Raw genomic sequence first — 57,671 nt, 5'->3', positions numbered from 1 at the left:
AGGTTCGCTACGTTTTCCAAAGCAGTCAACATTCACGACGATGGCACGATCGAGATATTGATTGACCCAATCGGTGGAGCACACCACGCCGCAGCCCTGAAACTGAGTGACACGTGTTCGACCTACCTGCGTCAGCTAGTTCAGAATGCAATTGCGGAATTGCCTCCCCAGCCGATCGACAAGCAGATCGAGTTCAGGAATGCGACAACTCGATGAGGTTCGTCCGTCGCCGCGTCGTCAGCGACAAGCTCGTCGGGTTGTTGGTCATGGCAGATCGCCGATAGTGGGGCCACCGCGGTCTGGAGTCACGGTCTGAGGATCCCGCAGCCGTCTGCCAATTAGTGGCCTAGGCAGCGCGAACATCGAGCCCGTCCATACGTCTACACGGACAACCATTTCAGGTCGGCGTAGGGGTAGCGAGATCTCAATCTAGATGGGCTCAGACCTCCGTCAAAAGAGAACTGGACGTCGCCAGGAGCCCCGACCACCATCTGCTCGGCCTGGGCCGATAAAAGCCACACGCCTTGGGCCATTCGTGTCCCGTGACTACTTGACCACGCCAACCTCGAAATATGCAGCTCGCACTCAGTCGGTAAGTACCAATGAAAGCTGTGCTGTTCGCAGTAAACGCGCCAACACAGTCTCGGCCGAGAAATGCAACTACCGTACCTATCTGTCGAAATTCTTGAGATCCGAAAGGCCGCCGCATCTGTGGCTAGGTCGATGAAAAAGTCACCGCGCAGCTTTGACCGTCTCCGTATAAGTCTCGTATGTCTTGGACACTGAGTCTTTGTGCCGAACTAGCGTCCCTTCCTCGGCTCTGAATACTCGGTCTGCGCCCCCGGGCACTAGAAGCCACTCAAAATTGCTGCTGATCCATATGTCGTCGAAGATCAGCGCTGACGGCAGCACCTTGTTCAGGGCAACCACCGAGAAGTTTTTGTATTGGTGAGCTAGATCCTCAAGCCTCTGCAACGCATCGGCGTCTAGCAGAGCGTTTGGGTCGCCTAAACCATACGCAGTTGAACTCCTTGCGCCCTAGACGCTGGGACGTGTCGCGGGCCCTGAAGGCTCACCGTTGACCTCCTGGTCCCCACTACCTGCGGGTCAGGGGAAAGTTTGCTTCCGCAGAGTGGAGACACCTCCCACTCCATCTGCAGAAATGAAGCCCCCCACACCTGACGTCCACGCCGGACAGGCGCAAGACACCCAGCCTCAATCGGGAACACTGCGAAGCAGTGGCTCACCATTCGCGACCAAGCTCACCCCTTCCCGTTCTGACCAACGCCGATCTGCGTCGCCCGGACACGACAAGGCCTGTGGAAGTCGAATTTTACTTTTATCCGAGTACTCCGACGTTGCTACCGGCTGATGTTCTCGAAGACGGCAGCAAGACCCTGCCCGCCACCGATGCACATGGTTTTCCAGCCCATAGCGAGCGTCACGCCGCCGCATTCCGCGAAGGAGGGTCGCGAGGTCCGGCCACCTGAGGCACCGACCGGATTGCCGAGTGAGATACCCGAGCCGTTCGGGTTCAGCCGATGATCCTCCGGCTCGATATCCCATGTCCGCAGGACCGCCAAGGTCTGTGCGGCAAAGGCTTCGTTCAACTCGATGACGTCCATAGCGGCCGTGGTCAACCCTGCTCGCCCGAGAGCCTTCTCGGACGCCGGGACCGGTCCGATTCCCATTGTCCGTGGCGGTACACCGGCAACGGACCAACTCACCAACCGCGCGATCGGACGCAGCCCGAGCTCGGCTGCACGCTCCGGAGTCGTCACGTTCGCGAGCGCGGCACCGTCGTTTTGACCACTGGCATTACCTGCCGTGACGGTCGAGGCCGGATCGATTTTCGCGCGCATCGGACGTAGCTTCGCCAGACTATCGACAGTGGTGTCGGCACGCGGATGTTCGTCGGTGTCGACCACGATCGGATCACCGCGCCGCTGCGAAACCTGCACCTCCACAATCTCTTCGGCGAAAACTCCGTTCTTCTGCGCGGCCACGGCGCGCTGATGCGACTGCACTGCAAGTTCGTCTTGATCTTCACGACTGATCGAAAACTCTGCTCGCGAATTCTCGGCGGTTTCGATCATCCCACCGGGAACAGGAAAGTTTGTCCCACCCGCAGTGACACGGGCTCGCGCCAGACGATTGCTCAGCGCTACCGATTCGGCCTTGACCCCGTTGCGTCGAAGCAACCATGCATGTAGGTGGCATCCAGACGCCTCCGGAGCGCGGCCGCCGAGTCGAGGCGGCTCACACGATCGCCACATGATGTTCACGAAAACTGGCCGGGTGCGATTGCGAAGACTCAAAACGATGAGTAAGTGATGACTGGAGCGTCCACAGGCGTCCATCACCTACCCAGCGGGGCGCAATTAGCGCACTTTTCGCAGGTCAGCAGCATGGCAGCCACAACCTGACTCCCTGCATTTGCGATTAAGAGTCAAGTCTCCGAAACGCCCTACGCCGCTTGAGAACCCGCAGGTCACAGAGTTGTCCATTCTTGCCAAGCTTGCGGTCGCCTACACGTACCTGGACAACGAAAAGTGCCCCTGACCAGCGAATATGCTGTTCAGGGGCACTTCTTGTGCGCCATCAGGGATTCGAACCCCGGACCCGCTGTACAAGCGATAACAATTCAAGTGGATGCACTCGCGTCCATCATTGGCCCGTTGAGCTGGGTATTCGGCGATTCGAATGACCACGTGTGTCCGTCTGCATCCATGCGAGTTCGCCCCAAAGTGATGAGTAAAAGATGAGCTGCGGCGACCCGCTCCCAGTCCATCGGCGTCCTGCTGAATCGCCCATCGTCTAAACGGACCGTCATAGCTATTTGACTCCACTGCTGTTCAAAGTGATGAGTTCAGGGCTGGCAATAGTCTAAGAAGTCAACGAAACTCACGCAGACGTAGAACCCGTGATTGCGGGGGTATCCCGCACACGTGCCTCCGAATCAGAGATGTCCGCGTCGAACCCTATCCCCCAAAGCGGTCGCAGAGCGGCCCTGTGATGTACCCGGCTTCGCACCCGCTCTCAGTTTGAAGATCACCACTCGTGGGTTCCTGGCCACAGGCAAGCCCGCAGCGCTCGTACCCGTTCACGACACCATCGCCGTTGCGATCCTCCTCGGCAATGTACGGATACCCACCGCCCGGATTGGGATTGCTCGGAACCGGCTCGTTGTTCACACACGCTGGGTCGCTCGTGGAAAACGTTCCATCCGTGTACACAGCCGTTCCCGGGTAATCACAGAACTGGAGGACCTTCGGTGCGGGCGGGACGTAGGTATCGCAGCTGCTTTCGTATCCAGTCGTCCCGTCGGAGTACAGCGCCGTTCCTGACTGGTACAGCGACAGGTCACCGCATTCGAAGGTGACCGGGGCCGGTTCTGGCGCTACAGCCGGCTCCACGGTCGTCGACGGGATCGGCGCCGTGGAGGGGGCTACGGTGGTCGACGCAATGGTCGAGGTGGTGGTGCTTGTGGTCGGACCGGTATTGCTACCGCATGCAGTAAGAGCAACTGCTCCGAGTGCGGCGATGACCATGACGATTTTGAAGTTCATGAACTCTTTCCGTGGAGCGGCCCGAGCGGGAAGCTGAATGACGTGTCTAACGGTCAGGATATCGACCGGATGTGCCGGTTCGTTTCATAACCAGTTCGATCGAAGCCGTAATCACGGACAATGCCAGCTTCTGCTGTAACGCCAGCGCAATCGAAAACGCTTCTCTAGGTGAGGCCGAAGCCAGACGTGGTCGATCCAAGACGGGCCGCGCGCCGCGCTTGTGTCTCCGGACAGCGACAAGAACGCCGGCTCCAGAATGACGAAGGTGAACTCGTGAGATTCAAACTGGCTCTTCTGATTCCGATTTCGATGCTCACTCTGACGGTGTCCGCATGTGGCGGTGGCGAGGTCGCACCCAAAGCCCCAACCACTTCATCAGTGACAACGATGACGTCCACCGACGCTACGCCGCCACCTCCGCCCACCACTATCGCGGTCGCTCCACCCGAGACACCAGCACCTCCTGCGCCGGACCCGACTCCCGCCACCATCGTCGGGTGCCAATCCGGTTACGACCCGGTAGCGACGACATGGTCGGACGGGACCGTAACCGGATACTCTGACTACTGCCAAAGCGTCCGCGACGAATTTCTGCAAGAGCAGGTGGTTCCGGAGTCGGGGCCGACCGAGTACGTCTGCGAATCCGGCTACGCGTGCGGCATCACCGAAGCCGATGGCGTCGTGTGCGACGAAACCGGTTGCCGAGCCATTTGACGAGGTTCAGCGCGAGTCGTGTTGAACGCGGGAGAACAACCTTGCTGAGCCCCGTGACCGCCAGAATATCGAGAACGGTCAACTACGTCCGCAGAACCACCACCCGCAAGGCGCGGACCGAGGCTCTCTCGTCCCGGACATTCAGATCCGCCGCGTCCATTGAACGAGCAGCTACCGCTGCGTCAAGAGACATGACAAGTTGAGGCAATTCCACAACGAGAGAAGGACTACTGACACCGTGCACCATCAGGCATAAAGGTAACCGCTATAGGTTTGGCACATAAGCGGAGAAGTCTGTGTCCAAGTGAGTTTCGATGTCCTCCGCCGAGGAGAACTGGGCCCGGATCCCGGGCCACCATCGACTTGGCTTGGCCTGATAAAGCCCGTGCACGCCATCCGTCATCCGCGCCCCTGTCACGACCAGGCCATGACGAGCCCTGGAGAGCATGACCAGCAGGACACGCTGTTCCTCGGCCAGAGCATCTCCCTCACCGTTCCGCTTGCCCGGCAGATGCCCTTCCTCTAGACCGACGACGAACACCCAGTCGAACTGCTGCCCTTTGCCAGTGTGCGCATTGAGCAAATGGACACCGGAGCCGACCGACTGCCGAGGGTCGGAGGCCCTGATCGACCGCACCGCGGCCTTCGCCGTGACTACTGCGCCCTGGTCGAGCGTGTCGAACGCGTCGTCGACCAGCTCGCGGGCGTCGACGTCGGCAGGGTCCAACGCATTGAGCACCGCCAGCCTCGCATCATCGATGCTCGCTCCATGCGGCAGGGCCGCGACGGTCGACTGGATGAGAGCCACAATCCCGGGGTCGTCGATCGCGAGGTCCCATCGACGGACCGGAAACGCCTTCTCCTCCGCGAACGCCGCATCAATGTTCTCTCTCCGCCACCCTGCACGAGCAATGATCCCGATGGATGCTTCGGGCACCCGGTTCAGAATCAATCCCGACAGACGCCTGAGCAACTCCGCCTCGGCCTGTCGGTTCTGAAGAACGAGGGCTGCGGAGCAGCCCCTACCCGGCCACCGCCCCGGCTGCGCCGACACCAGGCTGGAACCTGGATCGACCTGTTCGCTCACCGAGTTGACCATATCCAGCACTTTCGGTGAGGAACGGTAGGATTCGCACAGCTTGATCGGCTTACCGCAGATTCTTCGAACCTCAGCTTCAACCTCCGTCGGCGTCGCACCTGCCCAGGAATAGATGCCCTGGAGTGGATCTCCGGCGAACGTTCGCCTGGATGTGCAACTCAGAAGAGCGAGGTCCAGCTGTTGCATCGAGAGGTCCTGAAACTCGTCGATCAATACCGCGCCGAAATGCGCTTGGTAGAGCCTCGATACTGCGGGAATCCGGAGTAGGCGCTGGGCGTGTCGGAGGAGGTCGTCGTAGTGCAGTTGATTGGCCTCCTGCCTTGACCGCTCGACCTTTTCTGCGAGTTCGATTGCTTGCGCGGGATTTCGCTGCTGAAGAGCCGTCAACACCTCGGCGTCCGAGAGCGGTCCCCGCTTGATCTCGCTCAGGACCCGCTCAGACTCGTACATGGCGGCGCCCCCGCCGCCCGCTGCTTCCATCGCTCGCCGCATGGTGCTTGTCTTCGGTAGCTCCAGACCTTCCATGTCGAGGCCGATGGTCCGGCCATGCGCGAGGACCACCTGTGTCGCGAAGCCATGAAGGTTACGAACTTCGATCTGCCGGCGCGCCCTAGCGTGGCCGAGTACAGAGCGAAGGCGCTCCTCCAGGTTTGAGCGCGCCCGCTTGGTAAAGGTCAGAGCTAGGACTCGCTGGTTTTGCTCAAGGTGGCGGATCTGAGAAGCAGCGCGATGCGCTAGAACCTCGGTCTTTCCGCACCCCGGCGGGGCGATGATCAGCAAATGGTCCTTCGCGCAAGTGGCCGCATTTAGCTGCTCCCTACTGAGCGGGAACCCGCTCACTGCTTACTCAGCTCGTCCAGTGCTCGCATGAGACGCGACACGCTACCGATCTTCATTGCAACGTCCGGTGTCAAGGCCTCGGCGATGCACGTCGCCGCATCCACTTTTCCTTTGTCTCGACAGAACTTCGCCACCGCTTCGTGGCCAATCTCCTCGACGGCCTCGACACCAGCCGACTGCAACAATCCCTGCTCGTGGCAGAACTTTCCATCGATGAGAGCCCTCGCCGCAGCTGGACCGCCTAGCGCAACGGTGTACTCGTCCTCAAGATCGGATGCCGAAACGAAAACCTTCTTGTCGACAATGTTGCGGGGCCTTCCGCCGAATGCTCCTACCCAGGAGCCGCTCTCTGCTTCATCAACTAGACCCAAAAGGGTGGGCCCGAATCCGTCGGGTCCGAGAAGTGGAAAAACGTTCCTAAACTTCTCCGCACCGTCCAGCTCGATAACCACAGCGCCGAGGCGGTCGAGGTCGATGCCCAAATTCTCGGCAACCGACTCAACAATTACTCGATCAGCGGTGCCCTCGACGAGGACGACGAACCGAGCCGTCAAGGCCTCCAGGAGCCGCGGCGACCACCAGTGCGCCCGCACCTTCTCGACCCTCGACAACCTCGACTCCTTGACCTGGTGACATATGCCATCACGATCCACCGCTATGACCTCTGAGGGCTCGAAGCGGTGGAGGATGTAGGGCGAGTGGGTGACGATAATTTTCTGATTCCCGTTGCCGCTCAGAAGGTCCGCGGCAGTCCGCTGGCTCGTCGGGTGCAGATGGATTTCCGGTTCGTCGATCGCCAGGACGTTCGCCGTACCCTCGGCCAAGTCAAAAAGCGTCATCGCCATGAGCTGGCGGACGCCGTCCGACTGCTCCATCAACGGGACCTGGGCGTCGCCGCGATTGAGGAACATCGTCACGTCCTCAAGCACATCGCTGGACGGATCGGTCACGCTCCGAACCGAAAAGTCGTCTTTGGTGACGGCCCGCGGCATCGAACGACTGAGATGGCTGGCCACCCGGCTAAGAAGCTCACCAACCGACTCGTTGCTCGCTATCTCCTCGTTGAACTGCTTGAGCAGTGCCTTCAGACCATCCTCGTGTATTCCAAGGTTTGCGGCTGCTAGCAGCGTCCGGACCGGACTGTGGGCACCCTCCATCATCGACGCCCCGCGAGTCGCCTTCAGATACCGCCAACCAAACACCTCAAGCTGTTCGCGACTTGGCCCCCGCTCATGCCCGCTCTCCGGGAACCAGCGGCGGATCGTCACTGCCTGGTCGTCCTCGGGGTCCGCATCGACGATCATCTGAACCCATAGGTACTCGCTGACGTGGTCATCAGCGATGCTGATCTCGGAGGGAAACGGACGACGGTTTTCGTCCGTGAATCCCGACCACCAGGCGTTGACCACGAGTGGCTGCTCCACGTCACGGAGGTCGCTCGGCTTTAGTGCCTGATAGAGGCCGGCAGTGCCAGTTCCCAGCAGCAGGTTCAACATACGTAAGATCGAAGACTTACCCACGTCGTTCGCTCCGACTATTACCCCATGCCGGCGCACCTCAAGATCTAGGTCCTGGATCCGACTGTGATTCACTATCATTACCCTATTTAGGCGCATAAGTGACTCATTCCCTCATGTCCTGGAGCTGACGATGCTCAGCGAAATTCCCCAACCGCGCTCACCGAAATTCCCCACTCGTGAGCGGTCTTACTGTAGTGGTTGGCGGGTTCCGGTGGTGGCTTTGCGGAGCTTCTCCGATCGGACGTTGCGGTCGGGCTAGTTCGAAGAACGATGCCGGCGGTGGAACGATGTGCTGCACAATGGCGGCATGGACGTGTGGGATGAACTGGACATAGGCGCGAGCGTGCGTATCGAGCTTTTAACCTCGAATCGATTGCTGCCTCCTCGGCCGGACTACACGGCCCTGTTCAAAAAGTCCTCGCAGGTAGAGAGTCAGATTCGGGCTGTTGCGGCCCGTCCGGGCGGCTGGGGAACTCGTGCCAGTACTGTTTTCGCCGACAAAACCAAAGGCGCAAGGCCACTGAGTGTTCTGACGCTGGAAGATCGTGTTCTGTACCGAGCATTAGTGCAACGACTGTCGGAGACGTTGCCCAGCCGAATTGTAACTCGGCAACCCTTCACGGACTTCAGAGATGCGTCCCGGGAACTTCTTGATGCGGAATATGTGACCACGCTGGATGTTTCGTCATACTTCGTCTACGTAGATCACGAACTTCTCATCGACGAACTTGTTGCACAAACCGGCGACATTGCCGCAACTGACGCGCTAGTTGAGCTGTTGCACAAGGTCATGGGGCGACGGATAGGACTACCACAAATCAGCACAGCTTCTGATGTACTCGGCGACGTTCACCTCGATCGGGTCTATCGCCGTCTCACTCGCCAGGGCTTCGTCGTCACTCGATTTGCAGACGACTTTCGGATCTTCACCGACACCCTCGAAGATGCACGCCGCGCGCTCGAATCGTGTGCAATGGAACTGCACGCCCTCGGGCTGGTGCTCAACGCGGACAAAACGTTTACCTATGGAAAGGCGAAATATCAGGAAACGGCTCAAGCGTTGCCCACCGCCGAACGCAGTCTGTTCATCGACGACGAGCATGACGACGACGAGCTGACTGCGTTCCTCATGAGTACCGGCCCTTATGGAGCTACTACGCCCGAGGGCCAACAACGCGCCAACGGTGACAGCGAAGACGACGGGAGGGAAATTTCTGCGTTCGGGATCGAGCCGGTGACCGACATCGACCAATCCGATGCGACGCACACGGGATCGATCGATGGCGAAATCTCTCACCGCCTCTCTGCCGCGGCGCGGCGCGCGTGGGAGCTATGGGAAAGCGCTGCACCGGACAGCAATAAGGAGCGCGCGATTGCGCGGACGCTGGTTTATCGAGCATTACCAGTCTTAGGGTCCATTGACGACCGTCGTCCGCTCGACAATTTGGACTACCTGATGTCATCCGAGCCTGCTCTTACACCCGACGTCGTGGCCTACCTCGGAGCTCTTCCTGCGGTCGGCGGCATCCGCGCGACACGTGAAGCTCTAAGTTCCCTTCTTCAAGGCCCGCCTCCGCTGAGCACGTGGCAAAAAGTCTGGATTGCGAGCGCAGCGGGGCGCAAAAGCCTTGGACGTCGCAAGAGCGCAAGCACCCCCCGGTATGTCGCATGGCTCGTCGAGTCTTTGTCCGACCCCAACGATGGCCTCGCTGCCACAGCCGCATCCAGCTTAGGACGACTGGGGCTCGGAGACCCAAACGACTTGGCGGCGGCAGTCGACCGTGTCGGGGCACCATGGAGACGCTTGGCCTTGTGGGGCCTGAGCGCGGTGGATCCTGACCGAGCACGCGAGAGCGCGGACAACAGACTCGATCGACTGATGTTGGAAGCCTGATGAACACGGAGGTAATCAGCGAAGAAGCGGAGGCAGCGTGCCGCCTCCTCAACGAGACACTTGCCAATCATCGTGTGGTAATTCGCGCGCTGCACCAAATGCATCGACGTTCGCGTTTGACCGCTGTCTTAGACCGCGAACAACTGCAGCGCCATTCGACGCTAGTGCGTCTACTCACCATCACTGAATCATTTGCGGTCGAACGCCTGACCCAATTCGTCGAACCGTGGGCAAACGGCGGCACCTTACACGTACGCGAATATTGGTCGGCTGCAGTGAATTCGGAAACAAACTCATGGAATGGTATTAGAGACTCGTATAAGAGGTGGGTTGGTCCAGCTACGAAAGCACCGGAGTGGGGTCACCCCCTTGGATACGCCGAGGCTCGAAATGCGGTAGCACACGGACTTGGAAAACTGACACGTAGACAGGCTGCGACTTCGCGAAAACGCAACGCTACCGTAGCTGCACTAGCAAATGTCGAAATAGTGCCGACCGACGACAACGACATTAAGATCGACGAGGAAACGCTGAACAAAGCTGTTACACAGCTCTGTAAGTTCATCGCATCACTCGATCGTACGGTTCCCGAGGCCTGAAGATTAGAGTACGCCCTGCGCGACGCACTGGCAGATTCGTCGATCAGCAGTGAGGGTAAACGCCACGTGCGGGATCGAGGGCACTCCAACCTCGGATCCATATCTACAAGCATCTAACGTTTAAAGACTTCCCCACGCACTCACCACCAGCGCTAGTTAGAACGGGTTCAGCAACGGGGGCCGACCCTCTAACAACGCAAGGATTACCGACAAGATAGGTACGCGACAGCCCAAAACACCGCGCTGGCTACTTGCGTTTACGCTTTTTCGCGCGCTTCGTTATTTTCCGAGGCGTCGAATTCGAGTCCTGCAGGTATTTACGCCCAGTTGGCACCGGATTCAGTCTTGTGACCAGCTGATCCAGTGCGGAATCACTTTGACAGACCGAATTAAAATAGAAGAAGTCCTTGAGTGAGCCGTGCTCGTCGAAAACCCACCCGTAGGCGCGGTCCGCCTGCAGTTGATACTGTTTGGCCTGCGCATACAGCTGAAGTCGCTCTCGGGCATCCGCGACTGGCATGTCGTTCGGACACGTCGCTGCGAAGAACGTTGGGAATCCCCATAGACCCGCGCAAGCCACCATCCCGTCGTGATAAGCACTGCCTCGACGCGTAGCTTTGGCGCACGTTTTCACCATCGACAGAACTTGCGACTGAGCTTTCCCACACAGTGCGAGAAGGTCGGCTCCACAGCGGAGCCATCCAGGTTGCCCCGCGGACCTCAACTGATCAATCAGCTCAAGCGCCTTGGCCGGCGCGTTCATGGTCGGCTTTCTTGCCATGTGGTTTCGTGGCAATTCAGCACGGTTCATCCAAGCCGTCAGGTCGTCGCAGTTGTCGCTAACCAAAGTCCCGACTGTCGACCGTCTATGACGGCGGCGGTCACCCTTCGTTGCTGACGGCGCGGTACGGTGCGCAGCTTTCACCTGTTCGGGGTCGTCTTCAACGTACATATCGGCGGCGAGAAAAAGCATGTATAGGTCCAGCTCATCGAAAGCACGGTAGTACTTGGTCACGGGGCTGTCAGTGCGCCGTCTGAGGTACAGCAAGAATTCAGATGGCCTTTCGCCAATCTCAGCGATTACGGCCAGATCATGTAGCGACAGAATCAGAGGTGGCTTGTTTTCATGTAGAAGTCCGGCTTGCTGCAGGTCACCGAGGTTCGTGCCAAGCGGGCCGATATCGTCGAGCACGATCACGAGGGATCGAACTTCCCGAATCCCCGATAGATCCAGCCAAGTCGTGTCGTTCTCCCAGATGCCATGATTGGTTTCTATCAGCTCTTGGATTCGGACTGTTTGCCGCGCGCCGTCCCCTAGGGTTGCTTTGAGATCGTTCTTGAGTCGTCTCACATCGCCACGACGAGATTGGTCGGCTATAGATTTCCCCTTGACCTCAACTACAATGGCGACATCGTCGATCACAAAGAGCGCATCACCTTCGACATCGTCTGTATATCGGCGTAGATTTCGACAGTCGGCGCCGACCGTGTCCGCAGATACATTTCTTTTTGGCGCGAGGTAATGGTAGGTCGCGCGAAAGACCGAGGTTCCGAGAATGGTCTCAAGGTAAACGCTAGCAAGTTGCTCGCTAACCGGCTGGCGGGCTTTTTGGTCGTACTTGCGCACATCTGAGGAATTAGATGGCAGTGAGCGCTCGAAGATCCGCCGGAGAGAATCCAGGCCAATGTCGTTCGATGTCAGCGCGAAATTATGGCCCCCATCAGACATCAACGGTCGCAGCAGGAATGGATTGCTACCCATCAGCAGGTCGAAGACGCGCCTGACCGGACTTACAGAGTCATCAAATTGCTGAGCGAACGATTGGAGGATCTGTGTAACCTTAACGACATCGAGCCCTGATTCTTCCGCTACATCATTCGATGCGATGACTGAACGCTCGGCGGGTAGAAACATGAAAGGGATCATGCCGGACATGAATTCTTCGATGACCTCGTGAGGAATATCCTCCGGAGTCTCATGCTGGTGCGCCATCAACAAATTGCCAGTATCGTCACGCAGACGTGTCATACGGTTGGCCGATATCACCTTCATCGCTGATCTCACGGCTAGAACGTCGAGATATCCGTACCCGAGGTGCGTCTGCATCAACTCGCTTGAGGCGGAAGTCTCGAATAACTTTCGATCGTGTTCGTCTCGGATGTGATCGTATTGCAGGTTGCGAATGTTCAGCACTGCACCCTGATATTCACTCGCCAATCTAGCGAAGGGGTCGCCGGTCAGCATACCTTCTGTCAACTGACGATAGCTGGCGATTCGGCCCAACCTAGCGCAGCGGTGGTGCAACTCTTCGATCACTTCGTTGGGTCGAGTGTTTTGCCTGGGCGTTGGATTTGGTTTGCGTGAGGCGCGTGCCAGCAGTACAGCCGCCAGTATTTCTACTGGCAGCGATGCTCCGTCCCGCGGTGCGAGACGGGGGTCAGGTGCGATTGGGAACTCTCGCATTCGCATTAATTCGATGACATCGAACGCGTCGGCCTCGACGACTAATTCTAAGATTACTGGAACCTCAGCAGCGATATGTTCGTGAAGGAGGGCGCGGGCATCCGATGCGGTTCGGCATTGCCGGAACGGCACCAGCTCGGCCATGGGGTCGCCGAACGACTCCGGCGTAAAATCGCCCACTACCCTTCGCAAGGGGGGCTGAAAGTTTGGCATGACACGCTCCAGGTTAGGGATCTCCGAGCTTAAGACGCGCCACCGACAACACCGGCGTCCGAAACCGATCGACCTCCATCGCGGTCGAGTCTGCGGGCGACACGCGACCACTTGCCTGCCAGGTCGACGAGCGTCTTGGGTCCGGGCGCATGGGGTTGCAGGAGGGGTTGCAACTAACGATCGCGGCGGTTCCGTCGACACGCCCAACGGACTTGTCAATCGACAAGACCCGCTTGAACTTCCCGACCGATCAGCGGTCCGAGGCCGGGCGTTGATGGCTCAAAGTGATTAGTAGATGATGACCTACCCGCCACAGTCGCACCCTCACAGCAATTGAACCAGCCGCAAAACATCTAGACGCGCAGGTCAAGGACACGGATGAGCAGGGTCCAACTCACTTGACTCCACGACACACGGTCCTGCGAATCAAGTCATCATGACTACCGCCGAGTTCTGCGCGAAGTGGAGCGACAGCCCCAAACTCACTCATCACTTTGCCCTCAAAGTGATGAGGGTAAAACCCGCTCTACTGGGACCGAAATATTGTGTGGAATGGCGTGAACTCTTGATGGTGGGCTGTAGCCACCCCGGGAATGCCCAGAAGCACGGGCTCGAGGATAGGCCGACATCTGTGGTCCGCACGGTCCAAGTTGTAGTCACGAAAAGGACATTACGATAAGGACCTTTCGTGGAGCCGGGTGTAAGTCTCGTACAGTTTCCTGACCCGGCAACCACTCCTCTACGGGCCACATTGGGTTGCGGGACGCCGGCCATGCCGTCTAAATCGCTCGTCCCTTCGCGGCTTTGCCGTCACGCCACGGACTCAAGAATCGATAGACCGATCAGACATCCCCACCGGTCAGCGGCCTTAGACCGGTCGCCGGTGGCTCAAAGTGATGAGTAAGTGATGACCAGAGCGTCCATAGGCGTCCATAGCTACCCGAGGGGGCGAATCTAGCACTCGAATCGCAGGTCAGCAGCATGCCAGCCAGAACCTGACTCCCTGTATTCGCGATTAAGAGTCAGGTCTCCGAAACGCCCTAAGCCACTTACGAATCCGCAGGTCACAGACTTGCTCATTTCTGCGACGCTTACGGATGCCCAGACATTCCCAGACAACAAAAAGTACCCCTGACCAGCAATTATGCTGTTCAGGGGCACTCGTTGTGCGCCATCAGGGATTCGAACCCCGGACCCGCTGATTAAGAGTCAGCTGCTCTAACCAACTGAGCTAATGGCGCCGATCCGCACCGCGTGTTCTCTGCGGTGCGGGAGAAACATTAACAGCAGATGCGGCCAGATGTGAAATCAGCTGGTCAAGGCACCTGTTGCGTCAGTTGAAGATCCTGCGAACCACGAGAACTGCTACCACTGCGCCGACTCCGAGCAGAGTGAACTTCACGGCCGGCTCGTTGAGCTTGGCCACCACCGTCTGCTTGGTGTTGGCGACGATGTTCTTGGGGCTGGCACGGACGCTCAGCTCGTCCAGCGTGCTGGCCAGCTGATTGCGAGCGGCCTCGATCTCGCGCTCGATTCGGTCGGTGTCCTTGGCCACGTGTCCTCCAACTTGTCTGCAAATAGTCTTGGTCGTACTCGAGCCTAGAGCACGGCGGTATTTCGATACTCTCGTGCGGTGACCGAATACAGCAAGCTCGAGCCGGGCGACACCGCTCCGGCGTTCACCCTGCCCGATGCCGACGGCAACGACGTCTCCCTCGCCGATTACGCCGGCAAGAAGGTGATCGTGTACTTCTACCCCGCCGCGAGCACCCCTGGCTGCACCAAGCAGGCCTGCGACTTCCGCGACAGCCTCGCCGAGCTCAACGGCGAAGGCCTCGAGGTCGTCGGCATCTCCCCCGACAAGCCGGCCAAGCTCGCCAAGTTCCGCGACAAGGAGGAGCTGACATTCCCGCTGCTCTCCGACGAGGAGAAGACGACGTTGCAGGCGTGGGGTGCGTTCGGGGAGAAGAAGAACTACGGCAAGGTTTACGAGGGCGTCATTCGTTCGACGTTCCTGGTCGACGAGGAAGGCAAGATCGAGGTGGCGCAGTACAACGTCCGCGCCACCGGCCACGTCGCCAAGCTCCGCCGCGACCTAGCGGTGTGATCTGGCCAGTCGTTGCAGGAACAATGCTTCGGCGACGGCCATCTTCTCGATTTCCGTCGGGTCCACGCTCTCGTTCGGGGCGTGGATCCGGCATCGGGGCTCTTCGACGCCCATCAGCACGATCTCGGCATCCGGCAACGCCTCCGCCAACGCGTTGCACAACGGAATGGACCCGCCCTGCCCCGCCGTCCCCATAAGACGTCCGAATGCCTCTTCCAAGGCACCTGACAACGCCGCGTAGCCCGGGCCGTCCGTTCTGGCCCGGAACGGCGAACCGATCGCCTCACGCTCGACGGTGACGCGCGCATTCCACGGCGTGCGTGCCTCCAGATGCGCCACCAACGCGTCCTGTGCCTGATGCGGATCCATCCCTGGCGGAACTCGCAAATTCAGCCGTGCCGAGGCTCGAGGGGAGATTGCGGCGGCCGAGCCCACGACGGGCGGGCAGTCGATTCCGAGAACGGTCAGAGCCGGCCGTGCCCATACCGCGTCGGCCACGGTGCCCGAACCTGCCAGAGCGACGCCGTCGAGGACTCCGGCATCGGACCTGAACTGCTCGGCGTCGTACGGCACCCCATCCCAGGTCCGCGTGCCATCGAGACCGTCGACGGTAGTGTCCCCGTGCTCGTTACGCAGCGTGGCCAGCACCTGGATCAGCGCGCCGAGCGCATCGGGTGCCGGTCCCCCATACATTCCCGAATGCACTTCGCCGGCAAGCGTTTCCACGTGTACGACGACGTTGGCTATCCCACGCAGGGTAGTGGTGACCGTCGGCAGTCCCACAGCAGTGTTGCCGGTGTCCCCGATCACCACGACATCGGCAGCGAACAACTCGGGCCGCTCGTCGACGAGTGCTTCGAGCCCGCCCGTGCCCATCTCTTCGGAACCCTCGCAGACGATGCGCACGCCGACGTCGAGCGACTCGCCCACCGCGCGCAGCGCCAGCAGATGCATCAAGACGTTGCCCTTGCAGTCGGCCGCGCCTCGGCCGTACCACCGACCGTCACGCTCGGTCAGCTCGAAAGGCTCACTGTCCCAGTAGCTTCGGTCGCCGGGAGGCTGGACGTCGTAGTGCGAATACAACAGAACAGTCGGTGCCCCCGCCGGTGCCGGCCGAGAACCGACGACAGCCAGTGAGCCGTCGTTGGTCTCGATCAACTGCACGTCGGGAATTCCGGCGTCGACGAACGCCCGCTGCACCCATTGCGCTGCACCGACGCATTCCTCCACCGGGAACTGCCGAGGATCGTGCACAGATCGGAACCGGACCAGTTCTGCCAGCTCCGATTTCGCGCGAGGCATCGACTCCGCGATCGCGGATCGAATGTCGGCGGGGCGTACATCGGTCGGCATGGTTCCTCCAGACGAGAAATGACAGACGGGCTCTCGCCAGTCTGTCATTTGCTCGCACCTACCGAAGCGACACGTCAGCCTCCGGCCAATTCCTGCGCGATCCACTCACCTGTGTGCTGCCAGTGCCGATCCCAGGCTTCCTGCTCGAGTTGCTCCTGGGATTTGCCCGGCTCGGGAACGACGGTGGGCACAGTCAATTGCGGCGGATCCACAGTCGCCGCAGCGGGCTGCGGGGTACCTGCAGGCGCAGCGCCCGGCGGCACCCAGGACGGCGGAGTCCCTTGTTGCGGAGTCCCTTGCTGTGGAGTCCACTGCTGCGTCGTCCCAGTCGGCGGTGTGGTGGTCGGCGCGAGAGCCGATTCCGCCGTGGGCGGGAGCGTCTTGGGCAGGGCGTCGACCGGCAGCGCAGGCGCAACAGTCGTCGGATCGACGTATCGCGTTGCGCCGGCCAAATCGGCACCGCCATTGCGTCGGTCGACGCTCTGCCCGGCGGTCGCATCCCCTTTACTCGGCAGCGTGGCTGCAACGGCGACACCGGCCGAGGCCACCCCGGCGAGCAGCACCGCAGCGAAGATCAGTTTGCGGCCGCCGGTCGCTGAACTCGACCTGCCCGTTGCTGCCACCGGGGACGTGAGCATCACCGAAGGGACCGTCTCCGGCACTACTGCTTCTTCCGCGTCGTCGGCCCTCTCCGTTTCCACGAGAGCGGCCTGATCCTCGACCGAAACCGACGCGAGCCAGGCCGCCCCGCAGGCGGCGACCCGATCAGCGGCACCCACCCGCACGACGGGCACACCGAGACCGAGGGAGAGAATGTCGATCAAGTCCCGGTTGCTCGATCTGTCTCCGAACAGCGCCACCGCCTGTGGTTTCTTGCCGGATTCGTCGACCACTTCCCAGGCCAGCGGAATCGTGCTGCCGATTCGTTCGGGGGACATCGAGTCCAGGGCCGCATTCTTGGCGGGCGTGAGTGTGGCATCGGCTGCGTCGGCGAGAGAGATGGATACGCCGTGTTCGCCCATGTAGTAGAGCAGCACCGTGTTCGCGTCGGCGAGGTCCTTCGTACGGGCCAACCAGGACAGGAACGACTGGGATGCCGAGACGAACACCGTCGACTCGTCGGTCACTGCCGTGGCGAGTTCGGCGCGCTCGGACTCGGACCGATGCACGACGGCGACGGCGTCGACCGACACGTTCAGCGTTGCTGCCTCGGCACGCATATCCGAGATCGCGCGCAGTAGAACGGCGGTCACGTCGGGGTCGAGTGGGGTGGTGGAGTGCGCGAGCACCTCCCCCGAGGTCGGCTCGAGCAAGACCGTCTGCATCGAGCCGGATTCGATCGCTGTACCGATTGTTGCCACTTCAGTCTCCCTGTGCTCCGGGGTGAGGCTCCCGACCATGAACGTCGTCCCACGGACACGAACGACGGCCACCCTGCACGGAAATTGATTCGATACCTATAACCATACCGGTTGCCTGTTTGACTGGCTTATATTGAACTTGGGGATTGTCACAGCAAGACGGCCGGACAGCTGTCGACACACACAGCGCTCCCCCACAAGAACGACCGAATCCGGAGTGGGCGATGCGACCCGCACGACAGAAGTGGATACCGTGCACCCGCGACGGATAGCCTGACCGGGTGGAATCCTCTGCTCGTGCCCAGTCCTCGCGCCGTCTCGACGCCGCGCTCGAGTCGACGGCGCAGACTCAGGAGCTGATGCCGAGGCGCCGTCCCACGCAGGAACGCAGCCAACGCAAATTCGACGCGTTGCTCCAGGCGTCGCGTGAACTGCTCAGCGACGTGGGCTTCGAGTCGTTCACCTGTGAAGAAGTCGCGTCACGGGCGGAGCTGCCGATCGGCACGCTGTACCAGTTCTTCGCCAACAAGTACGTCATCGTCTGCGAACTCAATCGTCAGGACCTCGTGGGAGTCCAACAGGAATTGGCGGAGTTCGACGGCGAGGTCCCGTCCCTGGACTGGGTGCGATTCCTGAACAATTTCGTCGACCACATGGCCGGCATGTGGATGACGGACCCGTCGCGCCGCGAAGTATGGCTCGCGATGCAGTCGACTCCGTCCACCCGCGCCACCGGGGTTATTCACGAGCGCGAGTTCGCCGATCAGGTCTCACGCATGCTCGGACCGTTGACGCCGCGCACGCCGCGGCACCGTCGCAATCTGATGGCCCAGGTGTTGGTACACATCGTCTACTCGATGCTGAACTTCTCGGTGCAGGACGGCCAGAGCCACGAAGATGCCGTGGCCGAACTCAAGCGAATCATGATGGCGTATCTGCTCGTCGCAGAGAAGGAGAGCAGGCGCTCGGGTGGGTCGGTCACAACCGACGAAGCCTGACCCGCCCGCTTCACCCACACGAAAGGCCCGCCCGATCTCGTGGATCGGACGGGCCTTCGTCGTCGTTCAGCGCGGAGTTACTCCTCCAGGATCGCCACCGCGGCGGCGATATCGCCGTCGTGCGTCAGCGACAGGTGAATCTTGACCGTCGGCAGAAACTCCTGTGCCATGCCGTGCAGCTTGATGGACGGTCGACCCCACGCATCGTTGACGACCTCGATCAACGGGTACGGATTGTCGCCGATCTGCGGCGGGCGTGCGAAACGTGATGTCGCCCAAGCTTTCAAGACTGCTTCCTTGGCTGCCCACCGTGCCGCGTAGTGCCGCGTCGGGTCGGAGCTCTTGGTCGCCGCGTGCCGACGTTCACCCGCGGTGAAGCTGTCGCGAATCATCGTCGTGCCGACCTTTTCCATCTGCTCGGCGAAGTCGGACACCGTCACCAGGTCGAAACCCACTCCCAGGATTGCCATCAGATGGCACCCGGCAGACCGGAGGAGTAGACGTCGTCCTCGCCGAGGCGAGCGGACTCGTTGAGCAACACGTTGGCCTCCAGTTCGCGTGACGCCTTGGCCGGCGTCCCGTCATGTCCCAGTCGTCGATCGTCGGGCCGCTCGTAGAGGGAGTCGCCACCCACCATCGCGGAGATCAGCCTGCGCTGACCGGCGATACGACGCTCGTTCGCCTTCGCGATGTACTCCGCACGCCGCTCGGCCGGAACGGCCTCGAGGAATGCTTGCGGGTGCACCAACGCGATGAGTCCGGACACGTGCCCGAAGCCGAGCGAGGTGAGCAGACCCGCCTTCAGCGGAACCGAGTCACCGAAGCGCAGCGGCTCGCGAGCCCACACCAAGTGCTCGAAACCGGTCATCTTGTCGTCGACGCAGTCGAGGCTGCGGTTCGGCGGGATGACGCCGTTGGCCAGCACCTGGCACAGGCCGATGAGCTGCCAGGCAGCCGCTCCGCCCTTCGAGTGCCCGGTGAGGGACTTCTGCGAGACGACGAACAGCGGAGCGCCGTCCGAGCGGCCGATGGCCTTGGCGAGGCGCGTGTGCAACTCGGCCTCGTTCGGGTCGTTGGCTGCGGTGGACGTGTCGTGCTTGGAGATCACGGCCACGTCGTCTGCGCTGACGCCGAGTGCGTTGAGCGAGAGCGCCAGTGCCGAATCTCTGCCGCCGCGACCGGCGCTGAGTGCGCCGAGTCCCGGAGCCGGGATCGACGTGTGCACTCCGTCGCCGTACGACTGTGCGTAGGCCACCACTCCGAGGACGGGCAGGCCCATCTCGAGTGCCAGATCGCCGCGAGCGAGCAGAATCGTTCCGCCGCCGTGCGATTCGACGAATCCTCCGCGCCTGCGGTCGTTTGCCCGGGAGAAGCGTCGATCGCTGATTCCCTTGGCGGACATCGCTGCCGAGTCCGCCGTGGCCGACATGTCGCCGAAGCCGATGATGCCTTCGGTGCTCAGGTCGTCGAATCCGCCGGCGACCACGAGCTGCGCCTTGCCCAGCTTGATCTTGTCGACGCCCTCCTCGACCGAGACGGCCGCGGTGGCGCAGGCGGCGACGGGGTGAACCATCGCGCCGTAGCTACCGATGTACGACTGAACGACGTGTGCAGCAACGACGTTCGGCAGAGCCTCCTGCAGGATGTCGTTCGCACGGGCATCGCCGAGCAGGGTGTCGATGTACAGCGAGCGCATGGACTCCATGCCGCCCATGCCGGTGCCCTGAGTGTTGGCGACCAGCGTCGGGTGCACCCAGCGCATCAGTTCCGACGGGTTGAAGCCCGAGGAGATGAAGGCGTCGACCGTGGTGACGATGTTCCACAGGGCAACACGATCTACCGAACTCGCCATGTCGGGCGAGATGCCCCACTTGGTGGGATCGAATCCGGTCGGAATCTGACCACCCACGGTACGGGTGAGCTTCATCTTGCGCGGAACGCGAATCTCGGTGCCCGCCTTGCGAGTGACCTGCCAGTCGCTCGATTCGGGAACCGGTGTGATCAGCGTGTGCTCGGGATCCGCAGCCGCGAACGACCGTGCGTCGATCTCGGTTCCGACGACGAACGTGAGGTCGTTGTCGAGGAAGATCGAGGTCATCAGCGGAGCGGTGTTACCGACCATTGCGCCGTCGTCGCCGTACGTGCGGATACCGCACTTCTCGACCACGATGTCGTGGTACTTGTCGGCGATGTCCTCCTCGGGAACGAGGTCACCGGACTCGATGTCGTACCAGCCCGGCTTGGGATCGTTCTCCCAGGCGATCAGGCCGGTGTTCCACGCGAGTTCGAGAACGCCTGCGGCAGAGAGCTGCTCGTCGACCTCCATCTCGAAGCGAGTGCGCGCCGAACCATAAGGTCCGAGCTCACCTGCACCGACGATGACGATCAGGTCCTTCGGATCGACATCGAGGGTCGGCCACGCCGGGGCGGTCGTCGGAGCGAGCCGCGGAGGTGCGGGCAACGCGGCGATGACCGAACTGTCCACGGCCTCTTCGGTCTTCTCGGCCGCAGCAGCGGCCGCGTCGCGAGCAAGCTCGACGAGGTTGAGCTTGGTGTTGGCCAAGCCACCCGTCAGATCGGCGACGATAGGCTCCTGCGCGGCCCGACGACGTGCGTCGAGGGTGCACAGCCGCAGCAGCTCGGTTGCCATCTCCTCGGTCGACCAGGTACGGACACCTTCGGCTTCCACGGCCTCGACGATGGGATCGTTGCCGCCCATCAAGCCGGTTCCGCGAACCCACCCGATGTGAGCGTGCGCGATGGAGACCCGCTCGGCCCAGTTCTTCTCCGAGCCCCACTTCGCGACAACTGCATCGAGTGCGGCCTTCGACTCACCGTAGGCACCGTCGCCACCGAACATTCCGCGGTTCGGCGATCCGGGGAGCACCACGTGCAGATGAGTGTCGATGTCGTTGTCGTAGCCGACCTTCGACAGTCCGGTGATCAGACGCTCGACCGACCAGAGCAGCACGCGCATCTCCATTTCGGCGCGAGCTCCGGCGTCGGACATCTCGCCCATGACCCGAGGTGCTGCAAACGGGAACAGCATCGTCGGAGTGGCAGCTGCCTTGACCAATGTCTTTGCGCCACCGGCAGTGTCGATGTAGTCGCTGCCGATCCACTCGATGAGGGCATCGACGTCGGTGTACGACGCGATGTTGGCCGGAACCACCCACAGCGACGCTCCGTTGCGAGCATTGTCGCGGTAGAGCGAGCGGTAGAAGCCCAGGCGCTCGTCGTCGAGCCGCGAGGTGGTGACGAAGACCGTCGCTCCCCCGGCCAACAGCTGAGCGGTCACTGCCGCGGCGATGGAGCCCTTGCTGCCGCCGGTGACGACTGCGACGTCGTCGGCCCACTGGCCCTTGTCCTCGGATGCAACCGCGGTGTCCGCGATGCGTGCGAAGGTTTCGGCCAGCACTGTCTTGTTCTCGTAGTCGGCCTTGGCCATCCACCACTGTGCTTGAGCTGCAACGGCATTGCCCGCACCGGCGAAGGACTCGACAGCGACATCACCCGCGGTACCGAGCCACAACCGGGCCAGGTCCTCACGGGCAGTTGCCCACCGGTCGTCGATCAGCACAGCGCGCTTGGCGTCGAACGCGGGAGCAACCAGTCGAGGCCAGTCCGATCCGAGTTCGGCCGAGACGAGCTCGACCAGAGCCGCGTCGGGATCCTCGGCCAGCAGCGCGTTGGGCGCGTCCGCCAGTCCGAGCTGTTCGAGAACCAACCGGGCAGCGGAGGCAAGAACGCCGTCGCGGCCGGTGATGTGCTCGGTGAACTCACCCAGAGCAGCAGCGTCGACGGTTCCGCCGGCTCCACCGCCTGCTTGCGGCATCGAGACTGCGACGCCGCGGCGTGCGGCCACCGCGGCCACGGCCGCATCGATGACGTTGTCGACAGCATTGCCGTCGGCGAGAGCGCCGTCGGCCAGGCCGCCGAGTGCGCCGCCGCGGACCGAGGCACCGTCACGGGTGCCGAGTGCGACCTCGGCGGTGACGTGGTGCGCCCAGCCGTCGCCCAGTTCCCAGGTCTTCTTGACGCGATCGGCGATCGAGGCCGGGCGTCGACCCGAGGGGCCGAAGACCTTGCGGAGGTGATCATTGATCGAATCGCTGAGTACCGGGCCGAAGGGCTTGTAGGTACGAGCCAGCTTGTTGACCGTGCCCGAGAGCGCGCCCATGTCGGCATCGGCTGCACCGTCGATGGCACCGAGCGAGAGCTCGGAGCCGAGGTCGACGAGCAGCTGGTTACGACGCGAGGAGACGCCGTCGCACAGTGCCTCGATGGTGTCGGCGGGCCCGATCTGATCGAGCTGCAGTTTGGTCCACAGGCCGATCAGGATCTTGGTGGCATCCGCGGCGACGAACGCGATGTCGTCCGGGCGAGGTCCGCCCGACGGTGCGGCCGCCGGAGCGGGAGCTGCCGCCGGTGCCGCCGCGGCTGCAGGAGCAGCGGTCTCGGGAGCCGGAGTTGCCTCGTCCTCGTCGGCCGGGGCCGGGTCGGTGTCGGTGCCGTAGATGATTGCGGCTTCGCGTTCGAGGTTCAGTACCTCGACCGGGTGGCCGAAGCGGCCGGGCAACTTCAGGGTCTGCGACGCGAGGTTGGCGACGGTCGGTGTTGCACCGAGACCGATCTCGACGAAGCGCTCGACGCCCATGCCGCCGTCGGACTCGTCTGCGAACAGCAGGTCCTGGGTCTCGATCCAGCGGACCGGGCTGGCGAACTGCCATGCCAGCAGCTCGGTCAGGATCACGCGGCACAGATCGCTCGGCCGTGCGGCCCACGAATCGAAGTCCGCGAGAACGGTGTTCAGCGGCTCGGACGGCACGAGATCGGCGATCTCCTGGGCGAACTCGCGGTCGAGCGAGAACGGCTTGGGCACCAGGTTCGGAATGTAGCGACCGACCAGGATCGCGGGATCGAGCTGCTCGGGCAGCAGGGTCTCGAGGCGGCTACGGAAGTCGTCGACTCCACCGCGCAGAACCGTCGAGTGGAACGGCACGTCGATGCCCGGAACCATGATGTAGGCGGCCTTGCCGCCGAACTCTGCCCGGCGGATGGCGATCTTCTTCTCGAGCTCACCGAGGCCGGCAACGGTGCCTGCGATGGCGTACTGCGAGCCACGCAAGTTGAGGTTGACGATCTCGAGGAACTCACCGGACTCTGCTGCGACACCGGCGACGAAGCCTTGCACGTCCTCGTCGGCCAGGCCGATCTGGGACGGGCGGATGGCAGCCATGCGGTAGTCACTGCGGCCGTTCTCGTCACGGGGAACGAGTGCGTGCATGGCCGAGCCGCGCTGGAAGACGACCTCGAGAACGGCCTCGAGCGGGAGCACACCGGCAACAGCGGCCAGCGCGTTGTACTCACCCACCGAGTGGCCGGCGAGAATCGAATTCTCCACGAACGCACCGGATTCACGCAGTTCGGCAACCTGTGCGACACCGAGAACGGCCATCGCAACCTGGGTGAACTGCGTCAGGTGCAGCACACCGTCGGGGTGCTTGTGCGTGACCCCGCGGGCCTTGAGCGACGTCGGATTGTCGCGCACGACAGCGAGAATCGAGAAGCCGAGCGCGCTGCGCGTGTGCTTGTCGGCACGCTCCCAGATCTCACGCGCGGCCTTGGAGCGAGCGCGTGCGTCCAGTCCCATACCCGGGCGCTGGATGCCCTGGCCGGGGAACGCGTAGACGGTCTTCGGCGCGGCGGTGCGTGCGGTGGCGACCATGACCAGTTCGCCGCCGACTCGGCAGGACACCTCGACCAGTTCGGCACCCTGGTCGAATCCGGTGCGGTCGACGCGAACGTCGATCTCCGCTCCGGGACGGACCATCCCGAGGAAACGAGCAGTCCAGGCAGTCAGACGACGCGGAGGAGTCTTGGTGTCCTCGTGGTCGACTGCAGTGACGGTTTGCTGCGCCGCAGCCGAGAGCCACATGCCGTGCACGATCGGGCTACCGAGGCCGGCGAGCAACGCCGCGGCATCCGAGGTGTGAATCGGGTTGTGATCGCCCGAGACCTGCGCGAATGCGGCCATGTTGCGCGGGGCCACGATGGTGGCCTGGCGACGGCGACGGCGCGGGGTGTCCTTGGCGTCGGCGCTCAGCGAACCGCCGGCGCGAGCCGGATCCACCAACTCGCCCTTGCCGGTGCGTCCACGAATGGCGAAGCGCTCCACCAGAGTTGCGACGGCCGGGGCGTCGAGCCCCTCACCGAGCATGGCACCGATTTCGACGGTGACCTCGACGACGCGACCGAGATCGGTGTCGAGCACCTCTCCTGCAGCGGCCTTGACCACGAGAATCGAAGTGTCGGTGGGCAATTCACCGACGAGGTTGACGCTGTGATCGAGGTGCACCAGGTCGAGCATGCCCTCGATGACGTCGATGCCCTCGGCGTTACGGGTCGCACCGAGGACGGCGAAGACGGCGGGCCAGCAGGCACCGACGAGAACGTCGGGAACGGCCTTGCCGCTGACGGTCAGTGTGTCGGGCAGTCCGGATCCGGTGACGCCGGCGTGGTCGGCGATCAGATCGGGGATCCACGCGATGTTCAGCCGCGCGACACCGTTCTTGACCGTCGGAAGCTCCTGTCCGGCCGCAACTCCGAGCAGCGCCGACATGGCCTGCTGAGCATCCTGTGCGGTGACGACGGGAGCGCCGCCGTCGATGGTGGAGGCGGGCACCGTCAGACGGATCCGTACTTCCTTGCCCGGAGCGAGCGGGACCAGCAGTTCGACGTGCTCGGAGTCGAGCACGGTCAACGTGGAGCCGGTCTGCGGATGCGAGGCGACCGTATCGGAGTCGACGGTCCAGTCGGCCGGATCTCCCAGGCGTGCAACGGGGTTCTGCGTCATGCGCGAGGCCCACGTGACGTCGGGAGCTGCCAGCACGATGCCCAGCAGTCCCGGTGCGATCTCGGCGTGGCGTCGGCTGGCGATGGCCGCCGGCTCGACACCCTCGGCGAGAAGCTGGTCCGCGGTGGCCTTCTCGAAGCGGTTCAGCAGTTCGCCCACCGGCTCGTCGACGCGAGTGATACCTGCGACGGCAACGGTTCCGGGGATGATGCAGACCTGATCGGCGGAGTAGCGAGCGTCGTGTGCCTGCCACAGCGAGTCACTGCGCCACCAGCGGCGCACGTCACCGTCGACGACGGGAACAAAGTTGACCGGCTTGCCGGGCATGCGGCACAGCGAGGTGAAGAAGGTGATGTCGGCCGGGTGCAGCACCACGTCACCGGCGTCGGGGAACTGAGCGAGCAGTGACTTCAGTGCTGCGCGCGGACGCTCGAGTACCTCGACGTCGGCGAACAGGGTGGGGATGGGGCCACGATCGACCGGGTGCAGACGTGCCTCGGCGCGCTGCAGCATTTCGAGGAAACGGGTGCGCCAGGTGACGTCGAGCCACACCGATTCACGGGCCTCGGTCACGGCATCGGTGAACTCACCGCCGCAATCGAATTCGCTGCGCGAGTCCGTTCCGATGGCCAGATCCAGGTAGCGGCTCAGCCACTGCTGGTAGGTCATCTCGGCGACGTCGCCGAAGAACGGCTTGGCGGTGCCGTCGAGTGCGGCGATGATCTCGTCGCGGCGCTCGGCCACGGCGTCGGCGTTACCGGCGACCTCGTCGAGCAGTCGACCGCAACGTGATGCCGCGTTGTCGATCTCGTGGATGTCGGCACCGAGCTGGCTGCGGCCCGAGGCCATTCCGCCGTTGGCGGTTCCGGCCCCGACCCAGTCGGGAGTTCCCGGAGTGTCGACGAGAAGCTGCTTGACCTCGGGGGCCGTCGTGGCTTCGAGAGTGGCCATTGCAGCGGTACCGACGAGGATGCCGTCGAGAGGCATCTTCGGGTATCCGTGCACGGCAGACCAGGTTCCGGTGAGGTAGTCCGCGGCCCGCTCGGGTGTTCCGATACCGCCGCCGACGCAGATCACCAGGTTGGGGCGCGAGCGGAGCTCGGCGTAGGTGGTCAGCAGCAGGTCATCGAGGTCTTCCCACGAGTGGTGTCCGCCTGCGCGGCCACCCTCGATATGGACGTTGACCTGGTAGGACGGAACCTCGTTGGCAATGCGGATCACGGCGCGAATCTGCGCGACGGTACCCGGCTTGAACGAGACGTAGCTGATGCCGGCCTCGGAGAGCTCCTCGATGAGAGCCACTGCCTCGTCCAGTTCGGGGATGCCTGCTGTGACGACGACGCCGTCGATGGCCGCACCCGCTGCACGGGCACGCTGCACGATGCGGCGACCGCCGAGCTGCAGCTTCCACAGGTACGGGTCGAGGAAGAGCGAGTTGAACTGGATGGCTCGGCCGGGCTCGAGCAACGTGGAGAGCTCGGCGACGCGGTCGGTGAAGATGTCCTCGGTGACCTGTCCGCCACCGGCGAGCTCGGCCCAGTGGCCTGCGTTGGCTGCGGCCGCGACGATCTTCGCGTCGACCGTCGTCGGCGTCATGCCGGCGAGCAGGATCGGCGAACGCCCGGTCATCTTGGTGAAGGAGGTCTCGACGACGACACGGCCGTCGGGCAGCGTCACGGGCTTGGGCGCGAATGCCGACCATGCCGGCTGCACCTCGGGAGCGGCACCGGGAGTAAGCAGATTTCGGTGGCCGCCGCGCGAGGATGCCGCGATGATGCCGACGCCCTGTCCACGCAGCGCCGGGGTGGTCATGCGGGTGAGGAGGTCACCGGGTCCGAGGTCGAGGATCCAGTCCGCGCCGGCCTCGACGACACCGTCGATGGCGTCGACCCAGTCCACGGAATCGACGAGGATCTTCTGCGCCAGTTCGCGGGCCAGGGCGGCGTCGAGACCGCAACGCTGCGCCCAGGCGTCGACGAGCTCCACTGCGTCGGTCAATGCGGGGTGATGGAAGCCGATCTCGACCGGGAGCTGCTCGAAGACGGGTGCGAACACCGCGCCGCCGCGCTTCTTGGCATCGCGCTCACGTTCTTCCCGAGCCGCGATCTGCTCGCACTTCTCCTGCACGCGAGCCAACTGAGCCGGCGGCCCGGACAGCACGACGCGGCGACGACCGTTGCGGATGGCCAGAGCGGCGGAGCGCTCGGGTGCTCCCGGTAGCGCGAGCTCGTCGACTATTGCCTGCAGACGTTCGGGCTCGACGTTGCCGACCGAGACCATCGGAGCACGGTCACCGGCACCGATGATGCCGCGGCGACGTCCGACGAGTCCGGCAGCAGCGCCGACCAACTGCGCGATGGCCAGGAAGTTGGCGTCCTGTGCGCCGTCCGCGGCGACGGACTCGGCGGCGATGAGGCCCTGCGAGTGTCCGACCACCTTGACCGGCGGGGTCTGGGCGGGGTCGAGGCCCTGCAACTTCAGCGCGCGCAACGCGGCGACCTGAGTGAGGAAGACGCCCGGCAGAGACACCGCAGCCGAGGTCAGTGCCGCTTCGGAGGGCCCGTAGGAGCCGGCGGTGTCGTCGTCGGCGAGGTCCTGCTCGAGCATCCAACCGATCGGGTCGAAGCCGACCGAGCGGACGACCAGCAGCTCGTCGGACACGGGCGCGAGCACTGCTGCGGCCTCGTTGACGAGATCGGTCAGTTCGGGCTCGAGTGCGGAATCGCGCGCGAGCTCTTCGAGCGAACTCAGCCAGGGCGCACCCTGACCACCGAACGCCAGGGCGTACGGCTCGCCCGCGGCGAATCGATCTGCCAGAGTCCGAGAGCCGCCACTGCTTCTAGGGGCTTTGCCTGCGTTGCCTGTGCTTCGCGAGCCGCGTCCGTGTGATGGTGTGCTCTCGTTGATCGTCAAGGCTGAAGATTCCTCTCGTGGACGTCTCGGGGGGTCGAGGCGTTCGCTGTGATGACTGCCGTGGTGCGTCGTGGGCAACAGGGCAAAGCGTGAGCCTGTCTTCGTCGACAGGTCTCCTTCGCGCTGCTCCAGGTTGACACAAAATCATGAGGAAATCCTCAGGTTTGCTCGGACGTCCGAGTGCTACCAGCGAGTACGTCCGCGCAAGCGCCTTTACTTTTTGTTTACCCAACTCGCGAGTAACCCGCATCCACCCTGGCGGGAGACTCGGCGGCGACGGCGAAACATGAGGGAACCCTCGCATTTTTCGTTATCTTTTTGTGATGTGATCTCGAGCACTCCGTGAGCGTCCGGTGACCTGTCGGTGGGGTCGTCTAGCTTTCTCCTACGAACCGCATCCGACAGGGCGGTCGACGAACTCCGGGGGGAATTCATGTATTCATCGGTTACGGACACTTGCACGACGGGCGAGCTCGAAGCAATGCTGTCGCACATCGAATTAGTTGCCTCGCAATCGAATTCGCCGCACTGGACACCGGGGTGGCGCGGCGAATCCGAGGCGGCGCTACTCGACGCGATCTTCTCCGCGCGCGCTCCTTACGGAGGACCGACCAGTGGGGTGCGAGCGGTCATCGGACGGTGGCGGTCACACCGCGGCGATAACCGACTCGACGACTTGACAACCCTTGCAGAACTGACTTCGGATCCGGATCAGCTCGTGCAGATCCTGTCCAACCGTCAGCTCGTTCCAGGAAACAGCCGAACCAAGGCGGCGGCAGCCGCTGTGGCAGCGCAGACGCTGATCGCGTCGGGGTTGAGCTGTTCGACCGATTTCGAGCAGCACACGAAGGAACATTTCGATGCGTTCCGCGCGATCCCTGGCCTCGGCGAGACGACCTGGGAGTGCATGCTCATGCATCTGGGCGTGCGCACCGACAAGGCGACCGCACATCTGACCGCGTTCGTTGCCGACGCTCTCGAACCACTCCATCGAGACCTGGCCGCCGACATCGCCGAGGAACGCTCCCCCGTGATTCTCGACGCCGCAGCGGACGCACTCCACGTCGATCTCGCCTCGCTCGAGCACGCGCTCTGGCGTTTCCAGCACAAGCTGCGCAGACCGCCGCAGCGTCACTCCGAGGCTGCGCTCCGATCGGCGAGCTGACTCTGCGAGATCATGACCTCTGCGAGATCATCACCTCGACGCCATCGAGGATGCACTCCACACCGAAACGATAGGCATGCACTGGGTCGCTGGCGGCGTCGTACGACGTCGCCGCGGCCGTCCCGATGCGGGACGACACCGGAAAACGCTCCCGCGTCATCACCCGCTCGATGACGGGTGCAGTAGCCGCCCACCACTGAGCGTCGGACATCCCCGACTGCTTCTTCACCCGATCGACCGCGGCCGAGGCCCTCGCGGTCCCCGAGACGTGAGTGAGAACCAGTGTCAACACCGAATCGATCTCGACGTCACCGAGCCCGGTACCGCCGAGGGTGCGCAGCTCTGCCTCGTACTTGTCGTTGGTGTGCGGACCGAGCACCGGACGCGCACCGACGGCGTCGAGCAGCCACGAATGTCGTTGATAGAGTTCCCAATTGCGCTCGGCAACGAATCGCAGCGCGGACCGCCACCCACCGGGAACCGATGCCGGCTCGTCGACGTGTGCGTACAGATCTGCCAGAGACCGATCGATCATCAGGTCCGTCAACTCTTGACGCCCCGGCACGTGGGTGTACAGCGACATCGCACCGACCCCGAGATGCTCGGCCACATTGCGCATCGACACCGACTCCAACCCGTTCGCATCGGCCATCTCGATGGCCGCGTCGACGATCGCGTCGACGCTCAAGCCGGTTCGGCTCGGTTTCGCGTCGACCCGCCACAGCAGTTCGAGGATGCGCGCCGGATCGAACGAGTTCTCCTTCTTCACCACCCGGCGAGCCTAATCGGACGTCGACGTGGATCGAAGAACCGCGTCGCACGCACAGCAGCATCGGCTGTAGACTTCACCGGCACGCGCGAGTGGCGGAATTGGCAGACGCGCTGGATTTAGGTTCCAGTGTCTCAGGACGTGGGGGTTCAAGTCCCCCCTCGCGCACAACGGTCGTTCGACCCGGCTTTTCTCGAGACTCCCAGATCTACCGGTTTCAACGTGTGAAGGTGGCTCGTATGTCCAGCGATCTCGACGACGACGCGATCTTCGCCGAAACTTCCGACGAACGACGCTCTCTCGCACGCACTTTCGACACCCTGACACCCGAACAGTGGGACACCCCATCGCTGTGCGACGCCTGGACGGTCCGCGACGTCGCCGCCCATCTCGTGGTGCCCCTGATCGTCCCGCTCTGGCAGTTCGGACTCGCCATGGTGCGCACTCGAGGGAACTTCGATCGGGCCAATCAGATGATGACCCAGCGAACGAAGCGCAAGCACGGCGACGAATTACCTGCGCTCCTGACAGCTCACGCGGACAAGAAGTTCACCCCGCCGGGCCACGGTCCGCTGGCCCCGTTGTCCGACGTCATCGTGCACGGGCTCGATGTGTGCAGGCCGCTGGGAATCGAGCACCACGTTCCCGAGCACCGCATGGTTACGATGCTCGACTTCCTGGTGCCGGAAAGCGGTGCGGCACCGTTCAAAGGACCCGATCTTCGACTGCAGTGGCGCGCAACCGATCTGGACTGGAGTCGGGGCGAGGGCCCCGTCGTCGAAGGATCGGCGGGCACCCTGGCGTTGGTGCTGACGGGGCGCAGCAGCGCTCTCGCCGACATCACCGGCCCCGGTGCCGAGCAACTTGCCGAAGCACGGGCGAACCGTCGTCGGTCGTGAGTCGCACCCGGCTCGTCCATGGTGAGAATCACCGGCCGACCACCCGATGTGACTACCTTCGGTAGTAGTCGCTCCGGTACCGTCGAGTGGTGACCTCATCCCGCCCGAAGCGTCGACCCGCGCTCATTGCGCTGGTGATCGTGTCCGCGGCGGTGTGCCTCGGTCTCGGCTGGTGGCAGTGGGAACGATTCGAAGCGGTCGGCGGCAACGGGCAGAACCTCGGATACGCGTTCCAGTGGCCCCTGTTCGCGGCGTTCGTCGTCTACGCCTACCGCAAGTTCGTCCGCCTCGAAGACGAGGACCAGGACGAGCCCGACGCCGGGCAGCCCGAAGGACCGACCGAGGTCCCTCTCGATCTGCTCCCCCAGCGCCGCGTGGCAGACCCCGACGTCGGCGATCTGGACGACCCCGAGGCCAGGCAACTTCTCGAGTACAACAGCTACCTCGCGGAGCTGAACGAATCCCGCGGGACCGACAGGAGCACCACGTGAGTTCGGCACCGGACAAGACCAAGGCGTCCACCAACAAGACTCGGAAGATTGCATCGGCGCTGCTGCGCTATCGCGTGCTCGCCTACGTCACCGGTATCTGGTTGCTCGTCCTCGTGACCGAAATGGTCGCGAAGTACATTTTCAAGGTCGAGAATGTGCCCAACTGGATTGCGGTAGTGCACGGTTGGGTTTACCTCGTATACCTGATCCTGACGATCGACCTTGCCATCAAGGTGCGGTGGCCGGCCGGTCGGACCATCGGCACCCTGCTCGCCGGAACTGTTCCGTTCCTGTCGTTCTACGTCGAACACAAGCGCACCAAGCAGGTCAAGGCCGACTTCGGCGTCTGACGTCAGCAGGTGATCGGCTGTGCGTTCTCCGGATCCAGCGCGTTCTCCACCAGCCGCTGCGCCAGCGGATCGTACGAGATTCCTGTGTGCTCGACGACATTGCCGGGGCACACGTCCTGCAGCACCACGTTCGTATTTCCCGCTCCGGTAAGGAGCGACGCCGTGTACGGAACGACAACCTGGTCGTATCGAGTCACGATCGTCGTGTAATCGATTTCCGCGACCGTGTCGCTGCCCTCGTTCAACCGCTCGAGCACGTCGTCCTGCACCGGCGGACCGGCGGTCGGATAGTTCGGCGGAGACAGCGCCACTATGCGCGAGACGGTGCGATCACCGCCGAGAAAGCGGGCGTAGTAGCGCGGCACCGTGCCGCCCTTCGAGTGGCCCACGATTGACATCTTCTGCGCACCCGTCGCCGCGAGCACGGAATCGACGAACGTGGACAATTCCGCGGCACTCTCTGGAATCGTTCCCAGCGCTCCCAACGCAGGCACCGGCCCGGTGTTGCCGTAGTCGAGTGCGAACACGCAGTATCCGGCGTCGACCAGGGCCGGTGACAGCGACGACCAGTTCGCGTAGGAGTTCTCCAAAAAACCGTGCACCAAGATGACCGGTTCGGGATGTCGAGCGCTGGGAACGCACGAGTAATCGTTCGCGCCCGCCGGCGTCGCACCTGGATGAGCCACCGAGTAGACCAAGGCCTCGGCGAACGATCCCGCGACCGGCGCTGCCGAAGCGGGGATGCCCACCGAACACAGGGCAGCGGCAGCGAGCACGACCGTGGTTCTCGTCAACACTGCCCGCGCCGCCACGACTATCGCCCCGTCAACGCTTCGAGAGCAGGAACCAGCTTGCGCAGCGCGCGGCCGCGATGAGAGGCCGCGTCCTTCTCGTCCGGAGCCAACTGCGCGGCACTGCGACCGTCTCCCTCCGGCACGAAGATCGGATCGTATCCGAATCCGTTCTCCCCCAACGGCTCTCGCGCTACAACGCCGCGCCACTCACCTCGAACGACGGTCTCGGCTCCGCCCGGGACCACCAACGCACACGCCGATACGAAAGCCGCCCCGCGCCGTTCGTCGGGGGTGTCGCTCAGCTGCGCCAGCACGAGCGCCGTGTTGGCCTCGTCCTGCCCGTGAGTTCCGGACCAGCGCGCGGAGAGCACCCCGGGCATTCCGTTCAGTGCGTCGATTTCGATCCCGGAATCATCGGCGACGCAGGGCAATCCGGTTGCCGCCGCACCGTCGCGCGCTTTGGCCGCCGCGTTGTCCTCGAACGTCGCTCCGGTTTCGGGTGCCTCGGGAAACGGCGGCACCTCGTCGAGACCGACCAACTCGATACCCACGAGGCCGGCGGCGTCGAGTACCCGTCGCAGCTCTCGCAGCTTCTTGGCGTTACGACTGGCTACCAGTAGCTTGGTGTCAGGCACCGAACTTCTTCTTCGTTTCTGCGGTGGCAGGCTCGGGCAGATCCCCCGGGTACGGCAACGCCAGCGCCTCCCTCTGCACCTCGAACAGCTTGTCGATGCCGACGAACGCCGAGTCGAGGAGCTTGTCGAGGGTGGTGCGCGGGAAGGTCGCGCCTTCGCCGGTTCCCTGAATCTCGACCAGAGTGCCGGTATCGGTCGCGACGACGTTCATGTCGACCTCGGCTCGCGAATCCTCTTCGTACGGAAGGTCGAGACGCACCCGGCCGTCGACGACGCCGACACTGACCGCGGCGATCATGCACGAGATCGGCTGCGGGTCGGCCAGGCGTCCGGCTGCTCGTAGGTAGGTGACGGCGTCACTGAGAGCCACGAACGCTCCGGTCACGGCAGCAGTACGGGTGCCGCCGTCGGCCTGCAACACGTCGCAGTCGAGGGCGATCGTGTTCTCGCCGATCGCTGCCAGATCGATGCACGCGCGCAGTGAGCGTCCGACCAGTCGGGAGATCTCCTGAGTGCGGCCGCCGACCTTGCCCTTGACGGACTCGCGTCCGTTACGCGTGTGGGTGGCTGCGGGAAGCATTGCGTACTCGGCGGTGAGCCAGCCGAGACCGGATCCCTTCCGCCAGCGCGGTACGCCCTCCTCGACGCTGGCCGTGCACATCACCCTGGTGTTGCCGAATTCGACCAGCACCGACCCTGCCGGGTGAGTGGTGAATCCGCGGGTGATCTTGATGGTGCGGAGCTCGTCGTCCGCTCTGCCGTCTTCTCGTCTGGACACGACTCGAAGCCTAGCGCGTCGTCATACGGTGAAGGCGTCCCCTGGCTCGACGGCATGCACCGGTCCGCTGAACTCTGCCTTGGCCTCGGCTATGACATCCTCGCGAGACGTCCAGGGCGGAATGTGGGTGAGCAGCAGCTCCCCCACTCCGGCTTCCCGAGCGATGCGACCGGCCTCGATACCGGACAGGTGGACGCCCTCGGGCCGATCCGGGCTGTCGGTCCACGACGCCTCGCAGAGAAAGACATCGGCACCCTGAGCCAGATCCTGCACCGCCTGGCACATACCGGTGTCGCCGCTGTACGCGAATGTCTTTCCGCCACCGGTGGTGACCCGCATGCCGTACGACTCAGGCGGATGGAACACCTGCCGGGTCAGAATCGACAGCTGTCCGAATTCGATGGTCCGGCCGTCCACCCAGCGGCGTAGGTCGATGGTGTCGGACATGTCGTCGATCTGACCGCCGCACTCGGCCGACGCCACTCCGAGCCGAAACGCAGTGTCCTTCGGTCCGTAGACGATCGCGCGCCCTTCCGGCGGGTTCGGATGGTAGCGACGCCACACGAGCAGACCGGGAACATCGAGGCAGTGATCGGCGTGCAGATGCGAAAGCAGAACGCTCACGTCACCCGGATCGACATAACGCTGCAACGCCCCGAGGACGCCGGGCCCGAAGTCGAGAACGACCGGCGCGGTCTCCTCTTCTTCCAGGAGGTAACCCGACGCGGGTGAATCGGGTCCGGACACACTGCCCGAACATCCCAGGACGGTAATTCGCATGTAAGCCATGCTGCCACGCCGAGCGCGTCACTCGAAACGTTCGGGCAGTATTGACGGCGCGAGTCGGCGAATTTCACGCCCGAACACAGCTGTGCTCGCGGTTACCTACCGCCTACGGAGTGGGACGATCGAGTGCTCTGGCGCGCGCTCTGTCGGCCCGGGCGTCGGCGGACAGCAGCCGAGCTGCGACGACCCCACCCACTGCGCCGAACAGATGGCCCTGCCAGGAGATGTTCGGATCGCTCGGCAGCACGCCCCACAGCGCGCTGCCGTACAGCACGAACACCACGACCCCGATCGCGAGCTGGCCGAGTTGTCGAGTGAAGAATCCACGAACGAGCAGGTACGTGATGAAGCCGAAGATCAGAATCGACGCGCCGATCGTGTTGCTGTAGGTGCCGGCCGTGAGCCAGGTACCTACGCCGCCGATCACCCAGACGATCCCGGTGGCAGCCAGACCACGCGCGATGCCCGAGAGCAACACCAGGAATCCGAGCACGATCAGGGGAACCGTGTTGGCGATCAGGTGCTGCCAGTCGTCGTGCAGCACGGGCGCGAACAGGATGCCCCACAAGCCGTCGGCGGAACGAGGCTCGATACCGTTCTGCTCGAGCCGCGATCCGCTCGCGACGTCGATGATCTCGATGATCCACAGCAGCGCCACGAATCCTCCGACGAAGACGGCTGCCTGCATCCACGCGGGCCGCACTCGCTCACCGGGAAGCTTGCCGGTCTCACTCATGATCGCCTCCAACCTCGGTCTCTCCACGGTACCGGTAGCGGCTACCTGCCGGTCAGAGACGCGACGCCGTGAATGCGGAGGGGAAGATCTGACGATAGGTGGGGATGCCGGCCACCGACGTGGCGTCGAGCAGGGCCCGGACGATGGCTCGCTCGACGACGATCGCCGCCGCTTCGGTGACCGCGGCCAGTACCGGTAGTTCCGGGGAGAATGCTGCGGGCACAGAGGACTCGGCGGTGACGGCCCTGGTGCCCGTGGACACGGCGAAGACGGTGTCGCCGTCGAGTGGCGAGTGCGCAGGTCTGATGGCCCGCGCGAGTCCGTCGTGACCCGCGACGGCTATCCGCTTGCACGACGCCGACGACAGCGGCGCATCCGTCGCAACCACGCCGATCGTCGTGTTCAGAGCAGTGGCCTTGGGTTCGAGCGCCGCCGCGGCCCGCACCTCGTCGACGTCGGGATTGCGCATGCCGAAGTCCGCGGGCCCCAGTGTGCCGGTGCCCCACAACAACCCGGTGCGCGGATCGAACACCGCGCCCACAGGGTTGACGACCATCAGAGCCGCGACCGTGACACCGTCGGCCGGACCGCCCTCGATCACCGTGCTCGCGGTGCCCACCCCACCTTTGAGCACGCCGGCGCGAGCACCGACTCCTGCCCCGACCGATCCCGTCGCGAACTCGGTCGCCGCCGTGGCCGCAGCACGGTAGCCGAACTCCGCGGTCGGGCGCGCGGCCCAGTCGCCGACCGGAAGGTCGAAGATCACCGCAGCCGGCACGATCGGCACAACGTGAGCCGGACTGCCCATCGGAATGCCCTGTTCGTGCTCTTCGAGCCACCGCATGACGCCGTCGGCGGCCGCGAGCCCGTACGCACTGCCCGCGGTCAACAGGATCGCGTCGACCTGCTGAACGGAATGGCTCGGATCGAGCAGATCGGTCTCGCGCGTTCCCGGTCCGCCGCCTCGCACGTCGACGGCCGCCGTCGCCCCACCGAGAACGCGCACCACAGTGCAGCCGGTGGCCGAACCGGACCCCATCGCGGCGTCGTCGTCGAGTTCGTGATGATGGCCGACCAACAGACCTGCCACATCGGTCAAGCAGTCTCGGGGGCCGGGTTTCGAGAAGGCTGCGGTCACGTCGGCACCCTAGGGAACGAGGACCTGGACGAGGGAATCCTGCATCCAGGTCAACCAGTGGTACACGTCCAGATGGGGAGCACGAGGATCGCCCTCGTCGAGTACGTCAGGAGTGTCCGCACTGATGCCCAGTGTGGTCCCGAGCGCCAGCCTCACGTCGTTGAGACCCGTCAACCACGCGTCGGCCTGTTCCTGGGTGAGCACGATCTTTCCGCCGGAATCGGGCAGGGTCGCGAGGATCACTGCCCCGGCAGCCAACTTCTCGTCGATGATCTCGGGCTCGTGCAACCCGCGGAGCGCACCGTTCAGATCAGCCGGATCCTGATCGTCGTGTTCGGGATCGGCGCGGTGGAAGTCCGGCAGCAGCCGGGCCAGCGCTGCATCGTCCGGCGGGCTGTTGTGGCCGGTACGCAGCCCGGTCAGCGCAGCGAGCTCGTCGGTGGGTGCCGCGGCGGAACGATCGCGTAGCAGGCCGAGAACGGACGCGACCAGGGACTTGAGCACCGCCGCCTCACGAGCGTCGATCTCGGACTTGATCTTGACCCCGGACAACGAATTCCGTCTCGTCCACGTGCGCACTGTCGGTGATGTCCTTCTCTGACGTAGAGGTGGCGAACTGCTGACTACTTGTCCTGCTGCATGGTGGCCCACAGGCCCGCCGCGTGCAGCCTTTTGACGTCGTTCTCCATCGCATCGCGCTCGCCGCTCGACACGACCGCCTTGCCCTCGGAGTGCACCTGCATCATCAACTCGGTGGCCTTGGCCTTGCTGTAGCCGAAGAGCTTCTGGAACACGTAGGTCACGTAGTGCATCAAGTTGACCGGGTCGTCCCACACGATGGTGACCCACGGAGTGTCGTGCGCTTCGTCGGCAGCAACGGCCTCGGTTTCGGCCGGCACCGCCTGCGGCGACGCCGCCGCGACTTCGAGTGCCGAGAAGCCGTCCACGGGCAGAAGCGATCCATCCACCGTCAACCAAGGCATGGCAACAGGGTACGGCGTGTCGGGCCGACCCCACACGTTCGCCCCTGCGCTCGTAGTGTGATCGAGGTGAGCAATGACGCGACCACCGATCACACGCTTTCCAGCGACGGAGCCAGCACTGCACTGCTGACCGACCAGTACGAGTACACGATGCTGTCCGCGGCCCTGGCCAGCGGCTATGCAGACAGACCGTGCAGTTTCGAGGTCTTCGCCCGCAGGCTTCCCGGCGGCCGCCGATACGGCGTCGTGGCCGGCACCGAGCGCATTCTCGACGCCGTCGATCGCTTCCGATTCGGCCCGGACGAGCTGCGTGTCGTGTCGAAGTTTCTCGACGCCGACACCGTCGAGTGGCTGCGCAACTACCGCTTCACCGGCGACATCGACGGCTACCGCGAGGGCGAGCTGTACTTTCCCGGCTCCCCCGTCCTGACGGTCCGCGGCACGTTCGCCGAGTGCGTGGTCCTGGAAACCGTGGTGCTGTCGATTCTCAATCACGACAGCGCAATCGCCTCTGCCGCAGCGCGCATGGTCGCCTCCGCCGAGGCCAGGCCGATCATCGAAATGGGATCGCGGCGCACCCACGAGGAGGCGGCGGTCGCGGCATCGCGCGCGGCCTACTTGGCCGGCTTCACCGCGACGTCCAACCTCGAAGCCGTCCGACGCCACGGCGTCCCCGGAGCAGGCACGTCGGCCCACTCGTTCACGCTGCTGCACACCACCGCCGACGGCCCCGACGAGAAGGCCGCTTTTGCCGCTCAGGTCCGAGCGCTCGGGGTGGGAACGACACTGCTGGTCGATACCTACGACATCAAGCAGGGCGTGGCCAACGCCATCGAGGTGGCCGGTCCGGAGCTCGGCGGTGTCCGCATCGACTCCGGCGACCTCGGTGTCCTCGCCCGTCAGGTCCGCGACCAACTGAACACTCTCGGCGCGCCGAAGACGCGGATCGTCGTCTCCGGCGACCTCGACGAGTACGCGATCGCCGCGCTGCGCGCCGAACCCGTCGATTCGTACGGCGTCGGCACGTCCCTGGTCACCGGTTCGGGCGCGCCGACGGCAGGAATGGTCTACAAGCTGGTCACTGTCGACGGCATTCCCGTCGCCAAGCGCAGCAGTCACAAGGAATCGCGCGGTGGTACCAAGGCAGCGCTGCGGACCGCGCGTGGGACCGGTACGGCAGTCGAGGAAATAGTGCACCCGTTCGACGCCGCCCCGACGGTCGAGGACGGTCTGACGGCGGAGACGTTGACCACGCCGCTGATGCGTGGCGGCCGGCTCGTCGCCGATCTACCGACCCTCGCCGAGGGCCGGGACCTCCTCGCGCGACGCCTGGTCAGCCTGCCGTGGGAGGGGCTCGCCCTGTCCCAGGGCGAACCGGCGATACCGACCCGGTTCGCCCTGGGCTAGGGGCGGTGTCGGTGCCGAACCCGGTGGGCGATCGGCAGTAGTCTGCTTCGGTGCCGTCGAAGACCGAGTTGCCCACCGTTCCCGCTCTCCTGCAGGTTGCGGTGCACTCGCTCGGTGGCAAGGAACGCAGCAATCAGCTGACGATGGCCTCTGCCGTGGCGCATTCGATCGACACCGGTGAGCATCTCGCGGTGCAGGCGGGCACGGGCACCGGCAAGTCCCTTGCCTACCTCGTGCCCAGCATCAGGCATGCGGTCGAATCGGGGAAGACCGTCATCGTCTCGACGGCCACGATCGCGCTGCAGCGACAGTTGGTCGACCGCGACCTTCCACGTCTGTCCGACGCACTGACCGAAGCTGTGGGTCGGCGTCCGAAGTTCGCGATCCTCAAGGGCCGCAACAATTATTTGTGCATGAACAAGATTCACACCGGTGCCGCACAGGAAACACCGGACGCGGAGTTGTTCGACCCGTTCGCCGTCTCGCGGATGGGCCGCGAGGTGGTCCGGCTGACCAAGTGGTCCTCGGAGACCGAAACGGGAGATCGCGACGACGTGGTGCCCGGCGTGAGCGACCAGGCGTGGCGTCAGGTCAGCGTCACCGCTCGCGAGTGCCTCGGAAAATCGCGGTGCCCCGTCGGCGAGGACTGCTTCGCCGAGCGCGCCCGCACCGAGGCCGCACAGGTCGACGTGGTCGTGACCAACCACGCGCTGCTCGCCATCGACGCGATCACCGGAATTCAGATCCTGCCCGAGCACGACGTCGTGGTCGTCGACGAGGCCCACGAATTGGTCGACCGAGTGACCGGCGTTGCCACAGAGGAGCTTTCGGCCGCCACCGTCACCGCGGCCGCACGCCGTAGCGCCAAGCTCATCGAGGAAGAGACCGTCGATCAGCTCGAAGGAGCTGCCGAGAACTGGGCCGCGATTCTGGACGAACTACCGCCCGGTCGATGGCAGTCCCTTCCCGACGGCGTCGGACCGGCCCTGGCGTCCGTCCGCGACGCCGCCTGGGCCGTGCGCACCGCAATCGGACCGAACAAACAGGGCATGGCGAGCAGCGATCCCGAGGCCGCCGCGGCCCGCAGCGCAGCACTCGTAGCAGTCGACGAGGTACACGACAGCGCCGTACGAGTGCTCACTGCCTTCGACGAGCCCGATCCAGCCAAGCGCAAGGACGTCGTCTGGCACGCCGTCGACGATTTCCGAGGAAACGTCAAACGCACCGTTCGCATTGCTCCGCTCTCGGTGGGCGGGCTGCTGCGCGCACGGTTGTTCGCCGAATCCACCGTGGTGCTGACCTCGGCGACGCTCACCGTCGGCGGATCCTTCGACGGCCTGGCCGTCAACTGGGGCCTGCCCGCAGAGAAACCCTCCCGCAGTGACACAGCCATGGCGTCGGGAGTGGAACCACCCTCGGACAACGGATCCATTCGCTGGAATTCGTTGGACGTGGGCTCGCCGTTCGATCACGCTCGCGCCGGCATCATGTACATCGCCAAACATCTGTCTCCGCCCGGACGCGACGGCCTGTCCAAGTCCTCGCTCGACGAGATCGAATCGCTCGTCGAGGCAGCCGGTGGTCGGACGCTCGGGCTGTTCTCGTCGATGCGCGCCGCCAAGGCCGCGGCAGAGGAGATGCGCGAACGACTCGACACCCCGATCCTCTGCCAGGGTGACGATTCCACCGGCGCACTGGTGCAGAAGTTCGCCGACGACGAGGCCACTTCACTGTTCGGGACGCTGTCGCTGTGGCAGGGCGTCGACGTGCCCGGTCCGTCGCTGAGCCTGGTGATCCTGGACCGCATTCCGTTCCCCCGGCCCGACGATCCACTACTGGTGGCTCGGCAGCAGGCCGTCGAATCACGTGGCGGCAACGGCTTTCTCGCGGTGGCCGCCAACCACGCTGCCCTGCTACTGGCGCAGGGCGTCGGTCGACTGCTCCGTAGCGTCGACGACAAAGGTGTTGTCGCCGTGCTCGATTCGCGCCTGGCGACCGCCCGGTACGGCGGTTATCTGCGCGCGTCCTTACCGCCGTTCTGGGAGACCTCCAACCCGGAGGTGGTCCGCAAGGCCCTCACCCGCCTGGCCGGAAAGTAGCTGCTCCCTACGGCGTCGACACCAGACCGAGCTCGGCATCGGAGGCAAGCCCGTGGTGCCGCGGCAACACCCGCACCGTGTAGCCCACCGCTCCACTGTGCGGTAGCCGTGTCTCGCCCGCGTACACGTGCTCGCCGCCCTCACTGCCCACGTGCGACATCTCGGTGGTGCGAATGTCGCTGAGGTCCTCGCCCTCGTCGACGCGTCCCACCACGGCCTGCACCACGACGGCACCCGGTTCCATACCGCCGAGGTCGACGATGGCGCGCAGCGACAGTTCGGCACCGATGACGGGGGTGTCCGGCAACCCCTCGCTGTCGACTCGGGTGACTTTCACGTTGCGCCACGCCTGCTCGACGCGGCCGCGATACGACGCGACATCCTTGGCGCCGTGATAGCCGTCGGCCGACACCGCGCGAGCCGAGTGCGCAGCGGGCGCGTAGTAGCCGAGCGTGTAGTCCTGAACCATCCGCGAGGCCAACACTTTCGGTCCCAGCTGTTCCAGTGTGTGCCGCACCATCTCGATCCAGCGAGCCGGCACTCCGTCTTCCCCGCGATCGTAGAATTTCGGCAGCACCGCCTGCTCGAGCAATTCGTAGAGGGCAGCGGCTTCCAGATCGTCGCGGCGATTGTCGTCGGTGATGCCGTCGGCCGTCGGGATCGCCCACCCGTTTTCGCCGTCGTACATCTCGTCCCACCATCCGTCGCGAATCGACAGATTGAGGCCGCCGTTGAGCGCCGACTTCATTCCGGACGTACCGCAGGCCTCGAGCGGTCGCAGCGGATTGTTCAGCCACACATCGCAACCCCAGTACAGAAAACGCGCCATGGACATGTCGTAGTCGGGCAGGAACACGATGCGGTGTCGTACATCGGCCTCGTCGGCGAACTTGACGATCTGCTGAATGAGCGCCTTCCCACCGTCGTCGGCCGGATGCGATTTTCCGGCTACCACCAGCTGAACCGGGCGGACGGGATCGAGCAACATCGCCCGCAATCGCTCGGGTTCGCGCAGCATGAGCGTCAGACGCTTGTACGTCGGTACGCGTCGAGCAAAGCCGACGGTCAACACGTCGGGATCGAATACATTTGCAGTCCAGCTTATCTCGGCCTCGGTCGACCCTCGCTCCAGTGCCGAGCGGCGCACCCTTCGGCGCACCTCGTCCACCAACTGCGCGCGCAACGCGTTTCGCGTGGACCACACCTGCTCCGAGGACAACGGCCCACCTGTCTCGGTCTCCCCCTCGGCCCATTCCCGCGCCGCCCACGTCGGCGCATGGACACCGTTGGTCACCGATCCGATCGGCACCTCCGACGCGTCGAATCCTTGCCACAGGCCGTTGAACATCTCGCGGCTGACGATCCCGTGCAGCTTCGACACTCCGTTGGCGCGCTGACCCAAGCGAAGACCCATATGCGCCATGTTGAACACCGACGGATCACTCTCGCCGCCCAGCGCCAGAATTCGGCTCATCGGCAGTCCCGGCAACAGGGCCGAGTCCGGTGCACCGTCGCTACCGCCGAAATAGTGCCGCACCAGATCGGCGGGGAACCTGTCGATGCCGGCAGGCACCGGGGTGTGGGTGGTGAACACCGTGCCCGCCCGGACGGCGGCCAACGCCGAATCGAAGTCCAACCCGCTACCGGTGACGAGTTCACGGATGCGTTCGACCCCGAGGAAGCCGGCGTGGCCCTCGTTCATGTGGAACACCTCGGGATCGGGCAGTCCGTGCGCGCGCGTGTAGGCCCTGATCGCGCGTACTCCGCCGATTCCGGCGAGGATCTCCTGCTTGATGCGGTGGTCCTGATCGCCGCCGTACAGGCGGTCGGTGACTCCTCTGAGCTCGGGATCGTTGTCGGCGATGTCGGAATCGAGCAGCAGTAGCGGAACGCGTCCCACCTGAGCGATCCACACACGGGCCCGCAGTACGCGCGACCCCGGCATCGACACGTGTATCAACACCGGTGAGTCGTTGTCGTCGGTGAGCAGTCGTAGCGGCAGACCGTGCGGGTCCAGGGACGGGTAACGCTCGGCCTGCCACCCGTCGGCCGTCAGCGATTGCCGGAAGTACCCCGAGCGGTAGAGCAGTCCGACGCCGATCAGCGGTAGACCGAGATCCGACGCCGCCTTCAGGTGGTCGCCGGCCAGAATGCCGAGCCCACCCGAGTAGTTCGGCAGTACCTCGGTGACCCCGAACTCCATCGAGAAATAACCGATGCCCGACGGCAGAGCTCGCCCCTCGGCGAGCTCGTTCTGGTACCAGAGGGGTCGGGCGAGGTAGTCGTGTAGATCCGCCTCGGCGGCGTCCAGTTCGGCCAGGAACGATGCGTCTTCGGCGAGTTCTTCGAGCCGGCCGGGTGCGACGGCACCGAGCACGGCCACCGGATCGCGTTCGAGTTCGGTCCACAGCAGCGGATCGATGTGCTCGAAAAGATCCTGCGTGGCCGAATGCCACGACCACCTGAGGTTTGTCGACAGCTCGGCGAGGGCATTCAAACGGGCGGGAAGGTGGGCTCGGACGGTGAATCGACGCAAGGCTTTCACAGAGCCGAACCCTACCCACGGATACCTGTGTCGATGGGGCGCTCGGCGAAAATTTCCTCGTGCGCCCGTCGCGGTCAGTATGCGTCGGCGCACGCGCCATCTGCGCTGCTGCACTACGGTTGACGAGTAGAAGCACACCAAATATCGGTTCGATCAGAGGTTGCGCCCGCGCAGCCATACCTCTAACGAAGAATGGAGTGTGAAGTGACAGGTCGACTTGGTATCGACAATGTCCTTCCAGATACGACGACCGGGAAATACCCCGCGAAAGCGGTGGTGGGCGAGACGTTTCCAGTTTCCGCCGACGTCTGGCGCGAGGGTCACGACGCAGTGGCCGCGACGCTGTCGGTGCGTGGACCGGGAGGCAAGCTCGAACGCATCCCGATGACGCCCGGCCACGAGCCGGACACGTTCGACGCGGTGTTCGTCCCTTCCCGGCCCGGCTACTGGATCTGCCGTATCGAGGCGTGGAGCGATCCGATCAGCACCTGGCGCCACGCCGTCGAGGCGAAGCTCGGAGTGGGCCAGAGCGCCCACGAACTCGCCAACGATCTCGAGATCGGGGCGCGCCTGTTCCTCCGCGCTGCCACCGGCGTTCCTGCGGAGAGCAGGCAGCTGCTCGCCGACGTCGCCGCCGGCCTGCGCGACACCGACCGCCCGCTGCCCGCGCGGGTGTCCTCGGCGTTCGCATCGTCGGTCACCGAGCTGCTGTTCCAGCACCCGCTGCGCGAGCTGGTGACCAGATCGCGGGCCGTGAACGTGTGGGTCGACCGAAACCTGGCCCTCAACGGTGCCTGGTACGAGTTCTTCCCGCGCTCCACGGGCGGGTGGAACGAGGACGGATCACCGCGGCACGGCACGTTCGCGACATCCATCGAGCAGTTACCGCGCATCGCGCGCATGGGCTTCGACATCGTCTACCTGCCTCCGATCCACCCGATCGGCACGATCAACCGCAAGGGCCCGAACAACACGTTGACTCCGGGCCCCGAGGACGTCGGTTCGCCGTGGGCGATCGGATCCAAGGACGGCGGGCACGACGCGATCCATCCCGAGCTGGGAACCGAGGACGACTTCCGTGCGTTCGTCGACGCCTCGCGAGAGCACGGCCTCGAAGTGGCGCTCGATCTGGCCCTGCAGGCCGCTCCGGATCATCCATGGGCCGCAACACATTCCGAGTGGTTCACCGTGTTGCCGGACGGCACGATCGCCTACGCCGAGAATCCGCCGAAAAAGTACCAGGACATCTACCCGATCAACTTCGACAACGACCGTCGTGGCATCTACGAGGAAGTGCTGCGCGTGGTCCGATACTGGATCTCGTTGGGCGTCAAGATCTTCCGAGTCGACAATCCACACACCAAGCCACCGGACTTCTGGGAGTGGCTCATCGCCGAGGTCAAGAAGACCGATCCGGACGTGCTGTTCCTGGCCGAGGCGTTCACCCGGCCGGTGCGCATGTACGGTCTCGCGCAACGTGGGTTCACGCAGTCGTACACGTACTTCACGTGGCGTACCGCGAAGTGGGAGCTGACCGAGTTCGCCGAGGAGCATGCCCGACGCGCCGACGACGCGCGGCCGAACCTGTTCGTCAACACCCCGGACATCCTGCACGAGAGCCTGCAACACGGAGGACCCGGAATGTTCGCTCTGCGAGCAGCTCTGGCCGCCACCCTGGCTCCGACGTGGGGCGTGTACTCCGGGTACGAGCTGTACGAACATCAGGCCGTGCGCGAGGGCAGCGAAGAGTATCTGGACTCCGAGAAGTACCAGTTGCGACCGCGCGACTTCGAGGGTGCGCTCGCCCGCGGTGAATCGTTGGAGCCGTGGATCACCACCCTCAATTCCATCCGCCGTGCGCATCCGGCCCTGCAGCAACTGCGCAACATTCATTTCCACACGATCGACAACGAAGCGCTGATCGGATACTCCAAGTTCGATCCGCAGACCGGCGACTCGGTGTTGGTGGTCATCAACCTCAACCCGTTCGGAGCCGAGGAGGGCACCGTCCATCTGGACATGCCCGCGCTCGGTCACGACTGGCAGGACACCCTGACGATCAAGGACGAGGTGAGCGGCATCCATTACGACTGGGGCCACACCAACTTCGTCCGACTCGAGCCCTGGACCTCGGTGGCGCACATATTCACGCTCCCCCACATTCCCTATCCGGCACGAATCGAACTGGCCTACCGCGGCAACCGAAAGTGAGTGGATTCAACGTGACCAAGAATCCGACGACGCCCGAAGACACCGTCGCAGCCCCGTCCGACAACGACCTCGATCTCCTCGCCGCTGGTCGGCACTACAACCCGCATTCCGTGCTCGGCGCGCACCCCGTGCCCGGCGGAACAGCGATTCGTGCGCTGAAGCCCGACGCGGAGAAAGTGATCGCGCGCGTCGGAGGCGTCGACCACGAGTTGACCCACGTCGCCCACGGCCTCTTCTCTGCGCTGGTGCCGGTCGAGGACCTGATCGATTACCGGCTCGTGGTCACCTGGCCAGGTGGGCACGTGTCCGAATCTGCCGACGGGTACCGGTTCCTACCGACCCTCGGTGAACTCGACCTGCACCTGTTCGGCGAAGGTCGCCACGAGCGTCTGTGGGACATCCTCGGAGCGCACCAGCAGTCGTACGCCACTCCCGACGGTCCCGTCACCGGCACCTCGTTCGCGGTGTGGGCCCCTGCCGCCCAGGGCGTCACGCTGGTGGGCGACTTCGACGGGTGGACCGGCCGTAGTTGGCCGATGCGCGTCCTCGGCTCCACCGGAGTCTGGGAGCTGTTCGTCCCGAACATCGAACCCGGTGCCCTGTACAAGTTCCGCGTCCACGGCTCCGACGGTTCGGTGAAGGACAAGGCCGACCCGATGGCCTTCGCCACCGAGGTTCCGCCGTCCACCGCGTCGGTCGTGACCGCGTCGACGTACACCTGGAACGACGAGAAGTGGCTCGACACCCGAGCCGGCATCGAACCCACGCAGGCTCCGATGAGCGTCTACGAGATCCATCTGGCGTCGTGGCGACCGGGCCTGGGTTACCGGGAGCTGGCCGAGCAACTGGCCGAGTACATCATCGAGACCGGCTTCACTCACGTGGAGTTGCTCCCCGTCGCCGAGCACCCCTTCGGCGGATCCTGGGGTTACCAGGTGACGTCCTACTACGCACCGACGTCCAGGTTCGGCAGTCCGGACGACTTCCGGTTCTTCGTCGACCACCTGCACAGCGCCGGCATCGGCGTCATCGTCGACTGGGTCCCCGCCCACTTCCCCAAGGACGAATGGGCCCTCGCCCGCTTCGACGGTGGGCCGCTCTACGAGCACGGAGACCCGCAGCGAGGCGAGCAACTCGACTGGGGCACACTGGTTTTCGACTTCGGCCGACGCGAGGTCCGCAACTTCCTGGTCGCGAACGCGCTCTACTGGATCGACGAATTCCACATCGACGGACTGCGCGTCGACGCCGTCGCCTCGATGCTGTACCTGGACTACTCGCGTCCCGAGGGCGGCTGGTCGCCCAACATCTACGGTGGCCGAGAAAACCTCGAAGCGGTGTCCTTCCTGCAGGAGATGAACGCCACGGTGCACAAGAAGCACCGCGGAGTCGTCACCGTTGCCGAGGAGTCGACCGCCTGGCCGGGCGTCACTCGCCCGACGAACGTCGGCGGGCTCGGGTTCAACATGAAGTGGAACATGGGGTGGATGCACGACACCCTCGGCTTCGTCGGGCGCGATCCCATCCACCGCAGCTACCACCACCACGAGATCACGTTCTCGCTCGTCTACGCGTGGAGCGAGAACTACCTGCTGCCCATCAGCCACGACGAGGTGGTGCACGGCAAGGGCACGCTGTGGACCCGCATGCCCGGGGACGACTACGCCAAGGCCGCAGGGCTGCGCGGAATGCTCGCCTACATGTGGGCACATCCGGGCAAGCAGTTGCTGTTCATGGGCCAGGAGTTCGGTCAGACTCGCGAATGGTCCGAGGAGCGAGGCCTGGACTGGTACCAGATCGACGAGGAGCCGTTGCACCGAGGTGTGAAATCGCTTGTCGCAGATCTGAACTCGACGTACCGGTCGCATCCGGCACTGTGGACGCTGGACACCTCGCCCAGTGGCTACTCGTGGATCGACGCCAACGACACCGAGAACAACGTGCTCAGCTTTCTGAGGTACGGCTCCGACGGTTCGGTTGTCGCGTGTATTTTCAACTTCTCCGGTTCCGAGCACGGCAGCTATCGTGTGGGACTACCGGAACCAGGCCGTTGGATCGAGATCCTCAACACCGATGCAACGGAGTACGGCGGCTCCGGAATGGGCAACCTGGGTGAAGTGACGGCAACATCGCACTCGTGGCACGGTCGACCGGCATCAGGCCAGGTTGCACTTCCCGCCAACGGGGCGATCTGGATCAAATTGGAGCAGTAGATGACCGGCGGCCGCAGACCACGACTTCTGGCTGCGGCCGCCACTGCAGGGTTACTACTGTTGACATCGTGCGCCGCCACCGTCGGCGGTAACGCAGTGTCGATCTACGAGAATCCGTTCACGGTCGCTGGCCTTCCGGTCACCAGCGGACCGAGCGGACCGCGTCCGGGAGTACCGGATTCGACCATCGCCGTCGAGAACGCCGAAGGCACCGACTCGGACATTCTGGCAACCAACGCGATCGACGACATCCAGCAGTTCTGGGCCGAGCAGTATCCGGCCTTGTTCAAGGGCTCGTTCACGCCGGTCACGACATTGACCTCGTGGGATGCGTCGGAGGACGAGGGATCCGGCATCCGGTTCTGTGGAGACAGAACCGGTGGAGTCCCCAATGCCGCTTACTGCACCCGCGACGACTCGATCGGGTGGGACCGCACCATTCTGCTTCCGGCGTTGGTCGACGCGTTCGGGCCGATGTCGGTGGTCATGGTGATCGCGCACGAATACGGCCACGCGATCCAGCATCAGTCGGGACTCGTCGGCGACGACACCCCGACCATCGTGGCCGAGCAGCAAGCCGACTGTTTCGCCGGCGCATTCATCCGCCATGTCGCAGAGGGCGATTCGCCGCACTTCACCATCAACACCTCGGATGGGCTCAACGGTGTTCTCGCTGCGACCGTCGCGGTGCGCGACGTGGACCCCAACGATCCCGAATCGGTACACGGGTCCGCATTCGAGCGAGTGACCGCCGTGCAGATCGGGTTCACCGACGGTGCAGCTGCCTGCACACGCATCGACGAGGCCGAAATCGATTCACGCCGAGCGTCGTTGCCGCAGAAGTTCGACAGCGCCGACGACTCCGGCGAGCTACCGGTCACCGAGGACTCCCTGGGCGCATTCACGCGATCGTTCGAGACGGCGCTTCCCGTCGCCGATCCCCCGACCGTGGACTACTCAGGATCGGACACCGGGTGCACCGACGCCGAGGCCACCACTCCGGTGTCGTACTGCCCGTCGAGCAACACCATCGGTGTCGATGTGGAGGACCTGGCCGAAATAGGGCAACCCGAGACACCTCAGCGCGGAGACATCCTGCCGCTCAACGTATCCGGTGACTATAGCGCGTACGTATTGTTCGCGTCTCGCTACACCCTCGCAGTACAGAAGGAAGCGGGCCAGACGCTCGACGACCCTCAGACCGCACTTCGATCCGCATGCCTGTCCGGGGTCATCACCGCAGCGTTGAGCGCCGAATCCAACGAGGCCGCTCTCGAAATCCGGCTCTCCCCCGGCGATCTCGACGAAGCCGTCTCCGGTCTACTCAGCGACGGATTGGCCGCCAGCGACGTCAACGGAACGACGCTGCCGTCCGGCTTCTCCCGAGTCGACGCGTTCCGCTCGGGAGTTCTCGGCGGCAAACCCCTGTGCGATTCGCGTTACAGCTGAGGGATTCAGTACAGAGCGGACGCGAGTTTGCGACGCGCCGAGACCACCAGAGGATCGGCGGCGTCGAACAACTCGAACAGCTCCAGTAGGCGGGTACGCAGGGCCGTGCGGTCGTCGCCCGCACTGATCTTGATTCCGTCGATGAGCCGTGCGAAAGCCTGTTCCGGCTGCTGCCCGGCCATTTCCGCGTCGGCCGCATCGATCCGGGCCTGCACGTTGGCGGGATCGGCGTCGGCCACCTCGACGGCATCGGGTGCAACGTTCTGCACCCGAGCCAAGAACTTGACCTGACGCAGCGCGGCGACCGCGTCGGTGTTCTTCGGCTCGGCGTCGATGATTGCCTGATACGCCGCCGCTGCCTTGTCGAAGTCACCCTCGTCGATCGCCTCTTCCGCAGCGACGATGCGCGGATCCTCGACCTCGGGTTCCGGCTCGGCGGCGGGAGCCGACCCGGGTGGACCGGACAGCTTTCCGGCGGTTGCCTGCTCGACGGCCTGCAGCCACTGACGCAACTGCTCGTCGGATTGCGTGCCCTGGAAATCGGCGAGCGGTTGCCCACCCGCGACGGCAACCACCGTGGGAATGGCCTGTACGCCGAACGCCTGCGCGATCTGCGGATTGGAGTCGACATCGACGCGGGCATGTATCCACGTGCCGCCGGCCTCGACGGCAAGTTGCCCGAGCTGACGCGTCAACGCCTGGGACTGCGGCGATCGTGCCGATCCCAGGTCGACGATGACCGGTACCTGCATCGATCGCTGCAGAACCTCGGCTTCGAAATTGGCCGTGGTCACGTCGACGATCGGAGCCAACCCTCCCGCATCGCCGCTGGCTTCGGCAGCGGGAGCAGGTGCCGGACGGTCCTTGAGAACGGACAGGTCGACGGCTCCGGCAATGGATGCGGGGACGGCGGCCGACGGGCGGACAGGAGGACGGGAACCGGGTCGAGTCACGTCCTACAGTTTGTCACTAACGCGATGCGTCATCCACTGGCGGGCGGTCAGGACGGAACCTTCGCGTCGGCTGCGGGTCGGCCACTGCTCAGCTCGGCAAGGCGTCCGGTACGCACGGCCCAGATCTCGAAGACCACGGTTCCGAAGGGCGGGAATGCTGCGACCAGCGCCAGCAGCGTGGCCTTGACGTCCCACTTCAGTTTCACCGCCGTCAGGACAGCAACGGCAAGGTACACGATGAACACCGCACCGTGGATGGGCCCGAAGATCTTCACGCCGATTTCGTTGCCGTCGGCCGGCAGGTACTTGAACGCCATGCCGACCAGTAGTCCGAGCCAGGTGAACGCTTCGAGCACGGCAATGAAACGGAAGCGTTTGGCCGTGCTGCTCAGGTCGAAGAAATTCGTCATGCCCGCTATTGTGCCCGGTTTGCTACGACAGAACGTAGTGGCTCTGGTCTCATCGGACCAGAGCCACTACCGACTCAGCTTTTCGGGACTCGAACGATGAGCGCGTCGCCCTGTCCGCCGCCGCCGCACAATGCTGCGGCACCCACTCCGCCACCGCGCCGCTGCAGCTCCAGAGCCAGGTGCAGTGCGATGCGAGCGCCCGACATTCCGAGGGGATGACCGATCGAAATCGCACCGCCGTTGACGTTGACGATCTCCGGATCGATGCCGAGCTCACGCGTCGACGCGATTCCGACCGCCGCAAACGCCTCGTTGATCTCGACGACGTCGAGGTCCTTCGGGTCGATGCCTTCCTTCGCGCAGGCCTTGGCGATGGCGCGAGCGGGCTGCGACTGCAGGGTGGAGTCGGGGCCGGCCACCACACCGTGCGCGCCGATCTCGGCGAGCCAGGTCAAACCGAGCGACTCGGCCTTGTCCTTGCTCATCACGACGACGGCGGCGGCACCGTCGGAAATCTGCGACGCGGATCCGGCAGTGACTGTGCCCGCCTTGTCGAACGCGGGGCGAAGCTTGCCGAGGGAATCGACCGTGGTGTCGGCCCGGATTCCTTCGTCGGCAGTGAACTGGATGGGCTCACCCTTGCGCTGCGGAATCGACACGGGCACTACCTCGTCGTCGAAGACCCCGTTCTTCCACGCCGCGGCAGCCTTCTGATGCGATCCGGCCGCGAAGGTGTCCTGCTCCTCACGGCTGATGGCTTCGGAGCTCTGATTGCGCTGCTCGGTGAGCGCGCCCATGGCCTGGTCGGTGAAGATGTCGTACAGACCGTCGTATGCGAGGTGGTCGCGCATGGTGACATCGCCGTACTTGAATCCCGCCCGCGACTTCTCCAGCATGTGCGGTGCCTGGGTCATCGATTCCTGGCCGCCGGCGACGACGATCTCGAACTCCCCCGCGCGAATGAGCTGGTCAGCGAGCGCGATGGCGTCGACGCCGGAGAGACACACCTTGTTGATGGTCAGGGCCGGAACGGTCATCGGGATACCTGCAGCGACGGCGGCCTGTCGGGCCGGGATCTGCCCGGCACCCGCAGTGAGGACCTGGCCCATGATGACGTAGTCGACCTGATCCGGAGCGACGCCGGCCTTCTCGAGTGCGCCCTTGATGGCAATTCCGCCGAGGTCGGAACCCGAGAAGTCCTTGAGCGCACCCGAGAAGCGCCCGACGGGCGTACGAGCACCGGCGACGATGACTGTTGTGGTCACGATTTCCTCCGAAAGTGTGAAGACGGCCTTGTGGAGATCAACGCTCGCCAGGCTCCCTACCGATACCAGCCTGGCGGAACACCGTGACGCAGCTGACGCTAACGTCTTGTCCATGACCTCCAGCACGCAGTCTTACACGGGCACCCCACTCCGCTCCGACCTGGTGACGGCTATCGACCACGTCGGTGTCGCGGTACCCGATCTCGATGCCGCAATCGCCTGGTACACCGACCACCTGGGGATGGTTGCGGTGCACGAGGAAGTCAACGAGGAACAGGGCGTGCGCGAGGCGATGCTCTCGTTCCCCGGCGCAGGCGAAAAGTCGGCGGCACTGCAGTTGCTCGCGCCCATCGACGAATCCTCGACCATCGCGAAGTTCATCGACCGAAACGGCCCCGGACTCCAACAGTTGGCGTATCGGGTCACCGACATCGAGGAGATCTCCTCCGAGTTGCGCGCCCGCGGCGTTCGGTTGCTCTACGACGCCCCCCGCCGCGGTACTGCCGATTCGCGTATCAACTTCGTCCACCCCAAGGACGCAGGCGGAGTACTGATCGAACTGGTCGAACCGAACCACAACGCGCACTGACCGAACTCGGTGATTACGCCGTATGGCTCTCCACTTGACTCACCGGTAAATTGACGGCCATGGCCATCGATCATGAACGCACTTCCACGGTGCAACTTCCCTTTTCCATCGTTCGGAAGGGGTTCGATCGCGACGAAGTCACCAACTACTTCGAGCGATTCGACGCCGAATTACGGCTGACGACGGCCGACCGTGATGCCGCCGCGGCACAGGCGCGTGATCTGGCCAAGCAACTCGACGACGCTCGCGACGAGATCGACGAACTGCGCAAGGACATCGACCGTCTCTCGGTGCCGCCGACCACCGCGGAAGGCATGAGCGATCGCATCTCCCGCATGTTGCGACTGGCGTCCGACGAGGCCTCCGAGGTTCGCGCGAAGGCGCACGCGGAGTCCGAGGAGATGATCTCGGTTGCGCAGCAGGAGAGCACTCGCCTGCGAAGCCGTCACGAATCGTTGGTCGCAGAACTCGAGGAGCGCCGCACGGCACTCGAAACCGAGCACGAGCAGACCATGGCGCAGGCACGCACCGAGGCTGCGCGCGTCGTCGAGGCCGCACAGGCAGAGCGCGACAAGCTGGCTGCCGAGTCCGAGGCCAAGCGCGCCGAGGTTCAGGAAGACTTCGAGATCACGATGGCCGAGCGCCGCACCAAGGTGCTCACCGCGCTCGAAGAACTGGAAGCGTCGAGCAAGGCCGATGCTGCTCGCCGTATCGAAGAGGCGACGACCGAGGCCGCACGCCGGTTGCAGTCCGCGAGCGAGCAGGCGGAGCGGCGCATCGCGCACTCGAAGGAATTGGCCGAGGAGCTGCGCGTGCTGCGAAGTCGCGTCCTCGCTCAGCTACTGGGTATCCGGGGCCAGCTCGATTCGGTACCGGCCATGCTGGCCTCGGTCAACCGCGAAAGCGAGTTGCTGGACAACCCCGACCCGACGGCCATCCTCAAGAAAGAAGAAGAGAAGGCTGCGGCGAAGGCCGAGAAGGACAACGACGAAGAGAAGGAATCCGCCGACTCGGCGTCCTGACTTCGCAGCACACGCTCGGCCTCCCCCGCTAGGACCATCTACGGGTGAGGCCTCGCGTGTTTCTGCCGCTCCAACACCCGGTGTGCCAATGTCTGCGGTTGTCGGCTCCCCCGAAGTCGTCCGACGGCCACGCCACGATGTGGGCGACCCCTGGCCGCACCTCGTGATCGCAGCCCGGGCAACGGTAGGTCTTGACGGCCTTGGCACCGGGAATCATCCGCGTCGTGTACGTGTCCCCGTCAGGACCCACCTCGACGCGATTGCCGCCCAGGACGGAATCGGTAGCCGGGCCGAGACTGCTCGGACCACTCCGACTCGCTTTGCGGGGCTGATTGCGACGAGGCACGCATCCAGTGTAGAGAATCGCGCCGCTTCGACAGAACGACGTCAGAAGAGCCGGAACTCGGTGCTGTCGGTGCCGCGGAGAACGTCGTAGTCGAGTGTCAGACAACGTATACCGCGATCGGTGGCCAGAGTCTTCGCCTGCGGCTTGATGACCTGTGCGGCGAACACACCGCTGACCGGTGCCAGCAACGGGTCACGATTGAGCAGTTCGAGGTACCGAGTCAACTGCTCCACACCGTCGATCTCACCGCGACGCTTGATCTCGACGGCGACAGTGCCACCATCTGCGTTGCGGCACAACAGATCCACCGGTCCGATTGCCGTCATGTATTCACGCCGCACCAGGGTGTACCCCTCACCGAGGGTGTTGACGTGTTCTGCGAGCAACTCCTGCAGATGAGCCTCGACACCGTCTTTGACCAACCCTGGATCGATACCCAATTCATGACTGGAATCGAGTTCGACGTCGTCGATCGTGATGCGGAGTTCTTCGCCCGCCTTGTTGGTGACGACCCATTTGATGGTCTCGTCCTCGGTGGTCTCGACCATCCAACAGGGCGGAGACATCCAGTTGAGGGGCTTGTACGCCCTGTCGTCCGCGTGCACACTGACCGATCCGTCGGACTTGACGAGCAGCAGGCGTCGAGCGGAAGGGAGATGTGCGGTGAGGCGGCCGATGTAGTCCACTTGGCAACGAGCAATAACTAAACGCACTCGACCACCATAAGGCAGCACGGCCGTTACTCTGTGACCACCATGCCCCAATTCAGACGATCTGCCGCTCCGCTGGGTTCCCGGCTCCTCGGAGACACCACCGAATCGCCGCGCCGACGCCGAATCCGAATCCAGCTGTTGCTGACGGTGTTCCTGGTCCTGTCCAACCTGATCGGTGCCGTGATCGTCGGCGTTCTCATCAGTGTGGTCGTTCCAGGCCCGGACGTTCTGGACATGGATCGCTACTGGTGGGTGAACTTCATCGTCGTCCCGGTGTACGTCTTTCTGGCATTCCTGGTCGGTGTCCTCTGGGGCACCACACGTGCGCTCAGCAGTCTGCGGTGGGGCATCGAGGATCGCGAGCCCACCCGGTCCGAGCAGGTCGCGACGCTGGCCATGCCCTGGCGCCTGACGCGCATGCAGATTGCGCTGTGGACCGGTGGGCTGATTCTGCTCACGACGATCGACGGCATCATCGACCCCCAGGCAATACCGAAGGTGGCGTTCACCATCGCCGCGGGCGGTACGGTCGTGTGCGCCTTCAGCTACCTGCTCAGTGAGTTCGCTCTGCGACCCATCGCGGCTCGCGCCCTGCAAGCGGGCGACCCACGGCGCATCCGAATCGCCGGTGTCATGGGGCGTTCCATCCTGTCGTGGTTGCTGGGAACCGGCGTTCCGGTCTCCGGCCTGATGATGATCGCGGTGTTCCGCTTCCTTCGACCCGAGACCAGTGCAAACCAGCTCGCTGTGTCCATCCTCGCGCTCGGCGGCATCACCATCGTATTCGGATTCGCACTGACCGTCCTGGGCGGTTTCGCGACCACCTCCCCCATCAACAACGTGCGGGCGGGCATGGCCGAAGTCGAGAAGGGCAACATGGATGTCCGACTCGCGGTGTACGACGGCACCGAGCTCGGCGAACTGCAGAGCGGTTTCAACCGGATGGCCGACGGTGTGCGCGATCGAGAGAAGATCCGCGACCTGTTCGGACGACACGTCGGACACGAGGTAGCCGAGAAGGCCCTGCAGTCCGATAGTGAACTCGGGGGCCAGGAGCGCGATATTGCAGTGTTCTTCATCGATCTGGTGGGCTCCACCGAATTGGCCGCATCACGACCGCCCACCGAGGTGGTGGATCTACTCAACCGCTTCTTCGCGGTCGTCGTCGACGAGGTGGACGAACACGGCGGCTTCATCAACAAATTCGAGGGCGACGCGGCGCTCGCCATCTTCGGAGCACCGAACGACATTCCGGATCACTGCGGATCGGCACTCTCTGCCGCACGTGCCATTGCCCGCCGATTGCTGGTCGAAGTTCCCGAGTGCAGCGCAGCCGTCGGCGTTGCAGCCGGCCGAGCCGTTGCCGGCAATGTAGGAGCAAAGTCGAGATTCGAGTACACCGTCATCGGCGATCCGGTAAACGAGGCTGCGCGACTATCGGAACTGGCCAAGAGCGCTCCCGGTGCGATACTCGCTTCCAAGACAGCGGTAGACGGTGCTGCCGAAAACGAAGCGGACCGCTGGGAATTCGGTGATCGAGTAACCCTTCGCGGACGATCCGCAGAGACAGTTCTGGCGAACCCCAAGGACGTGAAGGTTTCCGCAGACGAGGCGGAATCCGTTCACGCCTGATCCACCCGATCCGTGGGCTCAGTACGTGTAGTGCACTGTGCCCCTGCCGTTTTCATCACTGACGACTCGGCCGCCCTGTCCTCGGTTCCCCTCGCGAATGCGCGCGCGTTTGTCGAACGCTCACGACATCGCTGACGATTCTGCGCGCGCCTCGCGAATGCGAGCGCGTCTGCAGAATCGAAGTTTGCCCACGACCGATCGCCAAGCTTCGATGGGCAGTAGTTGGCTTGTTGGGGTTGGGTTCGGTTCGACGGCCCGACAAACGCGCACGCGTTTGTCGGGTGCGCGCAGCGTGGTGTCGCTGTTCTGCTCGCGTATGCGACCGGGTGTGGCTGGACGGGCGGTCCGTATGGCGATGATGGGACTGGGGGTGCAGGTATGGATGCCTGCGCGTTCAGCTCAACGCGAGCGGTGAATACTGTTGTGTTGGTGTTGGTTTCGAATGCAAAATGCCCCTGACCACGGGTGGTCAGGGGCATTTTGGGATGTTGTGTTCGGCGGTGTCCTACTCTCCCACACCCTGTCGAGTGCAGTACCATCGGCGCTGGAGGGCTTAGCTTCCGGGTTCGGAATGGGACCGGGCGTTTCCCCTCCGCTATGGCCGCCGTAACTCTGCGAAACAGTGTCACGAGCGGTCTCAGTCGGAGAACACATCCCCCACATACTGTCAGGGGTGGTGTTTCGTTCTTGGACCTGTATTCGGTTGTGTTACTGAACAACTACTCGTGTGTTGTTTCAGATATTGCACAGTGGACGCGTAGCTTCTTTGTGGTAAGTCCTCGGCCTATTAGTA

At 63.9% G+C, this 57,671-nt stretch carries 43 protein-coding genes, 2 tRNA genes and 1 rRNA gene (1 of these 46 running past the window's edge); 19 read left to right on the top strand and 27 right to left on the bottom strand.

The genetic code is table 11. From position 1 onward, the window contains the following. Positions 1-216, top strand: the end of a protein-coding gene (locus CH285_RS06290) for a hypothetical protein (RefSeq protein ID WP_141214946.1). It extends 999 nt beyond the left edge of the window; only the last 216 of its 1,215 coding nucleotides appear in the window; its start codon lies off the left edge, out of view; it ends in the stop codon at positions 214-216. A 1,145-nt stretch (positions 217-1,361) separates the two neighbouring features. Here CH285_RS06290 and CH285_RS06280 read toward each other — a convergent pair. Both CH285_RS06280 and CH285_RS06275 read right to left on the bottom strand, forming a co-directional pair. Next, positions 1,362-2,096: an acetyl-CoA C-acyltransferase gene (locus CH285_RS06280; protein ID WP_255032539.1), complete on the bottom strand. Its 735-nt coding sequence runs from the start codon at positions 2,094-2,096 to the stop codon at positions 1,362-1,364. Between the two features lie 885 nt (positions 2,097-2,981). Then, the gene (locus CH285_RS06275; protein WP_255032540.1) at positions 2,982-3,569 is read right to left on the bottom strand and encodes a hypothetical protein; all 588 of its coding nucleotides are present in this window, start codon (positions 3,567-3,569) and stop codon (positions 2,982-2,984) included. A gap of 273 nt (positions 3,570-3,842) precedes the next feature. On the opposite strand from CH285_RS06275, the gene CH285_RS06270 reads away from it, so the two are divergent. Next, positions 3,843-4,283, top strand: coding sequence for a hypothetical protein (locus CH285_RS06270; protein ID WP_094644364.1), 441 nt, complete (start codon positions 3,843-3,845; stop codon positions 4,281-4,283). Between the two features lie 265 nt (positions 4,284-4,548). Here the strand turns inward: CH285_RS06270 and CH285_RS06265 are convergent, their stop codons facing one another. Both CH285_RS06265 and CH285_RS06260 read right to left on the bottom strand, forming a co-directional pair. After that, positions 4,549-6,222: a UvrD-helicase domain-containing protein gene (locus CH285_RS06265; protein WP_094644365.1), complete on the bottom strand. Its 1,674-nt coding sequence runs from the start codon at positions 6,220-6,222 to the stop codon at positions 4,549-4,551. Further along, positions 6,219-7,820: an ATP-dependent nuclease gene (locus tag CH285_RS06260; protein ID WP_256984128.1), complete on the bottom strand. Its 1,602-nt coding sequence runs from the start codon at positions 7,818-7,820 to the stop codon at positions 6,219-6,221. The genes CH285_RS06265 and CH285_RS06260 overlap by 4 nt, the downstream gene beginning before the upstream one ends. Positions 7,821-8,049: 229 nt before the next feature. On the opposite strand from CH285_RS06260, the gene CH285_RS06255 reads away from it, so the two are divergent. Further along, positions 8,050-9,636 carry a reverse transcriptase domain-containing protein gene (locus tag CH285_RS06255; protein WP_141214947.1) on the top strand — a complete coding sequence of 529 codons (1,587 nt, stop codon included), beginning with the start codon at positions 8,050-8,052 and terminating at the stop codon, positions 9,634-9,636. Then, entirely contained in the window at positions 9,636-10,235 is a 600-nt protein-coding gene (locus tag CH285_RS27460) for a hypothetical protein (RefSeq protein WP_141214948.1), read from the top strand. Before CH285_RS06255 ends, CH285_RS27460 begins: the two co-directional genes overlap by 1 nt. Positions 10,236-10,482: 247 nt before the next feature. On the opposite strand, the gene CH285_RS06250 is transcribed toward CH285_RS27460, so the two are convergent. The 3 genes from CH285_RS06250 to CH285_RS06240 all read right to left on the bottom strand — a co-directional run bounded on the left by CH285_RS06250 (position 10,483) and on the right by CH285_RS06240 (position 14,467). Then, positions 10,483-12,912 (bottom strand): hypothetical protein, encoded by a 2,430-nt coding sequence (locus CH285_RS06250; RefSeq protein WP_141214949.1) that lies wholly within the window; start codon positions 12,910-12,912, stop codon positions 10,483-10,485. 1,167 nt (positions 12,913-14,079) lie between these two features. After that, a tRNA-Lys gene (locus tag CH285_RS06245) sits at positions 14,080-14,153 on the bottom strand. A gap of 92 nt (positions 14,154-14,245) precedes the next feature. After that, a complete protein-coding gene (locus tag CH285_RS06240; RefSeq protein ID WP_027497653.1) occupies positions 14,246-14,467 on the bottom strand; it encodes a DUF3618 domain-containing protein in 222 nt (73 codons plus the stop codon). A 78-nt stretch (positions 14,468-14,545) separates the two neighbouring features. On the opposite strand from CH285_RS06240, the gene bcp reads away from it, so the two are divergent. Then, a complete protein-coding gene (gene bcp, locus CH285_RS06235; protein ID WP_032368383.1) occupies positions 14,546-15,019 on the top strand; it encodes a thioredoxin-dependent thiol peroxidase in 474 nt (157 codons plus the stop codon). Here the strand turns inward: bcp and CH285_RS06230 are convergent. Continuing rightward, positions 15,008-16,372, bottom strand: coding sequence for a dipeptidase (locus tag CH285_RS06230; protein WP_094644369.1), 1,365 nt, complete (start codon positions 16,370-16,372; stop codon positions 15,008-15,010). The two genes, bcp and CH285_RS06230, sit on opposite strands and share 12 nt — an antisense overlap. Before the next feature lie 74 nt (positions 16,373-16,446). Next, a complete protein-coding gene (locus CH285_RS06225; protein WP_141214950.1) occupies positions 16,447-17,733 on the bottom strand; it encodes a hypothetical protein in 1,287 nt (428 codons plus the stop codon). Positions 17,734-18,092: 359 nt separating this feature from the next. Here CH285_RS06225 and CH285_RS06220 point away from each other — a divergent pair, with 359 nt between their 5' ends. Beyond that, positions 18,093-18,731, top strand: a complete 639-nt coding sequence (locus tag CH285_RS06220) for a TetR/AcrR family transcriptional regulator (RefSeq protein ID WP_080966258.1) — start codon at positions 18,093-18,095, stop codon at positions 18,729-18,731. Between the two features lie 77 nt (positions 18,732-18,808). Here the strand turns inward: CH285_RS06220 and acpS are convergent, their stop codons facing one another. Together acpS and CH285_RS06210 are read right to left on the bottom strand one after the other, a co-directional pair. Continuing rightward, complete coding sequence (gene acpS / locus CH285_RS06215) at positions 18,809-19,201, bottom strand: holo-ACP synthase AcpS (RefSeq protein ID WP_008715184.1); 393 nt, start codon at positions 19,199-19,201, stop codon at positions 18,809-18,811. After that, positions 19,201-28,500 carry a type I polyketide synthase gene (locus tag CH285_RS06210; protein ID WP_094644371.1) on the bottom strand — a complete coding sequence of 3,100 codons (9,300 nt, stop codon included), beginning with the start codon at positions 28,498-28,500 and terminating at the stop codon, positions 19,201-19,203. Before CH285_RS06210 ends, acpS begins: the two co-directional genes overlap by 1 nt. A 481-nt stretch (positions 28,501-28,981) precedes the next feature. On the opposite strand from CH285_RS06210, the gene CH285_RS06205 reads away from it, so the two are divergent. Beyond that, positions 28,982-29,665: a hypothetical protein gene (locus CH285_RS06205; protein WP_057473236.1), complete on the top strand. Its 684-nt coding sequence runs from the start codon at positions 28,982-28,984 to the stop codon at positions 29,663-29,665. Between the two features lie 10 nt (positions 29,666-29,675). Here the strand turns inward: CH285_RS06205 and CH285_RS06200 are convergent, their stop codons facing one another. Further along, on the bottom strand, positions 29,676-30,437 hold the full coding sequence (locus CH285_RS06200; protein WP_094644372.1) for a TetR/AcrR family transcriptional regulator: 762 nt from the start codon (positions 30,435-30,437) through the stop codon (positions 29,676-29,678). Positions 30,438-30,520: 83 nt separating this feature from the next. Between CH285_RS06200 and CH285_RS06195 the strand changes: the two genes are divergently transcribed. The 4 genes from CH285_RS06195 to CH285_RS06180 all read left to right on the top strand — a co-directional run bounded on the left by CH285_RS06195 (position 30,521) and on the right by CH285_RS06180 (position 32,174). Then, positions 30,521-30,602, top strand: a tRNA-Leu gene (locus CH285_RS06195). Positions 30,603-30,673: 71 nt separating this feature from the next. After that, a complete protein-coding gene (locus CH285_RS06190; RefSeq protein WP_094644405.1) occupies positions 30,674-31,333 on the top strand; it encodes a maleylpyruvate isomerase family mycothiol-dependent enzyme in 660 nt (219 codons plus the stop codon). 89 nt (positions 31,334-31,422) lie between these two features. Continuing rightward, positions 31,423-31,824: a transcriptional regulator gene (locus CH285_RS06185; RefSeq protein ID WP_094644406.1), complete on the top strand. Its 402-nt coding sequence runs from the start codon at positions 31,423-31,425 to the stop codon at positions 31,822-31,824. Beyond that, positions 31,821-32,174 (top strand): DUF3817 domain-containing protein, encoded by a 354-nt coding sequence (locus CH285_RS06180; protein WP_027497662.1) that lies wholly within the window; start codon positions 31,821-31,823, stop codon positions 32,172-32,174. Before CH285_RS06185 ends, CH285_RS06180 begins: the two co-directional genes overlap by 4 nt. A gap of 2 nt (positions 32,175-32,176) precedes the next feature. Here the strand turns inward: CH285_RS06180 and CH285_RS06175 are convergent, their stop codons facing one another. The 8 genes from CH285_RS06175 to clpS form a co-directional block, all read right to left on the bottom strand. Beyond that, positions 32,177-32,986, bottom strand: coding sequence for an esterase/lipase family protein (locus tag CH285_RS06175; RefSeq protein ID WP_094644373.1), 810 nt, complete (start codon positions 32,984-32,986; stop codon positions 32,177-32,179). Between the two features lie 2 nt (positions 32,987-32,988). Then, on the bottom strand, positions 32,989-33,603 hold the full coding sequence (gene rdgB, locus CH285_RS06170; protein ID WP_032370160.1) for an RdgB/HAM1 family non-canonical purine NTP pyrophosphatase: 615 nt from the start codon (positions 33,601-33,603) through the stop codon (positions 32,989-32,991). Next, a complete protein-coding gene (gene rph / locus CH285_RS06165) occupies positions 33,596-34,381 on the bottom strand; it encodes a ribonuclease PH (protein ID WP_027497665.1) in 786 nt (261 codons plus the stop codon). The genes rdgB and rph overlap by 8 nt, the downstream gene beginning before the upstream one ends. A 21-nt stretch (positions 34,382-34,402) precedes the next feature. Then, complete coding sequence (locus tag CH285_RS06160; protein ID WP_027497666.1) at positions 34,403-35,161, bottom strand: cyclic nucleotide-degrading phosphodiesterase; 759 nt, start codon at positions 35,159-35,161, stop codon at positions 34,403-34,405. Between the two features lie 112 nt (positions 35,162-35,273). Further along, positions 35,274-35,855 (bottom strand): rhomboid family intramembrane serine protease, encoded by a 582-nt coding sequence (locus tag CH285_RS06155; protein ID WP_288124427.1) that lies wholly within the window; start codon positions 35,853-35,855, stop codon positions 35,274-35,276. Positions 35,856-35,955: 100 nt separating this feature from the next. Next, on the bottom strand, positions 35,956-37,041 hold the full coding sequence (locus CH285_RS06150; RefSeq protein WP_094644374.1) for a P1 family peptidase: 1,086 nt from the start codon (positions 37,039-37,041) through the stop codon (positions 35,956-35,958). Between the two features lie 9 nt (positions 37,042-37,050). Next, complete coding sequence (aosR, locus tag CH285_RS06145; protein WP_027497669.1) at positions 37,051-37,620, bottom strand: oxidative stress transcriptional regulator AosR; 570 nt, start codon at positions 37,618-37,620, stop codon at positions 37,051-37,053. 44 nt (positions 37,621-37,664) lie between these two features. Further along, a complete protein-coding gene (gene clpS, locus CH285_RS06140; protein ID WP_228139244.1) occupies positions 37,665-38,024 on the bottom strand; it encodes an ATP-dependent Clp protease adapter ClpS in 360 nt (119 codons plus the stop codon). Between the two features lie 150 nt (positions 38,025-38,174). Here clpS and CH285_RS06135 point away from each other — a divergent pair, with 150 nt between their 5' ends. Together CH285_RS06135 and CH285_RS06130 are read left to right on the top strand one after the other, a co-directional pair. Then, the gene (locus tag CH285_RS06135) at positions 38,175-39,431 is read left to right on the top strand and encodes a nicotinate phosphoribosyltransferase (RefSeq protein ID WP_255032541.1); all 1,257 of its coding nucleotides are present in this window, start codon (positions 38,175-38,177) and stop codon (positions 39,429-39,431) included. A gap of 50 nt (positions 39,432-39,481) precedes the next feature. After that, complete coding sequence (locus CH285_RS06130) at positions 39,482-41,530, top strand: ATP-dependent DNA helicase (RefSeq protein ID WP_094644376.1); 2,049 nt, start codon at positions 39,482-39,484, stop codon at positions 41,528-41,530. A 7-nt stretch (positions 41,531-41,537) separates the two neighbouring features. On the opposite strand, the gene glgP is transcribed toward CH285_RS06130, so the two are convergent. After that, a complete protein-coding gene (gene glgP, locus CH285_RS06125) occupies positions 41,538-44,075 on the bottom strand; it encodes an alpha-glucan family phosphorylase (protein WP_094644377.1) in 2,538 nt (845 codons plus the stop codon). Between the two features lie 204 nt (positions 44,076-44,279). Here glgP and CH285_RS06120 point away from each other — a divergent pair, with 204 nt between their 5' ends. Genes CH285_RS06120 through CH285_RS06110 form a run of 3 tightly spaced genes read left to right on the top strand, consistent with a single transcriptional unit; the run spans position 44,280 to position 49,948 of the window. Next, positions 44,280-46,286: a maltotransferase domain-containing protein gene (locus CH285_RS06120; RefSeq protein ID WP_027497674.1), complete on the top strand. Its 2,007-nt coding sequence runs from the start codon at positions 44,280-44,282 to the stop codon at positions 46,284-46,286. 11 nt (positions 46,287-46,297) lie between these two features. Further along, on the top strand, positions 46,298-48,499 hold the full coding sequence (glgB, locus tag CH285_RS06115) for a 1,4-alpha-glucan branching protein GlgB (RefSeq protein ID WP_032368540.1): 2,202 nt from the start codon (positions 46,298-46,300) through the stop codon (positions 48,497-48,499). Further along, positions 48,500-49,948: a metallopeptidase gene (locus CH285_RS06110; protein ID WP_094644378.1), complete on the top strand. Its 1,449-nt coding sequence runs from the start codon at positions 48,500-48,502 to the stop codon at positions 49,946-49,948. A 5-nt stretch (positions 49,949-49,953) separates the two neighbouring features. Here the strand turns inward: CH285_RS06110 and CH285_RS06105 are convergent, their stop codons facing one another. From CH285_RS06105 to CH285_RS06095, 3 genes are all read right to left on the bottom strand, one after another. Continuing rightward, on the bottom strand, positions 49,954-50,901 hold the full coding sequence (locus CH285_RS06105) for a tetratricopeptide repeat protein (RefSeq protein ID WP_230074654.1): 948 nt from the start codon (positions 50,899-50,901) through the stop codon (positions 49,954-49,956). A 47-nt stretch (positions 50,902-50,948) separates the two neighbouring features. Beyond that, positions 50,949-51,311 carry a DUF3817 domain-containing protein gene (locus CH285_RS06100; protein ID WP_094644379.1) on the bottom strand — a complete coding sequence of 121 codons (363 nt, stop codon included), beginning with the start codon at positions 51,309-51,311 and terminating at the stop codon, positions 50,949-50,951. A gap of 74 nt (positions 51,312-51,385) precedes the next feature. Beyond that, positions 51,386-52,576, bottom strand: coding sequence for an acetyl-CoA C-acetyltransferase (locus tag CH285_RS06095; RefSeq protein ID WP_027497679.1), 1,191 nt, complete (start codon positions 52,574-52,576; stop codon positions 51,386-51,388). A 112-nt stretch (positions 52,577-52,688) separates the two neighbouring features. Here CH285_RS06095 and mce point away from each other — a divergent pair, with 112 nt between their 5' ends. Next, complete coding sequence (gene mce, locus CH285_RS06090; protein ID WP_032399481.1) at positions 52,689-53,165, top strand: methylmalonyl-CoA epimerase; 477 nt, start codon at positions 52,689-52,691, stop codon at positions 53,163-53,165. A 59-nt stretch (positions 53,166-53,224) separates the two neighbouring features. Next, positions 53,225-54,187: a hypothetical protein gene (locus tag CH285_RS06085; RefSeq protein ID WP_027497681.1), complete on the top strand. Its 963-nt coding sequence runs from the start codon at positions 53,225-53,227 to the stop codon at positions 54,185-54,187. A 28-nt stretch (positions 54,188-54,215) separates the two neighbouring features. Here CH285_RS06085 and CH285_RS06080 read toward each other — a convergent pair whose 3' ends face one another. Together CH285_RS06080 and nucS are read right to left on the bottom strand one after the other, a co-directional pair. Beyond that, entirely contained in the window at positions 54,216-54,533 is a 318-nt protein-coding gene (locus CH285_RS06080; protein ID WP_072692233.1) for an ATP/GTP-binding protein, read from the bottom strand. Between the two features lie 41 nt (positions 54,534-54,574). Beyond that, positions 54,575-55,246, bottom strand: a complete 672-nt coding sequence (nucS, locus tag CH285_RS06075) for an endonuclease NucS (RefSeq protein WP_027497682.1) — start codon at positions 55,244-55,246, stop codon at positions 54,575-54,577. A gap of 42 nt (positions 55,247-55,288) precedes the next feature. On the opposite strand from nucS, the gene CH285_RS06070 reads away from it, so the two are divergent. Continuing rightward, entirely contained in the window at positions 55,289-56,878 is a 1,590-nt protein-coding gene (locus CH285_RS06070) for an adenylate/guanylate cyclase domain-containing protein (RefSeq protein ID WP_094644407.1), read from the top strand. 492 nt (positions 56,879-57,370) lie between these two features. Here CH285_RS06070 and rrf read toward each other — a convergent pair. Continuing rightward, a 5S ribosomal RNA gene (gene rrf / locus CH285_RS06065) occupies positions 57,371-57,487 on the bottom strand. Positions 57,488-57,671 lie beyond the last annotated feature (184 nt).

The sequence above is a fragment of the Rhodococcus sp. 05-2256-B1 genome, assembly GCF_002258465.1.
Classification (GTDB): domain Bacteria; phylum Actinomycetota; class Actinomycetes; order Mycobacteriales; family Mycobacteriaceae; genus Rhodococcoides; species Rhodococcoides fascians.
This window is presented reverse-complemented; position numbering and strand designations above follow the sequence as displayed.

What these genes read in the sequence shown, in the direction of transcription:
- CH285_RS06280 (WP_255032539.1), bottom strand. Translation starts at nt 2,096, where the DNA reads ATGATCGAAACCGCCGAGAATTCGCGAGCAGAGTTTTCGATCAGTCGT.
- CH285_RS06275 (WP_255032540.1), bottom strand. Translation starts at nt 3,569, where the DNA reads ATGAACTTCAAAATCGTCATGGTCATCGCCGCACTCGGAGCAGTTGCT.
- CH285_RS06260 (WP_256984128.1), bottom strand. Translation starts at nt 7,820, where the DNA reads ATGATAGTGAATCACAGTCGGATCCAGGACCTAGATCTTGAGGTGCGC.
- CH285_RS06255 (WP_141214947.1), top strand. Translation starts at nt 8,050, where the DNA reads ATGGACGTGTGGGATGAACTGGACATAGGCGCGAGCGTGCGTATCGAG.
- CH285_RS27460 (WP_141214948.1), top strand. Translation starts at nt 9,636, where the DNA reads ATGAACACGGAGGTAATCAGCGAAGAAGCGGAGGCAGCGTGCCGCCTC.
- CH285_RS06250 (WP_141214949.1), bottom strand. Translation starts at nt 12,912, where the DNA reads ATGCCAAACTTTCAGCCCCCCTTGCGAAGGGTAGTGGGCGATTTTACG.
- CH285_RS06230 (WP_094644369.1), bottom strand. Translation starts at nt 16,372, where the DNA reads ATGCCGACCGATGTACGCCCCGCCGACATTCGATCCGCGATCGCGGAG.
- CH285_RS06220 (WP_080966258.1), top strand. Translation starts at nt 18,093, where the DNA reads ATGCCGAGGCGCCGTCCCACGCAGGAACGCAGCCAACGCAAATTCGAC.
- acpS (WP_008715184.1), bottom strand. Translation starts at nt 19,201, where the DNA reads ATGGCAATCCTGGGAGTGGGTTTCGACCTGGTGACGGTGTCCGACTTC.
- CH285_RS06205 (WP_057473236.1), top strand. Translation starts at nt 28,982, where the DNA reads ATGCTGTCGCACATCGAATTAGTTGCCTCGCAATCGAATTCGCCGCAC.
- CH285_RS06190 (WP_094644405.1), top strand. Translation starts at nt 30,674, where the DNA reads ATGTCCAGCGATCTCGACGACGACGCGATCTTCGCCGAAACTTCCGAC.
- CH285_RS06160 (WP_027497666.1), bottom strand. Translation starts at nt 35,161, where the DNA reads ATGCGAATTACCGTCCTGGGATGTTCGGGCAGTGTGTCCGGACCCGAT.
- CH285_RS06155 (WP_288124427.1), bottom strand. Translation starts at nt 35,855, where the DNA reads ATGCAGGCAGCCGTCTTCGTCGGAGGATTCGTGGCGCTGCTGTGGATC.
- clpS (WP_228139244.1), bottom strand. Translation starts at nt 38,024, where the DNA reads ATGCCTTGGTTGACGGTGGATGGATCGCTTCTGCCCGTGGACGGCTTC.
- CH285_RS06135 (WP_255032541.1), top strand. Translation starts at nt 38,175, where the DNA reads ATGCTGTCCGCGGCCCTGGCCAGCGGCTATGCAGACAGACCGTGCAGT.
- CH285_RS06110 (WP_094644378.1), top strand. Translation starts at nt 48,500, where the DNA reads ATGACCGGCGGCCGCAGACCACGACTTCTGGCTGCGGCCGCCACTGCA.
- CH285_RS06100 (WP_094644379.1), bottom strand. Translation starts at nt 51,311, where the DNA reads ATGACGAATTTCTTCGACCTGAGCAGCACGGCCAAACGCTTCCGTTTC.
- mce (WP_032399481.1), top strand. Translation starts at nt 52,689, where the DNA reads ATGACCTCCAGCACGCAGTCTTACACGGGCACCCCACTCCGCTCCGAC.
- CH285_RS06085 (WP_027497681.1), top strand. Translation starts at nt 53,225, where the DNA reads ATGGCCATCGATCATGAACGCACTTCCACGGTGCAACTTCCCTTTTCC.
- CH285_RS06070 (WP_094644407.1), top strand. Translation starts at nt 55,289, where the DNA reads ATGCCCCAATTCAGACGATCTGCCGCTCCGCTGGGTTCCCGGCTCCTC.